Here is a 57,671-nt window from a genome sequence, read left to right as displayed (position 1 = left end):
ATGAATAGCCGCCGAAGAGCGGCTCGACCGCATTGGGGCCAATCACCGCGATCTTGCGCGAAGTAGCGGGATCGAGGGGCAGCAGCCCATCATTCTTCAGAAGCACCAGCGACTTTTGTGCGACCTTGCGAGCGAGCGCCTTGCTGGCCGGGGCATTCACTTGTCGCAGCGCTCGGGCCTTGTTCACATAGGGATTTTCGAACAGGCCAGCTTCGAACTTGAGCGCAAGGATGCGGCTGACCGCTGCGTCCAGGCTGGCTTCGGGGATGCGGCCGGCGCGGACCAGCTCGGGAAGCCGCGCATAGGCTTGGCCCTCCGGCAATTCGGCATCGACGCCCGCATGAAGCGCGAGCACTGCCGCCTCATCATCGTTCGCAGCCATATTATGGTGGGTCACGAGATTGGTAACGCCGCCATAGTCGCTGAAATAGGCGCCACGGAACTTAAGCCGCTCGCGACCTGTGCGCTGGAGCAATTCAAAATTGGCGTGGGAAGGAACGCCCTCAATCTCATTATAGGAGGGCATGATGATAGCGGGGTCGGCTTTCCTGATCACCTGTTCGAAGGGGACCAGGAAATTCTCCCGCAAAGTCCGTTCGCTCATGTCGGCGGGCGCGGTGTTGAGCCCGCCCTCCGGAGAGCCGTGGATGAAATGCTTCAGCGTGGTGAAAACTTTATCGGCGGCAAGTGGCCGCGCCCCTTGCTGGCCTAGCACTGAGGCGATGCCCATCTGGCTCACAAGATAAGGATCTTCGCCGAAAAACTCCTCAACCCGACCAAAGCGGGGGTCGCGGGCGAGATCGAGCACCGGACTGAGCGCGACCGTTGCCCCACGCATGCGCGCCTCGCGCCCCGCGAGTTCGAACGCCTGTTGGACAAGGCCTGGGTCCCAAGTACTTCCGAGGCCGAGAGGAATAGGGAAGATGGTCGCGTCGCGCGCTTTCAGCCCGTGCGCCGTCTCCTCATGGAAGAGCGCAGGGATGCCGAGCCGTGTATGTTCGACGAGATGGCGCTGGATCGCGTTGATCAAGTCGATCGTCTCACCGGGTGCGCGATAAGCGTCGGTCGGAGCGCGCTTGGTGCCGTTCGTGTCACTTGGATTGCCGATTTGGCCGATGCCGTCCTGGAAGACCTTCATCGCCTTGTCCGGCGAGAAATTATCGCCTTCCAGGAAAGACGCCTTGGTATAGGCCATCGAGCGCATCTGCGCGGCTTTTTCCTCCAGCGTCATACGGCTGAGCAGATCGCGGACGCGATCCTCTACCGGCGCCTTTGGATCGCGGTAGACGGCCCTGCCTCCCATTTGCGCCATTGCTGCAGCAGGCATGGCCAAAGCGGTGGTCGCGATAAACATGCGCCGAGTAACTGCCAGCCGCTCCGCCACAAAATCCTCCATGAATGATGTTAATGCTCTCGCCATCTCAGGCGAGCCAAAATCCTATCAGTCTTTTACAATACCGCCAGGCATTAAGTAAACAGGTCAGTTGCGTTTATTTCAACTGTGCAAGTTGGCCCGCCAGCCGGAATAAGGCTGGCGGGCCTAGTCAATCAGAACCGGATCGACCCCGACAGGCCGAATTCGCGTGGATTGGTAAGGACAGCGGTGCGATAACCCGAGTCATAGGTGATCGACGAATCGTTGCTGGCCGTTGTGATCGCGTTGGTGATTGAAACGTTTGTCAGCTTGTTCTGGTTCAGCAAGTTACGGACAAAGGCCGAAACTTCCCACTTATTCTCTTCGCCGCGCAAACCGACAAACAAGTTGATCAATTCCCGATGCGGATAACGGAACTGTTGCCGCTCGGAAAATACGCTCGGACGATAGCTGATCAAACCACGGATGAATGGCTGTATCGGGCCGGAACCGAAGCGGATTTCGCTGTTAGCGGTAAGGCTGAAGTCCGGGACATCTGCCAGGCGCGAATTACGCTCGCAGAAGCTGACATTGTTCAGACCGCCGAACGCCGCATTGGGGACAACAATATTCCGGCCCGTTGCGGGATCGACTATGTTGCACGGCAGAAGAGCATTCTGAAAACGCGCCTTGACGTAGGACGCGCTGACCGAGAAGTCCCAATTGTCCGTCGGCCTGCCCGCCAGGGTGGCTTCAATGCCCTTCACCTTGGCCTTGCCATTGTAGTTATAGTCGGCATTTGTATCGACCGAGCCGTTTGGTGGCCCTGCGAAGAAGCCAGGGAAGACTTGGGTCCCCTGATCCGTGGCGATCCCGGTGAAGCGGGAAATGAAATTGTCGAACTTCTGGTAGAAAGCCGACACGTCGAGCGAAAGCCGCCGGTCGAGGAAAGCGGACTTGAAGCCGACTTCGAAGGAGTCAGATCGTTCAGGCTTGCTGATCACAAGGTCGGTGCTGACATTTTGCGGAGTGCCAACGCCCGCCGTCGCGCCGCGATAAGACCGACCATAAGCGCCATACACGGTGAGATCAGGGCTGAACTCATAAGTGATCGTGGCCGATCCGGTGAAAGGATGCGCTTTTGAGTCGAAATCGACAATGGGGAAGGTTCCGGCCCCCGGGATAGTGATCGTGGCGAATTGCTTGCTCTTGAGGCGGGTATAACGGCCCGCCGCCTCGATCGTCAGATTGTCGGTCGGCTTCAGACGGACGCTGCCCGCCACCGCCATGGTTTCACCGCTGACAGGTATTTGGATGAAGCCCTGAACAGGCTGAATGAAGACGGGGAACGGCACACCGGGAACACCAACGATGTAGTCAAGTGGATTGCTGACGGTCACATTGCCGGTCTGCTTGGTGTAATAGGCGCCGATCGTCCAGTTGAAGAAGCCGTCATTATTCGACAGTAGCCGAAGTTCAGCCGTATCCACATTATAGGGCGTCCGCGTAATCTGCGTCGGTGTGTAGTTGTGGATTGCGTTTCCGCCGTCAGTCTCGCCGGTCTGCGTCAGCTTCGTTTCCTGATGACCAGCAACAAGCGCCACCGTAACCGGTCCAAGATCGTAACTTGCGTCGAGAGTGAGCAAATGGCTATTGTTAACGAAGCGGCTGAGACCCTCGGCGACAGCCAGCCGATCGCCCAGCGCGATAGGCGGATTGCCGATCGCGGCATTACCCGAACCGAAAACCTGCGGGTAGACGCGGTTATCCGCGTTCAGATATTGGTACATCAGATTGATGTCGAAGCCTTCGGCGGGCTGCAACGCCAATGACAGGCGCCCGCTCATAGTGCGGCTGCGCGTCCAATCGTCACGATTGATGTTCCGGACCTGGGCGCCGCGATTGCCATCGACCAGCATCGATGCACGGAGCGCGACCTTGTCCTGCACCAATGGCAGCGAAACGCCGCCCTGCACATTGAAACCAGCGTCCTCCGTGACCGTAGCCTGCCCATAGCCCTCAATGGCATTAAGGTTCGGCCGACGGGTGCGGATGGTGATGGCGCCAGATGGGGCTGTACGACCACGCAGACCGCCCTGCGGACCACGAAGCACCTCGATCTGGTCGATGTCATAGATGGCTGTGAACGCGGTCTGTGCGTCCACGGGAACTTCGTTGAAATAGAGATCTACTGACGGGCCGGTGCCTTGATCAGGATCGAAGGAGACGCCGCGCAGTGTCGCAGTATTGCTGCGGCCATTGTCGTTCCTCAGTTCGAGGCCGGGCGCGAGTTGCTGCACATCCTTGACGTCAAAGATTTTGAGGCGCTCAATCTGCTCGCCAGTCGCAACATTGATGCTCATTGGAACATCCTGCAGCGCCTGCGCCCGGCGGGTAGCAGTCACTACGATTTCCGTGTCGGAGAGGTTTGCGCCGCTAGCCACATTTTGCGCATTTTCTTGCGCCCCCGCCCCTCCCGAGAAAGCGCCATAAGCTGCGCCGGTCATCAGCCACAGCAGCTTTTTCTTTGGTAACATCCCTTTCATACTTCCTCCCTCATTTTAAACTTTGATCGAATGGTAGCGCTATCATTGCGGGCCGAATCATCCGTGCGTCGACCCATTTGGCCTAGTTCAAACATCCTCACTTTGCAGAGTAGCGTCATTCACTTGAACTGAATCGGTCAAGAAGTAAACACATTGGGATCATTTTTTCGCTGCTCGCCTCGTCTCTACGGTCAGCGCCCAGATTGATTGCAATTTCCTCTGCCGGGCCGCTAAAGCGGGATTAGGGGTATGCCGCCATAATAGCCGGTGGTTGACCCAACCCTGCGTTTCCAAGATGAGGACCGTTGATTTTGGAAGCGTCGAAAAGGGTGAACCGAAAGGGCAAGATGGGAAGACCCACTTTGGAAGAAGCGGGCTTGAAAGAGAACGTTATTCTGGAAACGGCGACAAAGCTATTTCTTACCCATGGTTACGACGCAACTTCAATGGTTGCGGTGGCGATGGGCGCAGGAGTGTCAAAGAGAACGCTCTACTCCCGATACGCGACGAAGGAGGCCCTCATGAATGGGGTTATCGAAGATCGCGTGAGGCAATGGGCTGCCGGTGAGAATGACGTGAATCTGCCTGACGATTTCAAACTGAGGATGATCAGGCATGCGCAAACCTTCGCCCACGCCTTGGGCGGGACAGAGGTGCGAACGTTTGACCGATTGATTCAAGCGACCTCTTCGCGTTTCCCTCAATTTGCCAAAGCCTTTCACGATCTTGGCTATCGGTACGAACTGGAGTTCCTGGCGGCGGAAATCCGCAAGGGATCTGCAGGCACCTCAAGGCCGGTCCAGGACCCGGAGCGCGTTGCGCAACAGTTGCTCAGCATGATCATCGGGTGGCGCCGCACCCAAGACGTCATTCGCGAGCTTGAAAAAGGGGAAGTAGAGGCATTCGCCAAAGATGCGGTTGAGGTAATCTTTGGAGGCCAAGCCGCCTGGTGATCCGAAGGTCGGCCGCTGCATGCGCTCACATGAGAGCACGCTTGCTGGAAACTCCTACCAGGTTTCGCGCGACTGCATCAGCATATCTACGACGGATTGGCCCTGAACTTCGATCTCGGACGCTGCTACTTCCCGGACCAGATCATGCTGCACGAACCAGCCATATACTCCGTTGATGATCAATTGGGCCACCAATTCAGGGCGCTTAACTTGAACGCGGTCCCGCTGAGCCGAATTTTGTATGTCCTGGGATAATAGCCGCACGGCATTTTGATAGCCGAGCTCGTGCATCATCATCCCCAATTCCGGGAACCGATGCCGGTTGGACAAAGTCAGCGAATGGAAGGCGCGGAATAGCGGATCTACAAGGACGGCTGCCATGTCCGCGACACGAGATAGCAGGATGGTGCGAATATCAGCATGATCGAGCAAGTCGTTTGGGCGGGGGCGCGCATACCAGAGCTCAACGGTATTTTGGACTACAGCCCGAAATAGCGCCGCCTTAGTCGCGTAGCGGCTATAGAGGGTAGTGCGGCTAACCCCGGTCTCGGCGGCGACAGCCTCCATGGCGACGCCGTCGAACCCCTCGGCCAGAAACATCCCCCGTGCCGTTGAGAGGATCGCTTGTTCGATCCGTGCGACATCCTCGGCTGTGGGACGCCCGCGCTTGATCGCGAGCTTATCTGGACTGGGCTTCGGATGGGCCATGCTATCGGCTTTGATGCACGGCTGCGTCCATGACAATAGGTGTCAAGCGACCTGAGCCATGGACCTTGCCGCGCGCCGCCCGGAAAAAACACAGTCTGCGACGGACAGGCCACTAACGTAGATGTTTGAGCAGACCCCAACGGCAGTTCGTCCCGCAGCGTATAAGCCAGCAATCGCGGCGCCATGCTGGTCGAGCACCGCGCCGCTAGACTCGTCGACCTTCAGCCCGCCCAGCGTCAGCACGGGTAAGAAGCTGAGCTTTGCATCGATGGACATGTTGATCGCGTGGAAAGGCCCTTTGCGAACCGGCACAATATCCTCGTTCGCTTTGCCGAACGGGTCGCGATCACCGCTGCCCGCCAGCCGGTTATAGTCTGCAATGGATTGTTCCAGCCCCCCAGGGTCGATGCCGCACTTGCGAGCAAGAGCGTTGACGCTCGCGGCCTTTTTCGACCCCAGCAACATGGCAGCAAGCGCCGGATAGCCCTGGAAAGGTAATATGGCCTTACTGCGACACTGCGCCTTAGCCTTGCGGAACTGTTCGTCGTCCAGCACAATCCAGCACACGCCCTGATGATCCTCAACCATCGGCATGCCAATTGATGCGCCATAGAGCATCTCGTTGACATATCGCTGACCCTTGCGGTTCACCACCATGCCTTGTGCCCACGCCATGGGGGGATTGATGAAACGCCAGGCGCTGGCATGGTGCAAACGCGACACAGAGCCCCCTGCACTCTGCCCCAGCCTTATGCCGCTGCCATCGTCGCCCGGCGTGCCGAGCGGCATTCCTTTCAGATATTTGGGCGCATAATGGGCGACCATCGCCCGATTGAAGATGAAGCCGCCCGCCGACAGGCACACGCCCCTGCGAGCGCGTACCAGCCGTTTGATACCGATGCTTTGTTCCAGATCCCTGGCCTTGGCGAAGAGGCCAGCGGCGTGGCGCGCCAGCAGCCCGGCAAAAGGCATCGACGGAGGAAGACGCAGCACCAGTGCAGTCGCGCGCCGCATCAAGGCGGCGTGGCGCTGTCCTTCCTTTGTGTGAGCTGGAATCTGAATTGCGCAGGCCCCGACGACACGACCGGACCGATCAACGACGAGTTGGCGCACCTTGGCGGAGGTGAGGCATTCCACGCCCGATCGATCGGCCGACGCACGCAGCGGGTCATAGAGACCCTTCCCGTAGCCCATCGGCGCATCGAGCTTATCGACCAGCGCCCGATGCCCACGTGCCGCCGGTCTCGCCACGGCCTTATAATTGGGCGCGAGGCTGTTGTCCGAATGGTAGAGCGCATAATCGGTGTGCGGGTAGCTGGTCTTCTTGGCGTAGAGCCGCCCTTCAAAGCGCACGCCGTGCTTGGCGAGCCAGCGTGCTGTTTCCGCGCTCGTGTCGCAGAAGCGTTGCAATGTATCGTCGCTAACCACCCCTTGGGTTTCTAGCTGGAGATAGCGGAACATATCTTCCGCCGAATCTTCCACACCCGCTTCCTGCTGCGCGGGAGTGCCGCCGCCTCCGTAAAAGATGCCGCCGTTGATGCGGGTCGCGCCGCCGCCGTCGGTGCGGTCGATGGCGAGTACGGTAAGACCTTGCTCCCTTGCCTCCAGCGCTGCTGACACACCCGCCCCGCCATAACCGACGATGACGACATCCGCAGCGAAATCCCATTCGATCGAGCCTGCATCATCGACGACAAGCGGAGCTTCGACCTCGCTATGCCAGTGGGGGTCCCCCGGCCGTGGTTCGGTTTGAAAATCGCTCATCCTGGCATTCCCTTCCGGGCAAAAGAATCGTCCCGCAGCCCTTAAATGGACATCAATGTACATTTCAATTGGCAAATGCGTTTTCGAGCTTTAACGATGCGAAGATCATCGGATCGAAGGACAGAACATGCCGAAAAACGGGAAGCTGGTGCTGGTGACCGGCGCGACCGGCAATATGGGCCGCGCGGTAGTCGACGCGCTGTTGCAGCAGTCAGACATCAGGCTTCGTGTGCTGGTCCGTCCGGAGGAAAGAAAACACCCGGTCATTCGCCGCCTGCGCAACCGTCAGGGCATCGACTATGCCTGGGGCGATCTCACGGACGCCGCCTCGATCAATCAGGCGGTCGCAGGCGCCGACATCGTGTTGCACATGGGCGCACTCGTCTCGCCGCTAGCCGACGAACTGCCGCCAGCGATCGTTGAGAAAGTGAATGTCGGGGGCACCCGCAACGTCGTAGAGGCAATCAAGGCGCAGCCGAATGCCGATGACATCCGCCTGGTGTACATCGGCACCGTGGCACAGACCGGCAGCCGCAATCCGCCAATCCACTGGGGGCGCGCCGGAGACCCGATCTGCACCGGATTCAACGGCCATTATGCCGGCACCAAGGCCCAGGGCGAAGCGATCGTCGCGGAATCCGGCCTCAAGCATTGGGTGTCGATCCGGCAGACGGGCATGGCACATTATGACATGTGGAAGACGCAAGGTCCGATCATGTTCCACAACCCGCCTAACGGGGTGATGGAGTGGTCAACAGTCGAGGATTCGGCCAGACTGATGGCGGCGTTGTGCGGCGACGATGTTCCGGAGCATTTCTGGCGCCATTTCTACAATATAGGCGGCGGTGCGTCCGCACGGCTCGTCAACCATGAATTGATGGTCAAGATGATGGCCGCGATGGGGGTCAGGGACTTTCGCCGTCTGCTCGACCCCAAATGGCTGGCCACCCGAAACTTCCACGGCCAATGGTATCTGGATTCCGACCGGCTGCACGAACTCGTACCGTACCGCCACACCACGATCGAAGACTTCTTCGCGGAGCTTCCGCGCCGCATTCCCTGGATAGTGCGTACCATCATGCGCCTCTTCCCCGGCCTCGCCCGCAAGCAGATTCAGAAGACGGCGGAAGGCGCTGGCGGTCCGGTCCAGTGGCTGCGTACCAACGACGTCGAACATATCAATGCCTATTTCGGCTCTCGCGAAGAATGGGAGCAAATCCCCGCGAGCTGGGATGACTTCCTATTCGCACAGCCCTCACGCGATCCCGCACCGCTCAACCATGGCTATGATGACAGCAAGCCGAAGAATGAATGGTCCATCGAAGATCTGAGGTCGGCAGCGGCCTATCGTGGTGGCAAGTGCCATGCCCACGAGCTTTGCGACCCGTACTCCCCGGCGCACTTTGAATGCAGCGTCGGCCACAGCTTCGATATGTCACCAAATCTTTACCTGGCTGGGGGGCATTGGTGCCCCATTTGCCAGAGAGACATTGAATCCTATAACGATATTGCGGTGGCGAACGCCTTCTTCGCTCAGGTGTGGCCTGGGCCGTCCGCCATTCCATACGCTCCAAGTCCCAATTGATCGGGAGGTATTTTGCTTGACTGGTCAGCTTCAACGCGCCGATTTCACGCGCATGATTTGTCAGACAAAGCCACGTGCACGAGTCCTCCAGTCACTTCCGCCAGTGCTGCTCGCGCTGTTCGCGCCGTTGATGGCGATTGGCGCGCCCACGGCGGCTGCGCAGGATGACAAGTTGCTGGAGGCGTTCCGGTCACCGCCTCTCGCCGCCAAGCCCCGGGTGTGGTGGCATTGGAACAACGGACAGATCAGCGCCGCCGGGATCGCAGCTGACCTCGACTGGATGCAGCGGATCGGCCTGGGCGGATACCAGGCGTTCGACGTCGATCTTGGCGCGCCTCGCGTGGTGGAAAACCCGTTGCCCTACATGAGCGAAGGCTGGAAGGAGGCTTTCAAGCAGGCCGTGGACCAGAGCCTGGTCAAGGGCTTCGACATCGGCGTCGCGGGATCGCCGGGCTGGAGCGAGACCGGCGCGCCCTGGGTCAAGCCCGAACAGGCCATGAAGAAATATGTGTGGAGCGAGACAAAGCTGACGGGTGGTCAGCCGTTCACCGGCAAGCTTGCAAGCCCGCCTTCTTCAGCTGGGCTGTTCCAGAATAATCGCGCTGGTTTTGGCGGCAGCTCAGGCTTTTACCGCGACGCCAGGGTAATCGCCTTCCGCACGCCACGAAGCGCCATCCTGCCAACGCCTGTTATCAGCGCAAGTGGTGGCAGCTTCACAGCGGAAAAGCTGACGGACGGCGACGTTGTGTCTGCCAGCGAGTTGGCCCCCGTCTCTCCGGGCGGCGAAGCATGGTTGCAGTTCGACTATGGCCGCCCCGTTACGGTTCGGGCGGTCACCGTCGCGACGGGCAGCTACGCTCATTTTGGTGGCCGGGGTGGCGCTGGTCTTGGACCTGACGCTCGGCTGGAAGCGAGCAGCGACGGCCGCAGCTGGCGGCAGGTCGGCGCCCTGGAAACCGCTGGACCGCAACGCACTACGGCAGTTCCGGCGGCTACGGCGCGCTGGTTCAGGGTCATCGTGCCAGCGGGCAAGGAACCCGCAGGCAAGTCCAGCGGCCTCAATCTTGGGACATCCACGGCAGGCAAGCTGCTGGTTTCCGAATTGGTGCTGCACGGCGCGCCAATGGTCAATGCCTGGGAAAGCAAGGCGGGCTTCGTCCTCTCCCGCGACTATTACGCCTTGGCTACTCCGTCCGCCGCCGGCGCCGTGCGAGCAGGAGATGTGGTTGACCTTACGACACGGCTGCGGCCTGACGGGTCGCTCGACTGGACCCCGCCCAAGGGGAACTGGACGGTTTTGCGGCTGGGCTATTCACTGACCGGTCAGACCAACGCGCCTGCACAGGCGTCGGGCCGTGGGCTGGAGGTGGACAAGCTCAGCAAGGCGGACGTCACCAGCTATATCACGCAATATCTGGATCGCTATCGCGAGGCGAGTGGCGGCAAGCTGGGCAAAGGCGGCGTCACCAACATGGTGTTCGACAGCTGGGAAGCCGGGGAAGCGAACTGGACCCCTGCGATCCTCGACCAGTTCAAGCGCCTGCGCGGCTATGACGCGACGCCGTTCCTGCCCGTGCTGGCCGGATATGTGGTCGACAGTTCCGAAGTGAGCGACCGGTTCCTGTGGGATTTCCGTCGCACCCTGCAGGACCTGCTGAAGACGGAACATTATGACACGCTGACTGCCGAGCTGCACAAGGCGGGGATGATCCGTTACGGCGAATCCCATGAAGGTCCACCCGCCGCCATGGGCGATGGCATGGAGATGAAGGCGTCGGCCGACGTTCCGATGGCGGCGATGTGGGTCAAGGAAAAGCCGGGCGTTTTCCAGCCGTCGGCCTTTGCCGACATTCGGGAGTCGGCTTCGGTCGCCCATATCTGGGGCCAGAATATCGTCGCTGCGGAATCCCTGACCGTACACGGCTCGCCCTGGTCTGTCTTTCCGCGACGGCTGAAGCCCGATGCCGACCTGATGATGCTGGCGGGGGTGAACAGGTTCATCCTGCATAGTTCGGTGCATCAGCCGCTGCTCGACAAGGCGCCGGGCCTGGTACTCGGGCCGTTCGGTCATTGGTTCAATCGCAACGACACCTGGGCCGAGCAGGCGGGACCGTGGGTCTCCTACCTCGCCCGCGCCTCCCACCTGCTGCAACAGGGCCAGGCCGTGAACGACGTCGCGGTCTTTTATGGCGAGGGCACGTCCATCACTGGCCTGTTCGGCGAGACGCCCCCCGCCGTCCCCAACGGTCTGCAATATGACTATGTCAACGCGGACGCGATCAAGACCCGTCTCACCGTCAAGGACGGACGATTGGCGACGTCCAACGGCATGTCCTGGCGGCTTCTTTACATGAGCGGCCAAACGAAGTGGCTGACCTTGCCCACGCTGGAACGGCTGCGCAACTTGGTGCGCGATGGTGCGGTGCTGGTGGGAGAGCGGCCCCTCGGGTCGCCCAGCCTGAGCGACGATCAGAAGAAGGTCGCCGCAGTGATCGCCGAACTGTGGCCCGAAAATGGCGGGGTGCGCAAGGTCGGCGCGGGCAGAGTCTATCCGACAACCGCGCTGGATGCCGCCATTGCCGCAGAACAGATACGCCCGGACTTCGAACTGGTGCAAGCGCCCGTCGATGCGGACGTTCGCTTCTTTCATCGACGGTTGCCTGATGCCGACCTCTATTTCGTGTCCAATCGTCAGGATCGGGCGCAAATGGTGCAGGCGGCTTTCCGCGTCACGGGCAAGGATGTCCAGATACTGGATCCGGTGACCGGCCTTTCGCGGCCAGCGAGCTATCGGGTTGATGGCGGGCGCACCATCGTCGATATTCCGTTCGATCCGTTCGGGTCTGTCTTCGTGCTGTTCTGGGGAGAGGGCGCGGCAAGTCGGCAGCTGCCAGCAGCGGCCGTGCAGCAGCTCGCCGATCTGTCGGACAACTGGACCGTCGCTTTCCCGCCAGACAAGGGGGCACCTGCGAAGCTGCGGCTCGACCGGCTTCGCGACCTCAGCACAGACGCCGATGCGGGCGTGCGCTATTTTTCGGGAACGGCGAACTACACCCGCACCGTACGGGTCCCCAAGGCGTGGCTGGAGGATGGCGGCCGGTTGCAGCTTGACCTTGGCAGGGTCGAAGTGATCGCCGAGGTGCTGGTCAACGGTCGATCCGCCGGGATCGCCTGGACCGCGCCGTACAAGCTGGACGTCACCGGCCTGCTGAAGCCCGGCCCCAACAAGATCGAGGTGAAAAGCAGCAACCTATGGGTCAACCGCGTGGTCGGTGACCGGCAACCGGGGGTGACCGAACGGATCAGCTTCACCCATGAGGACGCCGCCAGCCTTGGCTTCAAGCAGCCGCGCAGCGTGTTCGACACGATCGGCCCGGGCGGCAAGCCGTTCGGCGGCACGCCCTACACTGCCGACACGCCACTACCGTCATCCGGCCTCATCGGGCCGGTGCGCCTTTTGCGCGAAGTGCAAGGCGACTGAGCGGTTTGGCACCAGCGGCCAGATGCTCGCCCGGCCGATGCACCTGCCCGCGAACCCGGCTATAACGGCCGGGTCGCGGAGGCCGGTCAGTCGAAGCAGCGCGTACTCGTCGCGCGCATGATGCCATTCTCGTTGACGGCATCCGATCCGCAGCTTCGCGATACGTTTCGCCCAGCTTCAATTGGATTTGTGGAAATTTGACCGGCGCCTGATAACGGTAAGGCAGATCGATCGGGTTCGCATAAGTCTCCAGGCGGGAGCCGTCGGCAGCGTCTGCGGACATCGACATGCTTAGCCCCAACGCTGACAGGCTTGCTGCTGCAATCCTGAAACCGGCTCGCATACCCCTGTTCCGTTCTAAAATTCCACCAGCCGATTTCCTCTACAACTTCAAAGCGGAACGCGAGCATAGTCGCGAACAGTGCCAAAAGTATACGGATAAGTTGCATTATTCTCCCCGCTTGGATAGGTGTCCCCTTATAGCAGCGTATACGGAGAGGGATGGTAATGAGTAGTGGCGAGTGGACGCGTCGCGAATTCGCAGTGGCCGGGGGAGCGCTCACTCTCGCTGCCGTGGCCTCCCCGGTTGCAGCGCAGGCAAAGGCGAGGACAGACATCGTCGAGATAAACCTGCGGAAGGAGACTGGCGCGCTGGATCATATCTGGTCCCGCTGCATGGGCTCAGACCGCGCCGCGATTACCTTGCGCGAACCATGGCGCAAGGATCTGGAGCGTTTCAAGAATGAAGCGGGGCTAGAGCGCATACGTTTCCACGGCATATTCAACGATGAACTTGGCGTTGGCGCGGGTGGCAATTTTCAAAATGTGAACGCAGTCTACGACGGACTTCTGGACAGAGGCATTCAGCCATTCGTGGAACTGAGCTTCATGCCGCGCGGACTGGCGAGCGGAACCAAGGAATTCGGCTTTTATCGTGCCAATGTGACGCCGCCTACCTCATTTGAAAAATGGGGGGAACTCGTCGAGAAGTTCGTCCGTCATCTTGTGCAGCGCTACGGCAGAGACGAGGTGCGGCAATGGTATTTCGAGGTGTGGAACGAGCCTAACCTCAAGTCCTGGTTCTGGACTGGCACGCAGGAAGAATATTTCGCGCTTTACGCGGCGGGAGCGAAGGCGGTGAAGGCAGTTGATCCTGCGATAAGGACCGGTGGCCCGGCGACATCCGCCGTGCAATGGATCCCGCAGTTCCTGAACTTTTGCGAAAAGAACAACGCTCCCGTGGATTTCGTATCCACCCATATCTATCCCGGCGATGATCAGGCCGCCATCTTCGGTGCCGCCGATAAATATAAGCAGTATGATGTGGTGCCGGCGGGCATAGCCCTGGCCCGCCGTCAGATCGACGCCACCCGGTACAGAGGAGCGGAGTTGTGGCTGAATGAATGGAGCGCCGATAGTCCGGCGATGATCGCGCACGCCATCACGAACAGCCTGCCTCATTGTCATGCCATGTGTCAGTGGCAGATCAGCAGTGAATATGAGGAGAATATGGTCGCCAACTGGGTCTTTAAGGAAGGCCAGAATGGCTGGGGAATGTTAGCGCGCGGCAGCGTCGCAAAGCCGGAGTTCAATACCTACAAGCTGCTGCACCGGCTGGGTCATCGCAGGTTGGCTGCTGAGGGGCCGGTATTGGCGTCGCGCAAGGCAGACGGGCACTTTGCAGCGCTGGTCTGGAACCTTGCAGATGTGCAGCAGGCCCCCGGTATTCCGGGCGCAAGCAAGGAACGGAAAGTGATCGGTGAGCGTAAGACACTGACAGTCTCGATAAAGGGCGCTAATCTTGGGGACCGTGTGCAATTGAGCTATGTCGACCAGCAGCGCGGATCTCCTTACCCGGCTTGGCGGGCACTCGGATCGCCGCAATATCCGACCCGGAACCAATTGGAGACGATCCGCAAGGCTGCGGAGATCGCCGAGTCCGAAACAAGAACCCTCGACAGCCGCAGCCAGTTGACGGTTGATCTTCCGGCTGAAGGCGTAGTGTTGATCGAGTCCGTGTAAGATATATGCGGCAAAGTTGACGCAATCTCTCATTTTCATATGAGTAGACTTGCCGAATATTTCGCTCTGCTTTGCCGCCTGAATATCAAGACACTGTGGGAGGGGTAATTCTGGGAACAGGCGCAGGGTAAATAGATGTTTCCAACGAGCTTCCTATCGAAGTTTTTGTCGTTTCCGGTATCTTTGAAGGTTGCACACTACATTTTTCGTCGGAGCCTTACTATCGTCTCATCCAGTACGGACAAAAAGCGCGATCGGTCCGCCTTTCCGAACGGTGCTGGACCCCCGAGGGCATCGCCGGCCATGCCCGCCCGCAGGTCAGCCATGATGGCTCGTGTCGCGACGGCACTGCCAATGGATGCAGGGGTAAAAGGCTTCCCATTCGGGGCGATCACAGCCCCGCTTCCAGCCTTGAGGCACCGGTCGGCCAACAATATGTCGGCAGTGATAACGATGGAGCCTGCGTCCACATGTTCCACGATCCAGTCATCCGCTGCATCAAATCCGTCACTCACCACTACCCGCGAGACGAGTGGATGCACCGGCACCCGGATGGGGCTGTTGGAAACAACGATGGCGGGTACATCATACCGCCACGCAACCTTGTAGATCTCGTCCTTTACGGGGCAAGCATCGGCATCGATTAGGATTTGAGGCATGCGCCCGCTGTAACGGGCTTCGTTCGAACCTTGAAGAGCCTTCTGCAAAGCGCGTTTGACATGGCCAGTTTCGCGCGATGATCAGCGTGGCTCGGAAATCTGCGCGTCACGGCTGATCGGGTGACCGTGGGCAAGCCTGCTCCGGGGAAATTTGTATCGCCCGTTGAAGTTGGGGTCGCGCTTAAAGTCTGAAGATCGACGGTTTGACGACCGGGGCTGCCGCAGCTACCGCCCCAGGCATGATTGCCCTGCTTTCTCCCGCCAAGACGCTCGACTTTGAGCGCGCCTTGCCGCCACTCGCCGTCACTACACCGCATTTTGCCGAGGAGGCGCGCGGTCTCGCCAAGTCGGCGGCGAACCTGTCGCAAAAGCGGCTGGCGGAGCTGATGCATATCTCGCCGCGCCTCGCAAAACTCAATGCAGACCGTTTCCGCGATTTCGCTGACCTTCCCGAGAGGCAAGCGCTGTATGCTTTTGCCGGAGACGTTTACACCGGTTTCGAGGTCGATACGCTGGACGAAGCCGGCGTCGCCTTTGCACAAAATCATGTGCGGATGCTATCGGGGCTTTATGGGCTGCTCCGGCCTCTCGACGCGATCCGCCCCTATCGTCTGGAAATGGGCACCCGCTGGGCGCCCCGGCACAAGAAGCTGACAGACTGGTGGGGCGATCGTATTGCCGCAGTGCTGCGGGCGCAGGTTGCCGAGGAGGGATCGGACACCGTGCTCAATCTCGCAAGCCAGGAATATTTCGCGGCTGTCGAAGGCAAGCTGGAAGGCTTGCGGGTGATCAACATAGATTTTCGCGATCCTGGTCCCAATGGTCCGCGCTTCGTGAGCTTCAACGCGAAGAAGGCGCGGGGCATGATGGCGCGCTGGATGTGCGAACATCACATCACCGACGTTGAGGCCATGCGCGGCTTTGACAGCGACGGATACCGGTTCGATCCGGAAGAGAGCGAGGTCGATCGCTGGCGCTTCACACGATCATGAGCGGTGCGGCCGGAAGCCTGCCGTTGTTGTTGGTACGGCCAGTATCCCGTTAAGTTGGGAATGAACGGTCTGCGCTAGGCAGGGAAATCCCCCGCCAGTGCGCGGCGACTTTGCGCCAGTTTCAAGAGGCAAAGGCGGAAAAGCTGTCGTGCTGGAGTCGCGAACGAAAACTTGACGCTGAACGACCGCAAAGGGTCGCACTCAGCAAGCTACGCTTTGGCGAGCGCGTCCGTTACTGATTCGAGGCCGCCACGAACGACGATGTAGTGTCCCCTTTCAAAGTTGATGGCGCTGGCTTGATCAGTTCCTTTGTACCGCCGAACGAAGCTAACACGGTCTGCATTGATGACAAGAACGTCACCATCGGGGGTCTCAAATTTGACGTACCCGTTCATCGAGTTTTCGCTTCCGGGCCGGACGGAGCAGATTCACTACTCTTCTTAGCTTTATGCTTTGCGAGCAGTCCGTCCAGTTCCGCTATACGAATGCGCTCCGGAGTATCCTTCGCAAGGCCCTTCAGCCTGCATTCGGCCCATAGGCTTCGGCGCTCCGATTCCAATGCTTTCAGATACAAATCGGCCATATTCTCTCCGAAATTCCGGTGGACGCACAGCGTTAATAGGCTGTGCTGAGCAGCTCATTCGAGACGATGTGAGTCCGGCTCGCCCATATATACAGGGCGCCTGCTGGCACCGGCGCGGGCATCACTTATCTATTTCGAGCTTTGCGCGCAGCGTAGCGCGCATCGCGCGCGGCCTTCATTTCAGCGGCGCTGGGGGGCGTCAGCCTGGCCGCTTTGAGTGCTGCCGCAGCCTCTGCAGCGGCTTGCTTTTCAGCTTCTGCCGCCAGTTCCGCCGCTTTGCGTTCCGCCTTTTGAGCCTTGGCTAAAGCAGCAGCCTCAGCCTTGGCAGCCCGCTCGATTGCAATTGCTTGATCCTTGGCTTCGCGCGCTCGGCGTCGCTCCGCCATAATTGCCTCGTCGACGGGCGGCTTGGCTCTCAACGCATCCAGGGCCTTCTGTTTGGCAGATCCTGCTGCGGCGATACGATCTTGGAACGAGGGCGCTTTATAAGAAGGCAATGCTTATCCTTGAATTCGATATAAATCGCGCACCGGGCGCTAAAAAATGCGGCATGAAGCGTCGCAGCGGGTGCCATTAGCAAAAAACCTTCCCGATCTCAACATCGCCAAATTGCTGGCGCTTCATGACCACCGCCTTCTATTGCTTCAGGCTCGCGAACGGCGATAAAACGAACGTTTCCGTTCTTTTTAAGGTCGGCTAAGCATGTCTTCGTGAGAGGTGAGACATGATGCGGGGAAGTCCGTTCACATTGAAGTTGGCGCTGATGATTTGCGCCAACCATGTTTCCTCTGCCATTGCACAAAATGCCAGCGTCTTCCCCGAACGCCCGCACATCCTTCACAATCGCAAGACCGGAAAATTTGTCTGTTGGATCAAGGTGCGGGGCCTTGGCCCTGAATATCGGATCGTGCTGACGGCGGATAAGATCACCGAGCCTTTTGTCGCAACCTTTCAGAAGTTGTAGAAACGTGCCGGATTGTCCACCAGGATGCGGTCGCGCACCGTTTCGTCCGGCACCCACTCGGCGAGCAGATCGAGCAGTCCTGATACCGTGGGCATCGGCCGCCATTGCGCGACGTGGGGCCAGTCCGATCCCCAGACGCAGCGATCGGGGGCGGCGGCGACCAGCGCCTGGGCGAAGGGGATGGAATCGCGATAGTCCGGCTGTTCCGACATGCGGAATGCGTCCGAAATCTTGACCCATCCGCCGTCGGCGACGAGTTGGACCAGCATCTGGAAACCCGGATGATCGATGCCCGCTGTGTAAGGGATGTGCCCCATATGATCGATGATCCAGGGGCAGCGAAGACGGGCGATGCGCGGGGCGAGTTCCACCAGCTCACGGCCGTCGAGCAGGAGCTGGAGATGCCAGCCCATCTCACAGGCCAGCGCATCGAACCGCTCCAGATCCTTGAAGCCTATTCCTCCGCCGTAGAGCCCCCCACCATCGCGGATGAAGTCGTTGAGGCGAAGGCCGCGCACTCCCGCCTCATGCGCCTCGGCATAGGCTCGGCCGGGTAGATCGGCAGGCATGACGGCAACGCCGCGCAGCCGCTCACGATGCGCCGACAGCGTGTCGAAGAGCAGGCGGTTGTCCGTGCCATGCACACTGACCTGAATTAGGACGCCCTTGGCGAAACCCACGGCATCCAGCATCGCAAGATACGTCTCTGCGCTGGCGGGTGGCGGGGTGTAGGACCGCTCCGGCACCAGCGGATATTCGGGCGGTGCGCCGATGACATGGCAATGCGTGTCGATCGCGCCTGCGGGCATCACGAAGCGGGTTGGCTGGCTCTGCTCAGCTGGCGGGCCGGGGCAAGGACGCGGCTGGCTGATATCTGTCATATGGCTGCTCCATCCGTACGGTGGAGATAGTCCGGCCCAAGCTCATCGAGCGAGTTGGTGCCGAGCATCGCCATGTTCCGGTCGATCTCCGCACGGAGCAGCCCGATGGCGTGACGCACCCCCGCTTCCCCATGAACCGCCGCGGCATAGAGGAAGGGACGGCCGATCAGCACCATGCGCGCGCCTAGCGCGATCGCCTTCAATATATCGCTGCCGCGCCGGAAGCCGCTGTCGATCAGGACGGGCATGTCACCTGCGACAGCGACGGCAGCGGGCAAGGCGTCGAGCGTGCCGATGGCGCCATCAAGTTGCCGCCCGCCATGATTCGACAGGATGATCGCGTCGGCGCCAACGCTGCGGGCCAGCCTCGCATCTTCGGCGTGAAGCAGGCCCTTGATGACCAGATTGCCGCGCCAGCGGTCACGAATATATCTGATGCCGTCCCAGGTCAGCCGGTCGCGCTGCCCGAAGCTGCGCTCGGCATTACGAGCGATCACAGGCGCACCGCGTGTCGCGCTGGAATTTTCGAACGCTGGCATGCCGTGGCGGAGCAGCGTCGGCGCAAATGTGCTGAGCAGCCAGCGGGGATGCAGCAGGCCATCCAGCGCTAGCCGAAGAGAAGGCTTTAGCGGGGTGGAGAACCGTTCGCGGATCAAATTCTCGCGATTGCCCAGCACCGGCACATCAACGGAAATGACAAGCGTTCCAAATCCCGCAGCCGCAACCCGGTCGATTACGCCATCGATCCAGTCGCGGTCAGCGGGAAGATAGGCCTGGAACCAGCAAGAGGGCGAGACGGCGCGCACCTCCTCCAGCCGGATGAGCGACGTCGCGCTGAGCAGCATCGGCACATTTTCGGCATGCGCAGCCCGTGCGAGAGCGATGTCGCCGCGCATGGCGACCAGCGCGGACAGCCCCATCGGCGCTATGCCGAACGGGGAAGACCAGTTCTCATCGAACAAGGAGGCGTGCTGGCTGCGGCCCGCCATGTCCCGCAAAGCGCGCGGGACGAAAGTGACGCGGCGCATCGCTTCCCGATTGGCCGATACGGTCAGATTATCCTCACATGCCCCCGCGACATAGCCGAACAACGGGCGTGGCAGATGCGCGTACGCAAGGGCTTCATAGTCACCAAGCGAAAGGACGCCTGCTGCCTTTCGCTTCATCCGGGCCGATGGCTCGGCTTGCCGCCTATTCAACCCTGATCCTCCCCACTATTCTCACGTTCCTGCGTCGCGGCAAAATAGCTCCACAGTGGCGTTCATAGTCATAGAACAGCTATCGCCACCTATGCCGGATCGCTATGCCCGAACCGCGCTGGCACCAGAAAATCAATATTGCAGCTGCGCCTTCCAGACGCCGCTATCCACCAGATGCTTGATCTCTTCGCGCACCAGCCGAACGATGATCCGCGTTGAACGGGTCAACTGCTCCTCTCGGGGCATGCCGAGCACCAACTGGCGAACAACGGGCGGATTACCGATCGGTGCGTAGCGCAGGATGCCCGCGTCGACTTCCCGGTTCAAGGATGAGAGCGGCAGCACAGTGTAGCCGAGACCAAACTCAACCAGCTCTTTGAGCACCAGGAACGAGTCTGCTTCAAATCGAACATTGAGCGGCACGCCGACCTTGCGCGCCGCGGCCTCCACGATCAGGCGAAGCCCGTGCGACTGGCTAGGCAGCACGATGGGGAGCTTGATGAGTTCCTGTACAGGGATTCGCGTCGCGGGATCGAGGTCGGAGGAAGAAGGGCCTACCAGCACCAACTCCTCGTACAGCATTTCCGCGACGTTCATCTGGAAATCGGAAGCCGGGCCATAAAGAAGCGCCGCATCGATCTCGCCCCGTTGCAGCCAGTCGATGAGATGCCCTGCATAGCCCTCGACGATCCGCAGCGAGATATTGGGCGCCTGCTCCGCGACACGGCGGGCAAGCCGCCCGGCCAGAATATAGCTGACCGTAGGCGGAATCCCGAGGGCGATCTGGCCACCCCCCTCCGCAGAGCGGTTTCGTATGTCATCAAAGGCCTGCCTGACCTGCCGCACCGGCCCTGCGATATGCTGGCGCAATTCCTCACCAGCCGGGGTGAGCTGCATGCCCCGACGATGGCGGTAAAATAGGGGCGTGCCAGCCTCTTCCTCCAGGATGCGCATTTGGCGGCTAAGAGCGGGCTGGGCAATCCGCATCCTGTCAGCCGCCCGGCTGAGCGAGCCGAGTTCGGCGATTTTCAGGAAATGTTCAAGCCGCCGGAAATCCACCTGCACGCACCTTTCTATCATGCCTAACCGACATAGCTGGACGCGTAGATTGTTCCTATTGGTTTAGCAAATGCCGCAATAGGCTTTGCGAAATCCACTTCGAGGACCGCATGTCAGCCATTAGCGAGACGGAAACAGGGGCGCACGCCGACTCCCCCTGGGCACCGATAATCTTTGACGCCTTGCAGCAGGCAAATATCCGGCAGGTCAGCTATGTTCCGGACGCAGGCCATGCGCGCCTGATCCGCATGTGCAGCGCCGCCGAGAACATGAAGAGCGTTGTTCTTACTACCGAGGAAGAGGGCATCGCGCTTTGCACCGGCGCATGGCTGGGCGGGGAGCGCAGCGCTCTCCTCATGCAGTCGAGCGGGGTTGGCAACTGCATCAACATGCTCTCCCTGCTGGCGAGCTGCCGCATTCCGTTTCTGACCATCGTCACGATGCGCGGCGAGTTTCAGGAGTTCAATCCGTGGCAGGTTTCGATGGGCCGGGCGACACCCGCCGCGCTTGAGATCATGGGCGTCACCACCATCCGCATCGACCGGCTGGAAGACCTCGCCCCCATGATGGCTTCCGCAACCACCATGGCGTTTGAAAGCGATCAGCCGATCGCCATCCTGTTGTCGCAAAGCATGCTGGGAGCCAAGAAATGGCTGAAGTGAACCGTCTCCACCGCCGCCCGGCCGTGGCGGACCTGCTCGCCGATCGCAAGGACATGCTGATCATCACGGGCCTCGGCTCGCCAACCTATGATGTCTTCGCGGCGGGCGATCATCCCGGCAACTTCTATCTTTGGGGCGCGATGGGCGGCGCGGCGCTGACCGGGCTTGGTCTCGCCCTGGCACAGCCGGATCGGCCCGTGACGGTCGTCACTGGAGATGGCGAGCAGCTGATGGGCATTGGCGGCCTCGCCACCATCGGCGTGCAGCAGCCGAAGAACCTGTCGATCGTCGTGCTGGACAACGGCCATTATGGCGAAACGGGCGGACAGATGAGTCATGCGGGCGCAGGCATCAACCTGGCCGAAATGGCACGGGTTTGTGGCTTCACCGAATGTTTCGAGGTCACCGACGAGGCAGGCATCGCCCGCGCGCGCGAAGCGATCGGCATCATCGGGAGCGGCCCTCGCCTCATCGTCATCCGCATTATCCATGAAGAAACGCCGCGTGCCCTGCCCGCGCGCGACGGTGTATGGCTGAAAGCGCGCGTGCGCGAACATCTGGGCTTTGGGCCGAACTGAAGCAGCGGCCCACGTAGGCTTGGGGAGAATGTGTGATGGCTGAGGATCTGGTCCGGTTCCGCAATCTGCTGGCGGGTAGCGTGCGCGACGCAACGGGCGGCGAATGGCTTGAGAGCCTTGATCCGGCGACGGGTGAGGCATGGGCGCTGATTCCGCGCTGCACCTCTGCCGATGTCGATGCAGCGGTGGAGGCGGCGCGCACCGCCTTCCGCGCGCCCGAGTGGCGCGGCCTCACCGCAACCGCGCGCGGCGCCCTGCTCTACCGCTTTGCCGACATCCTCGCTGAAGAGGCGGAACGGCTGGCGCAGATCGAGACGCATGACAATGGCAAGCTGATCGCGGAAATGCGCGCGCAGCTTGGCAACCTTCCCATCTACTATCGCTATTTTGCTGGCCTGGCCGACAAGATTGAGGGCCATGTCCTACCCATAGACAAGCCGTCGATGCATGCCTTTACCCGCCGCGAGCCGCTGGGCGTCATAGCCTGTATCACGCCATGGAACTCGCCGCTGATGCTGCTCGCGTGGAAGCTGGCGCCGTTGCTGGCGGCAGGCAACACGGCGGTCATCAAGCCGTCCGAACATGCCTCCTGCTCGACCCTCGCCTTTGTCGAGCTGTTCGAACGCGCGGGGTTCCCGGCGGGCGTGGTCAATACCGTGACCGGCCTGCCTCAGGAATGCGGCGAGCCCTTGGTCAAGCATCCCGACATTGCCAAGATCGCCTTCACCGGAGGCGAGCCGGGCGGCATTGCGGTCTATCGCTCGGCGGCCGAAAACTTGAAGAAGGTCACGCTGGAACTGGGCGGCAAGTCGCCCAACATCATCTTCGGCGATGCGGACCTTGAACGCGCGGTCTATGGCGCGGTGTCCGGGATATTCGCGGCATCGGGCCAGACCTGCATTGCGGGATCGCGTCTGCTCGTACAGCGCGACGTCCATGACGAGGTAGTGGAGCGCCTGATCGCCTTGGCAGGCACGGCGCGTATCGGCGATCCGAAGCTTGCCGATACGCAGGTCGGGCCGGTGACAACCCTCGCCCAGCGGAGCAAGGTGCTCGATCATATCGCGGGCGCGCGCCAGTCAGGCGCCGAATGCGTGTTGGGTGGCGGCCAACCCACGATTGCAGGGCTGGAGGGTGGCTGGTTCGTGCAGCCCACCATCTTCACCGGCGTCGACAACCAGATGCCGATCGCGCGGGAGGAGGTGTTTGGGCCGGTTCTCGCCATCATCCCGTTCGATGATGAGGAAGAGGCGCTGTCGATCGCGAACGACAGCCCTTATGGCCTCGCCGCTGGGGTATGGACGCAGGATATCGGCCGCGCCATCCGCATGTCGGAACGGGTCGAAGCAGGCACGGTCTGGGTCAACACCTATCGCGCTGTCAGCTTCATGGCGCCCTTTGGCGGCATGAAGCGAAGCGGCATCGGCCGCGAAAGCGGGCAGGAGGCGATGGACGAATATCTCCAGACCAAGAGCGTGTGGATCGACCTTGGCTCGCCCGTGTCGAACCCCTTCGTCATCCGGTGAGATGATGAAAATCACGGAAGCCTTGGCGGATTTCTGTGCCACCGTCTCGATAGATTCCCTTCCGCTGGAGGTTGTCGATCGCACCCCCCTTCTGCTGCTCGACCTCATCGGCAGCATCGCCCGAGCGCGCAGCGAGGCAGCGGTCGCTCCCCCCTTGCTCGCCACGGTATCCGCAATGGGGCTCCATAACGGCGCGGCCAGAGTGTATGGCGATCCAGCCAGCTATGCCCCGGCGGGCGCGGCGCTGCTCAATGGTGCGCTTGCCCATGCGCTTGATTTTGACGATACCCATGCCGCCGGGACATTGCACCCCGGCGCGCCCGTCATTCCGGCCGCGCTTGCCGCAGCGGAGATGACCAGAGCGTCCGGCGGGGACATCCTTGCCGCCATCGTCGCAGGCTATGAGACATGCTGCCGCATCGCGGTGGCGCTCCCGGCGGGCGATCATTATGCGCGCGGCTTTCATCCCAGCGCGACCTGCGGCGTGTTCGGCGCGGCTGCCGCTGCGGCGCGGATATTCGGCCTCGACGCAGCCGGGATCGGATCGGCTCTCGGCATTGCCCTCAGCCAGAGCGCGGGCAGTCTCCAATTTCTAGCCGATGGCGCGCAGACGAAGCCGTTTCAGGTGGGCTGGGCGGCCATGGCTGGCCTTACCGCCGCGACACTGGCGCGCAACGGTTACAAAGGCCCCGGCGAAGCGATCGAGGGGCGACATGGCTTCCTTCAGGGCTACGCGCCCTCGCCGCGCCCGGAGCGGGTCGTGCAGGATCTCGGGTCGGTTTACGAGCTGATGCATACCGGCATCAAACCCTATCCATCCTGCCGCTACGGCCATGCCGGTATCGACGCCGTGCTGGCGCTGCGGGCTGAGCATGGATTGCAGTCGGACGAAGTCAACAGCGTCATCTATGGCCTGTCGAACGCGGGCCTATTGCTGGTCGGCGCGCCGATCGAGCATAAGCGCAATCCGCGCAATATCGTGGATGCGCAGTTCAGCGCGCCGTTCGTACTCTCCTGCGCTTTGGTGACGGGCGCAATGGAGTGGGACAGCTATCAACGGCTGAACGACCCGGTAATCCGCGTGATGCTGCCCAAAGTGGATTGCATCCACGATCCAGAGATCGAGGCGGAGTTTCCCACCAACATGTCAGGGAAAATCACCATCACGGCACGCGGCCAGACATTCAGCCGCAAGGTGGTCGTGCCGCTGGGCGAACCATCCAACTTCCTCAGCAAGGACAAGCTGCTGGCGAAGTTCAGGGCGCTTGCCGCTCCGGTGCTTGGGGCAGACAAGGCCGACGCGCTCGCCATGGCTGCACTTGATCTCGCCTCTCTGCCGGATGTTAGAAAGCTGACCAACCTGGCAGCATAGCTGAGGCTAACGCGTTTCCACCCGCGCCTGCATCGCCAGCCCACCCGCATGATCGATAGCGGTCAAGTCGCCGCCCGACAGGCCCAGCGTAAACGGCTCTCCCGCAAAAATCGGCCGTTGCGCGCGGAAGGAGAAGCTTGCAACCTGCGCGGCCGGAGCGTGGCGCAGGAAATGATCCATCAGCAAAGTCGCGATGAAGGGGCCATGGACGACCAGCCCCGGATACCCTTCGACCTCTCGCGTATAAGGCAGGTCATAATGGATGCGATGCGCGTTGAAGGTGAGAGCCGAGAAGCGGAAAAGCTGCACAGGATTAATCGTTGCCACACGCGCTACTGGCGGCGCAGGAGTCACCGTTTCGGGCGGAAGAGGAGCCCCACTCCGCCCGGCTTCGCGATAAACGATGTCCTGCTCTTCCTCTACGCAGACTTGGCCGTCCACCTTCAACAGGTGACGCAGGGTGACGAAGCGCATCCGCCCCGATCGCCCCTGCTTGTCATTGACCGCGATCGTGCTCGTCTCCCGCTCCACTTCGCTGCCGAGCATGATCGGCGCAAGGAAGCGAACGCGGCTACCCGCCCACATCCGGCGCGGCAGGCCATCGCCCTCCCGCAGCGGATGCCCATCCGGCCCGATACCGGACTGCCGCGTATCCGGCGGAAACAGCAGCCAGTGCGCGAGCAGCGGCAATTCGCCCGGCCGCCACGGCGGCGTGTCATGATCGAGCAGCGCGGCGAGCAAGTGCGCCTGATGAGCGGCGGCTATATCGGTGCGATGTTCGGCCGCTTCGGTCACAGAAACTCCGCGCGTATCGCTTCGTCATCACCGCCCAAAGCCGGAACTGGCAGCGCGACCGCTTCCTCCCCATCCCACCTTATGGGCGAGGCTGGCAAGGCGACTGGCCCCGTCGGCGTGTCGGCGGTGACCCGGCGAAGCTGACTGTGCCGCGACAGGCCATCAACGCCGTTCAACCGAGCCCATGCGGTGCCAGCCGCCTCCAGCCGGGTGATCAGCGCTTCAGGCATTTCGGCTGCAAAAACACGACCAACCAGCGCGTCCAGTTCAGCGCGATTGGCGCAACGCAACGTGTTGGACGCGTAGCGCGAGTCAGTCGCAAGAGCCGCGTCGCCGAGCACCGTGGCGCAGAATTTCGACCATTCCCGCTCATTCTGGATCGACACCACGATCTGCGATCCATCGGCGGTCGGGAATGCACCATAGGGCGCGATCGAGGGATGCTTCAGCCCAGCGCGAGCTGGTGCCTTCCCACCATAATCATAGTGCAGCAGCGGCACCGTCATCCAGTCGGCCAGCCCATCGAACAGCGACACGGCGATGCCGCGCCCCTTACCCGTCTGTCCCCGCTCGATCAGCGCCTGAAGGATGGCGGCATGCGCGTTCATTCCGCAGGCGATATCAGCGACCGACACGCCCACGCGCGCGGGATCGTCGGCCGTGCCGGTGATGCTCGCCAGCCCCGCTTCGCACTGGATCAGGAAGTCATAGGCCTTCATCCCCGCCGCTTCGCCGCTTTCGCCATAGCCGGTGATGTCGCAGGTGATGAGGCGCGGATAGCGGGCGCGCAGATCAGTCGATCCGAACCCCGATCGCGCTGCCGCACCGGGCGCAAGATTCTGGACAAAAACGTCCGCCTTCGCCAGCATCCGTTCGACCAGCGCCGCGTCGGCCGGGTCTTTGAGGTCAATGCGAAGCGACTGCTTGCCGCGATTGAGCCAGACGAAATAGGCGCTCTCGCCATGGACGACAGCGTCATAACCGCGCGCGAAATCTCCCTCCGCCCGTTCCAGCTTGATGACCCGCGCGCCCGCTTCGGCAAGACGGCTCGTGCATAGCGGCGCGGCCACCGCCTGCTCGAGCGAGACGACCAGCAAGCCTTCGAGCACCTTTCCCATCAGAAGCTCTTCGGCAGGCCCAGCACATGTGTCGCCACATGGCTGAGGATTAGGTTCGTCGAGATCGGCGCGACCTGATAGAGGCGCGTTTCGCGGAACTTGCGTTCGATGTCATATTCTTCCGCGAAGCCGAAGCCGCCATGGGTCTGGACGCACATGTCGGCGGCAAACCAGGATGCTTCGGACGCCAGCATCTTGGCCATGTTCGCCTCCGTGCCCGGCTGCACGCCCGCATCGAACAGCGCTGCCGCTTTATCAACCATGGCAGCGGCGGCGGTCGTCTGCACATAGGCCCGCGCGATCGGGAACTGGATACCCTGATTCTGGCCGATCGGACGGCCGAATACCGACCTGTCCTTCGCATAGGCGCTCGCGCGATCGATGAAGAAACGCGCATCGCCGATGCACTCCGCCGCGATCAGGATGCGTTCGGCGTTCATGCCCGACAGGATGTAGCGGAAGCCCTTGCCTTCCTCGCCGATCAAATTCTCCGCTGGCACCCGCAGATCGTCGAAGAACAACTCCGTCGTCGCGTGGTTCAGCATTGTCCGGATCGGCCGGATGGTGAGGCCATTGCCCACCGCGTCGCGCATGTCGACCAAGAGCACGCTGATGCCGTCGGTGGGTTTGGCGCATTCCTCGCGCGGCGTCGTGCGCACGAGAAGAACCATGAGATCGGAATGTTCAGCGCGACTGATCCAGATCTTCTGCCCGTTGACGACGTAGTCATCGCCATCCCGCTTGGCGAATGTCCGAATGCGGGTGGTATCAGTGCCGCTCGTCGGCTCGGTGACGCCGAACGCCTGAAGGCGCAGTTCACCCGACGCGATCTTGGGCAGGTAGCGCGCCTTCTGCTCCTCCGACCCGTGTCGAAGGACAGTGCCCATCGTGTACATCTGCGCATGCGCCGCCCCGCCGTTGCAGCCTGAGCGATGCACCTCTTCTAGTACCGCCGTCGCCGCAGCCAGTCCTAGTCCCGAGCCGCCATATTCTTCCGGAATTAGCACCGATAGCCAGCCTTCGCTCGCCAGCGCGGTCACAAACTCGGTCGGATAGCGCCGCTCAGCGTCCAGTTCCTGCCAGTAGGTCCCGGGGAACTGCGCGCAAAGGCGACGAATACCTTCGCGAATGTCTGAAAACGTCTCTTCCTGTGCGGCAGTGCCCATTTCAGTCCCGATAAATGCGATTTTGTCAGACACTATCTCCCATCGGCCTGTGCCGAAAAGTACAGAAATCGCATTCAGCTATGCAAAGCCTGTATGCAAAGCATTCATATACGAAATATTGATATGCATATTTCATCAATTTCACTTGGATGATACATATGCATCATGAGTCGCACCGATACCAGCCTTTGGCTTGCCCTTCTGCATCAGCTTCCCGCGAAGCCGCCCTATCTCCGGGTAAAAATCTGGCGGCGATTGCACGCGATTGGCGCTGTTCCTCTCAAAAATGCCGTCCACGTCCTGCCGCGCTCGGTTGAGGGTGAGGCGGCGTTCCGGGAGCTTCTGACCGAGATCACGGAAAATGGCGGCGAAGCCACCCTCATCGAGGCCCGTCTGTTGGTCGGCCAGACCGACCTGGACGTCCGCGCGCTGTTCGATACCGCGCGAGATGCGGACTATAACGAGATCGCAGAGGCCGCGCGCCGTTTGCTGGACACGGGGCCGCCCAGCGGCGCCGATATTGCGCGCCTGCAAAAGCGGATGGAAGAGGTCAGCCGATTGGACTTCTTTGGCGCTCATGGTCGTCAGGACGCCGAGGCGGCGCTGGCGGAACTGGACCGCCAACGTTATCAACATCCCGATGTAAACCGAGCCGAACCGCCGGACACGCCACAGCCGATCGACCTTATCGGCCGCACCTGGGTCACGCGCAGCGGCGTCCATGTCGATCGCATCGCCTGCGCCTGGCTGATCCGGCGCTTCATCGACCCGGACGCCCGGTTCAAATTCGTCGGCAGCCGCCATTATGACCCGGTCGAGGGCGAGTTGCGCTTCGACATGGTCGATGCCGAATTTACACATGAAGGCGATCGTTGCAGCTTCGAGACGCTGATGTTGCGCGCTAACCTGATGAATGATCACGCGCTCGTGGCGATCGGCGAGATCATCCATGAACTGGACATTGGCGACGGCAAGTTCGCCCGGCCGGAAACGGCGGGCGTCGGCGCCATGCTGTCGGGTGTCTGCGCATCGACCGACGACGATCTCCAGCGCATTGCCACCGCCAGCGAGGCGCTCAACCAGTTCCACGCCTATTTCAGCACAAGAAAGTCCGAGCGATGAGCACCACCATCACCGATCTTCACGAAGGCGCCGCTGTTCCGCCCGGAGATCATGGAATCGCCTTTGGTGAGGCCGTGCGCGTCTGGGCGCGGATCGCCGCGCTGAGTTTCGGCGGACCAGCAGGTCAGATCTCCGTCATGCACCGCATCCTTGTCGATGAGAAACGCTGGATCGGTGAGGAACGCTTCCTGCATGCACTCAATTACTGCATGCTGCTGCCTGGTCCCGAGGCGCAGCAACTGGCGGCCTATATTGGCTGGCTGTTGCACAAGACCAAGGGCGGCTTGGTCGCGGGCGCCCTGTTTGTCCTCCCCGGTTTCCTGGCCATCCTGGCGCTGAGCTACATTTACGTACTGCTTGGTCATGCGCCTTTGATCGAAGGCCTTTTCTTCGGCCTCAAAGCCGCAGTTTTGGCGGTCGTCGTTCAGGCGGTTGTTCGCGTCGGCTCCCGCGCACTCAAGAACAACGTCATGCGGGGTATAGCGGTCGCAGCTTTCGCAGCCATCTTCTTCCTGGGCGCGCCCTTCCCCGTCATCATATTGGCGGCCGCACTGGGCGGTTATATTGGCGGCCGAGCGGGTCTTCCCGCGTTCAAGGGCGGCGGCGGCCACGGATCGCGCCGCGGCAACATTGTCCATGACCGCGACACCGCACTTGGCGAAGGGCTGCCGTATCACGCCCGGCCCAACCTTTCCTGGTCGCTCAAGATTTCAGGCACCTTGCTGTTTCTCTGGCTCGCACCCGTGGTCCTGCTGTTCGTTTTCGCGGGACCCAACGATGTCTTCACCAAAATCGCGGCCTTCTTCAGCCAGATGGCGGTCGTGACCTTCGGCGGAGCCTACGCGGTTCTGGCCTATGTGGCGCAAGAGGCGGTAGGCACCTTTGGCTGGTTGCGTCCTGGTGAGATGCTGGATGGTTTGGGACTAGCGGAAACCACGCCCGGGCCGCTCATCATGGTGACGCAGTTCGTCGGCTTCCTCGCGGCATTTCGCGAAGCGACCGGGTTGAACCCGCTCGTGGCGGCAACGCTGGGGGCGATCCTCACCACCTGGGTTACGTTCGTGCCCTGCTTCCTTTGGATTTTCGCGGGCGCGCCCTTTGTTGAAAGGCTGAGAGGGAACCAGGCACTTTCGGCGTCGCTGGGCGTGATCACCGCCGCCGTGGTTGGGGTTATCCTGAACCTGGCGCTATGGTTCGCGATCCATACCCTGTTCCACGAAGTACGGCCGATCAATCTCCTGGGCAGCAGTTTCGATATGCCCGTTCTGGCGTCGCTGAACCTTCCGGCGCTTGTTCTGGCCGTCGGCGCCGCGATCGCCGTCTTCCGCTTCAAGGTCGGCATGATCCCGGTCCTGTTTACGTGCGCTGGCTTGGGGGCGGCCTATGTCCTCCTCGTCTGAGGGGAAAGTAATGAAACAGGGCGTCGGAGGCTGATCGAACCGCGCCTGTTCTTCGCGCACTTCTGGGCCAGTGATGACGCGCAGAAGCTGACGCGACACCTCGCCGCCGCACTAAAGCTTGTTGCCGTCGCTGCGAACCAAGGCAATCTGACGTCCCGCTGGAAAGAATCGGCGGCGGCGCTGCTGCTGGGATCATCGCCCTGCGGTCAGGCGCAGCCTGCCGCCCCGCATTAGCCGCTGGTTCTCGACTGGAAGATCACCTCCCCTGACACCAATGGGCGCATCGCCCATCTCGCGATAAACCTCGCCGATCATCATCTGTTCATGGCGGAGATCGCGAATGCCCCCATGCAGCGACTCATCTTTGATCGGATTTGATCGTCGCCGCAATGAGAGTCCTTACTCAGATCGCGGCTCATTCGCACGACAAGGCGTTCAGCGCCTCTCAACTGCCTATATATCGCTGGCGTAACGCTTTCTTGTCGAGCTTGCCGACACTTGTTTTCTCGAGCGCATCGCAAAACAGCACCGTTGACGGCACGGCCCATTTTGAGATGATGCCACGCTCGCAAAAATCCTGCACCTGAGTTTTAATGGATGTTTCCGAAACGGCCTCGGCATGCCCTGCCTTGACTACGACGATGGCCAACGGACGTTCACCCCATCTGGCGTCGGGGATGCCAATGACCGCAACCTCGCTCACGCCTGGGTGCTGAGAGATGATGTCCTCGATCTCAAGCGAAGATATCCATTCGCCTCCGGTCTTGATGACGTCTTTCATGCGGTCAGTAATCTGGAGATAACCGTCCGGATGGATGACGCCGATGTCATTGGTATGCAGATATCCGCCCCGCCAAAGCGCTTGGGAACTGCCAGGGTCGGCGAGGTAGCCCTTTGTCAGCCACGGAGCCCGTGCAACGATTTCTCCGGCACTTTCCCCATCATGTGCGAGAGGACGCATATCGGCATCTACGATCTGTAGTTCCACCAGTGGGAGAGGCATGCCGGCGCGGGTCCGAAGCTCAACCTCCGCGACGCCGCCTTCTTGCAACTGATCCCGCGTAACCTGCGTGATGGTGAGAACCGGGCATGTTTCGGACATTCCGTAGCCTGCGAAAACGTCGATGCCGCGTTCGAGCGCAGCATATGCCAATCCCTTCGACAACGCAGTTCCACCGACGATCACCTTCCAACCCGTGAAGTCGGCGGCCGCTGCTTCCGGGCTGGCGAACAGCATGTGCAGCAGCGTCGGCACACAATGCGAAAAGGTGACTTTCTCAGTCTGCTGCAGGGCTATCAGTATATCGGGCGTGTATCGTCCCGGGTAGACCTGCTTCAGCCCAAGCATGGTCGCAACGAAGGGAAAGCCCCATGCGTGGACATGAAACATGGGCGTGATCGGCATGTAGACGTCGCCGCGATCGAGCCTTCCCTGCGTGGGCGAACTCGCGAGTGTCGTTGCCAGTGACAGCGTATGCAGAACCAGTTGCCGATGACTGAAGAACACGCCTTTTGGCAGGCCGGTGGTGCCAGTCGTGTAAAAGGTCGTCGCCCTGCTGTTCTCGTCGAGATCGGGGAACAGAAATTCCGGCGATGCGCCGTTGAGCAGCTTCTCATACTCCCCGGCGATCGGCAGGCTGGTTTGGACCAGCTGCCCGTCGTCGGTGATCACCACGATCGTGCGCACCGTCTCGACACGGTCCCAAATCGCTTCCAGCATCGGCAGAAAGTCGACATGCACCAACAGGGCGTCGTCTGCCGCGTGATTGATCGTGTAGAGGATTTGTTCCGGCGACAGACGGACGTTCACCATATGGAGGACCGCACCCATCCCGGGTATCGCGAAATAGGCTTCAAGGTAGCGGTGACTATCCCAATCCAATACGCCGATGATGGACCCGGCCTTCAGGCCAAGGGCCGTCAGCCCGTCCGCCAGGCGGCCGACTCGATCACGCAGCGTTCGATAGTCATGCCGAACGAGATCGCGATAAACGATCTCTTGCGCAGGATCGCGAGCCAGCGCTGTCGCCAGAAGATATTTTAGAAGAAGTGGATAATCATATGCGTGATCGGTCGGGTCGATATTTGGCGCCAGACCTGCACTATTTCCGTTTTGATGTCCAGCCATTACTACCGTCCAAGGGTACACTGAGCGGTGCGCTCAAGGAGCCGACGCATCGGTGTCGAGTTCATGAAGCGAGGTGACGGGCCTCGATCGTCACCGCTGATAAACGACCTTGCCATCCAGGATTGTCATATCGACAGGAATGTCGCTGAGTTTGTCAGCGCTGATCGTCAGTGGGTCCTGCGCAAGCACGACGAAGTCAGCAAGTTTGCCCGTTTCGATCGAACCTAGCTGTTTTTCCATAAAATTCGCTTCGGCCGACCAGATCGTAAACATGCGGATGCCATCCATCACGCTGATCGCTTCCTCCGGCTGCACGATCTTCCCATATTTCGTGTCGCGATGAACGGCCCGCTCGATGGAAAATAGCGGATATGTCGCAAAATTCTGCGTGCCTACTGTATCGACGCCACCAGGAGGGTGCAGGCCGAGACCAATCAGCGTTTTCATCGCGAAAAATTTGACGTTCGGTTCCTTCATGCCGAGGTCCGTCAATCGCCACAGAAAGGCGACCTGTGGGGAGGGGATGACATGGTCGCGCTGCAAACGCGCCAATCGTTCCTGCGTGCGTTGAGGGTCGATCGTCAGATAATGACCAAAATGCTCGATGCGGTCCCTCGCGTCGGCTTTCGGAGACAATCGGTTGGCGTTTTCGTAGGCTGTAAGCGTCATATCCTGCGCGCGATCGCCATTCGCATGGATTTGAATCTGCCAGCCAGCCTGCCGGACCTTTAGGACGATGTCATTGAGTTGGCTCTGATCCATCATGGGTGTGCCGTAATTGTTGGGCACCCAGGTCGTACCAGCACCTTTCCATTGCGGCCGATAGAGCGCCACGGTCGTTCCCCAGGCACCGTCCATGAATAGCTTGATCGCTCCGACACGAATCCAGTCGTCCCCCATCCCGGTCGTGATGCCGGTCGGTAAGAGCTGGTCTGCGGCAATTGCCCCCTCCATGGGGGAAGTCGTGGCATTCGGGTTTCGGAGGACATAGTTCACACGCACGCGGGTCGGCAACCGGCCTTCCTTGCGCAATTCCTGATAAGCGAGGTAGGTTTTCGGGGGAGACATGTCGGAGACGGTGGTGACGCCTTTTTTAAGATAAAAGTCCTCCAATATCTTTCGCACGCCTTCCTTCATCTCGGGATAGGTGAACTCATGGTTTTTGGGCCACGGGGCCGGAGCATCCCGCACGATCACCACTTCGCCCTGCGCATTGCGTTCATAGCGGCCGCCTGAACTTGCCGGGGGCTCCGGCCAGTTCTTGTCCATCCCCATCACAACCGCAGCTTTATGATTGATGAGCTTGTCGTGTGCGCTCCAGTCAAGGCGTACAGGATTATCCGGAAAAGCCGCGTCGAGTTCCGCTCGCGAGGGCATGACCTGCATATAAGTCCCCTGACCAACCAGCCATGCGCCCGGCGGCAGTTTGGCCTGCGCTTCCTTGAGCTTGGCGATGATCGCCTTGCCGTCCTTCAGCGGCGGCGCTTGGATATTGATGAAGTTGGCCTCGACGTTGGCCATGCCTTCGACATGCGAATGCGCGTCGATGAAGCCGGGCAGCATGGTTCTCCCCCGCAGATCGACCACCTTGGTCGCGGGACCGCGCCACGCCTGGACGTCGTCGCTGACGGCGACGATCCGGTTGCCCACGACGGCGACGCTGCTAACGATACTGTCCTTTGGGTCCACTGTAACGATCTTGCCGTTGGTAACGATAAGATCTGCGTAGGTTTGCTCTGCAAAAACAGGCGATGTGGACAGTAACCATACCAAGGCCGATCCACTGAACCCTACCCAATTGCGGTTTTTCATCCCCGTTCCCTGTCCTTTTATATTCATCGCCCGTTTCGGCGCCAAAATAGTCTTCGCTGGCCTTTTCTGAATAGTCCGATATCCGGCCGGGGAAAAATGGCACGGCATAAGATTTCGAACTCATTCCTCTCGCGGACAGCAGCTTCTGTCATCCGGCGCCTCTTGATCGCAAGACGCGATTTTTCTTCTATCCCTCGGCCTCGCCATATGATGGTGTAAACGGCTACCCAGGTGGTGTTGGAATATCACTAGTCCTGTCGTAAGTGACAGATGCTTCGCCCGATATATCGCGATCTTTTTGGTGAAAGCATATTGAATTAAAAGGAAAAAAATATCAGCGAAGAAATGCCGCTTCGCTGCATATCAGCATGCCCTAACCAGAGAGAAGCGTGCAAAAATCTGTTGCACGCAGACCGTGGATCGTATCGTTTAAGGGCGGAACAGTGTCCTGAAGAGGAATGACCTCTCAGCGAGACTTCGACTTGTAGAGGGGATTCAAATGAAGCTTACAAGGCATCGTCTGCGCTTGTTCACAAGTGTGGCAGTAGCGGGTTTAGGTTTGGCTTCTACAGCAGTTCATGGCGCCCCACTCCAAGGGGATAGTCAACCTGCCGGACAGTCAACGTCGCCGTCTGATGCTCGTATAAACGACATCGGCAATGATATTGTCGTCACAGCGACGCGGCAGGAAATGCGCGCCTCCAAAGTTCCGATCAGCATCAGCGCTTATGGCCAGGCCAAGCTTGATCAGCAGGGCATCAAGACTTTCAACGATCTCCAGCGCCAACTGCCCGGCGTCACCATAGATGTCGATACGCGCACCGTAGCGGTACGGGGGATCAGTTCGTCCGCTGGTGCTCCAACGACAGGTGTCTACATTGATGACACGCCGTTTCAGCTTCTGAATATTGGTATCCTCTCGCAAAATGCCTTGCCAACGGTCTTTGATCTGGATCGCATCGAAGTGCTGCGTGGTCCGCAAGGAACCTTGTTCGGTGCTGGCGCACAGGGCGGCGTCGTACGGTACATCACGCCCCAACCCTCGCTGTCTTCGACGAAGATTTACGTCCGCAGCGAAATCGGCGCTATCACGAAGGGTGATTTTGACGCAGAGACAGGCGTCGCGCTCAATATACCTGTCGTCGAGGACAAGATCGCCGTGCGCGTCAGTGCCTTCGCGCGGCGCGATGGCGGCTGGATCGACCAGCTCGATTGGCGAACATACCAGGTCGACGAGAAAGACGCCAATTCCCGCAAGACAGTGTCCTTGCGCGGCGCCGTTCGTTTTGCTTTGGGTGATCTGGAAATCACGCCTTCGCTTCAATATCAATATACGAAGGAGCGAGAGAATTATTTCAATATCGCGGCATCCGACATCAGCGGGGGCGATTTTCGAACTACCGACGCTACCGTCGTGCCGAACCGTGACAGCTGGTATCTGCCGACCATCAAGGCAGAACTGAACCTCGGCGCCGTCACCGTTCTTTCCAATACTTCCTGGTTCAGACGCCGACAGCGTACTGGCTATAGCGGAACCGATTATCTGGCGCGCTTCTATGATTCGGTGGGCCTTCCTACGCTCAATGACTTTGGCTCGCTGGGCACGTCGATGGGGATCAGGCTTCCGATAGGCGATTATTTTTCCGAAGCGCACATCAACAACAGTCAGAATAATTTCGTTCAGGAAGTTCGCGTTCAGTCAGCCACTGATTCACGTTTGAACTGGGTTATCGGAGGTTTTTACAGCAACAACCGATATAAAAATTATGAAGAGATTGTCGATCCCATGGGTGAGCGCCTCATCCAGGCGTTATATGGCATCAGCTACGAGGATTATTACGGTTCATCCCTTGTAGGAGACCTGAACTATTTCGGGACCAATAGCGTCAAGGATACCCAGCTCGCCATATTTGGCGAGGCGACCTGGGAATTTGTGGACAGATTGAAACTCACGCTCGGCGCGCGCTATGCGAAGGTGAAGATCAAGTTCCAGAATGACCAGGGCGGCCCCCTTAATGGTGGCCCCACCGGATCGACCGGCCAGCAGTCCGAAAAGCCCTTCACTCCCCGCGCCAGCCTTGCTTTCCAGATCGATCCTGACAACATGGTGTACGCCACCGCCTCCAAAGGCTTTCGCATCGGTGGCGCCAACGCTCCGATCCCGGTGACGCCATGCGCATCCGATCTGGCGCAATTGGGGCTGAATCAGGCGCCCTCATCCTATGATGGGGACGTAACCTGGAATTATGAAGTCGGGTCAAAGAACAAATTAGGCGATGTCAGCGTTTCCACGAGTGTTTACTATGTGAAATGGACGGGCATTCAGCAGGCTATATCGCTACCGGTCTGCGGTTTTCGCTACATCGATAATCTGGGCGAAGCGCGCAGCAAGGGTTTTGACCTGCAACTTCAAACCACGATCGGCAATGATTTCGACGTCAATTTGGCGGCGGCCTACACCGATGCACGCCTGACGAAGGCGATCGCGCCGCCGAGCGGACCAGCGCTGATCGTCAGCCGCAGGCAATCTCTGGGCGCTCCCGAGTGGACATTGGCCGTCGGTGGGCAGTATAATTTCGAGGCCTTGGGCAACAAGAGCTTCGCGCGGGTCGATTACCAGCATATCGATACTTTCGCTGGTCTGACCGCTCAGTTGGATCCCGCGACGACATCTTATGACCCCGCTTTGACGAAGCCTCCCGCACGGGACTATGTGACGGCCCGTATCGGCACGACGGTCGGCCGCTTCAGTCTTTCCTTCTATGTCGATAATCTGCTCAATTCCAGCGAGCTTCTCACTCGTACCCGTCCCAGTCAGGGCTGGCCCGTATTTTCTGGCACGTCCTGGCGGCCGCGCGCCTTCATTCTGCAAGCGATATTCAAACAATGACCTTCCGGGTACATATCTGTCGATTTGTACGGCGCAGAATGAAGGCGAAGCAAATTCGGGGTGGCCTCATGGTGGCATTCTCATCGGCGAGCCTGGCAGGATGGACCGGTTTGATCGCCCTCGCGGGAGCTCTGCCCGCAAAGGCCGAAACGCCGGTTGTGCCCGCTCGCACGGTGGTGGGGGCATTGCTGGCGGGTATCGCATCGCCAACCCCCAACGTCGATAGCCTGGCCGATCTGTTCGCAGATGACGCGGTCGTTAGTTTCGGTGAATTTGACGATCCCGGGCGCGGCAAATCCGCTGTCACCCAGAAGCTGCGCGGGCTGTTCGCTCACGGTCAGCGCTACCGGATCAGCGTCCATAGCGCCTATGAGAGCGGCAATGTCGTCGTGAATGATCGCGAAGACACGTCTTTGCTGACAACCGGAGAGCAGGTCCCGTTCCGTGTGACAGGGGTTTTCGTGGTGGTCGATGGCAAAATCAGGGCCTGGAGCGATCATGAACCACGCCCCATTCGGCCCGCCAAACCGTGACTGACGCTGTCAACAAGAAGTCAATTTTACAGAGCCAAGGATGCGATCATGAACGACGACCAACATGAGAACGGCCGTGAGCCCGGCTTGTCCCGCCGCCAGTTGGTCGGGGGTACCGGATTTCTTGTTGGGGGAGCATCCATCCTGGGCGGCACCGGGATCAGCACGATCGCACAGGCGGCGACGGAGCCGACCGCATCGTCGCCTCCCTTGCCGCCGGGCACTTATTACCCGCCCACGCTGACCGGAATGCGCGGCAGCCACCCGGCTTCATTCGAAGCAGCCCATGCTATTCGGGATGGCTCGGCACTCAAGGAAGCACCCGACATTGGCGAGCGTTATGACCTTGTCGTCGTCGGCGCCGGGATGAGCGGGCTGGCTTCGGCCTACTTCATGAAAAAGAAGTTTCCCAAAGCGAAAATCCTGATCCTCGATAATCACGATGATTTTGGCGGCCATGCCCGCCGTAACGAGACGGATGTCGATGGGCGTACCGTGCTCGGTTATGGTGGGACAATGTACATCCTCAGCCCGCGCGCATACACGGCCGAGGGACGCCAATTGCTGGCGGATGTGGGCGTCGATATTAAACGCTTTCGGGCGGCGGCGGGACCTCGCAGCGTCTGGCGTGGACTCGATACGGCATTCAACCTTAAACGGGCCGTGTTGTTCGACAAGGCCACATTCGGCGTCGATAAGCTGGTGGTCGATATTCCTGAAGGAGCAGATCGATCGAACCCTAAGGCATGGTCCGCATTTTTGGCCAAGGCTCCCCTGTCCCAGCGCACAAAGGACGATTTGCTTCGTTTGAACACGCGGCCGGTGGATTATCTGGCGGGCATGTCAGCGACCGAAAAGGCCGCCTTGCTGCAAAAGACGAGCTATGCGGACTATCTCACCCGCCATGTGAAGGTGAACCCGGAAGTCATCACCATGATGATCAAGGAGATCCACAGCGGCGTCAACGGGGCAGCCGGCATTGATACGATCAGTGCCATGCACGCATTCGAGCGTGGCTTGCCCGGTTTCGCCAAACTCGGGATCGAGACGCCTAGGCCGCAAAGCTGGCTACCGGATGGCGAGGGCGATGACATTCATTTCCCGGATGGAAATCACGGCCTGGCCAAATTGTTGATAAGGTGGCTGATCCCCTCGGCGCTGCCTGGCAGCACGCAAGAGGATTCCGTGCTCACCCGCACCGATTACAGCCAGCTGGACCGGCCGGAACATGACGTTCGGATAAGGTTGAACAGTACCGTCGGACGTGTGGTGCACAGTGGAACCCCTGAAAAATCGACGGGCGTTGAGATTAGTTACATCCGTAACGGCAAGGCGCAAATGGTGCGCGCAGATGCCGTCGTCATGGCCTGTTACAACGCGATCATCCCCTATATCGCTCCGGAAATACCAGAGCCTCAGAAAGCGGCGCTACACAATGCGGTGCGGATGCCGTTGGTGTACGGGACAGCCGTCGTCCGCAACTGGGAGATGCTGGCAAAGCTGGGCATCGGTGCCGTCAGCTGTCCCGGCAACACCTTCTGGTGGGACACGATCAGTGTGGATTGGCCCTCCAAGGTCGGGGGGTATCGACCCGCCGAGACGCCTTCGGACCCCATGCCGATTCACCTTTCAAAGGTTCCCACCAGCCCGGGTTTGAATGCGAAGGACCAGTTCCGCGCCGGGCGCGCGGAACTGTTGGCCACGGATATCGAAACGATCGAGGCGGCGACGCGGGATCTGTTCCGTACCGCGTTCGGGCCGGTCGGTTTCGACGTTGATCGGGATATCGTTTCAATCACCGTCAACCGTCATCCCCACGGCTACGCCGCCTGCGCCAATTCACTATACGACCCGGACTGGGCGCCCGAAGATCGGCCGTGGGTCGTCGGCCGGAAACGTGTCGGCCGAATTGCCATCGCCAATTCCGATGCGGGCGCGATCTGCCTCACGCAAGCAGCGTTCGATCAGGCTAATCGAGCGGTGAACGAGATTGTGACGGACGTGATGCAGGCGCTTCATGAATGGCCATGGGGCACACGCATCTAATCAGTGGCATGGGCGGTAGAGGGCGGGGCGTCCTCTACCGAATTGGGGTACATGTCGGGTCGTCAGACAAGCGATAGCTGGTCTTTACTCGTGACGGCGACCGAAGGACCGGGTCACCCCGGCGCTGGAATATGGCGTGATCGGGTTGAACACCGGCCCTATCTCCGCAGAGATGGCGCCATTTGGTGGCGTAAAGGAATCCGACCTGGGGCGCGAAGCTTCGCAGGGGGCGATGAATTTCTGAACATAAAGATGGTCTGCAGGATCATCGTGCCCGCATGATCGGCGCCCCTTCCCGCGATCATTGCGAGGTCAGATATTCGGCGAGCCGTGCGTCGAGTGGCGGTGCGCGACCCTGATCGTCCGCTTCATCGACCCGCTCCAGTGCGTTCTGCGTATATCGAACACCTGCCCACCGCAGCGGCTCCCGTTCCCAGCGCGGCGCTTCCGGTCGATGGAACGGCAGGCCTTCCAGGCCTGTGGTCCATCCCCCGATCCGTCCCGCCAGCAGGCGCGCGCACATCGCACTCGTTGCGACGCCGCGACCCGTATAGCCATATAGCCGCCCGATCCGGCTGACGGGATCGAAATTGACCGAGGGCATCCAGTCGCGTGGAATGCCGAGATAGCCGCCCCACGAATGCGTGAACGAGATGTCATGCAGGGCGGGCCACCATTCCTTCACGGTGGACCGCATCCATACAAAGGTTTCCTCGTCCTGCAACGCGCGTTCCGCCATGTTCGATGCGAAGCGATAGGGCGCACCTCGGCTGCCATAGAGTATCCGGCCATCGCGCGTACGTGTCAGGTAATTCTTGGTATGGACCTGCGAACTCAGACACTCGCCTTTGGCCCAGCCGATGGCGTCCCACTGCGCGGTCGTCAGCGGTGCCGTCAGCACGATCATCGACGACATCGGCAGCACGTCACGGTGATATTGGGGCATATCCGTCATATATGCCTCCCCTGCCGTCACGACCGCACGCCGGGCGCGAATGGTGCCACGTTCCGTGACGATCGCCGCGTCATCTCCACCCCGGATCGTCAAGGCGTGCGTCTGTTCGAAGATTGTCGCCCCCATTCGCTCGACCGCCCGCGCCAGCCCGCGCACCAGCTTGCCGGGATGAAGGCTTGCCCCATGACTTGACCGCAACGCGCCCGACAATTTCGTGACATGAACCTTTTCATAGGTTTCATCGGGGCCGAGGAGCTGACTGCCGGTCGAAAGTCCGAGCTTGGCAAAAGTTTCGAAGGTGGAGACAAGCGACGCCATCTGTCCCGGGCTTCGCGCCAAGCTTAGCAGCCCGGTTCGGCGAAAATCGGCATCGATATCCGCTTTGGCGAGGAGTTCCGGGAAATCCCGGACGCAGCGTTGTTGAGCAAGGATCGTCTGCCGCGCCAGGTCCATGCCATAGCGCCGGATAAGGGGGCCAGCATCCACCGGAAAGCGCGGAGAGCACCAGCCGCCGTTGCGGCCCGATGCCCCATAGCCGCAGAAATGCTTTTCGACGATTGCAACCCGAAGGCCGGGATTCTCGCTCAGTAGAAAAAAGGCGGTCCACAGACCGGAAAATCCGCCACCTAGAATAGCAACATCGACCAGAGCATCACCGTCTAATGGGGGACGTGCTCCAAGATCATCGCCCGATGTGGACAGCCAATAGTCGCCCTCAATCGTTTGTATTACTGGGCCATTGGAAAAGGCGCTCGACTTGGTCACTGTCCGACGCCCTCGTCATAGACGATGAATAGCTTGACGCAGACGTCATGCGTTTCCCAGACACCCTGCGTCGATGCGGAAAAATGGACCACGTCTCCTGCGGCGATTTCCAGTGGAGGTCCGTCGTCTGGTGTGAACGTGGCACGCCCGCTGAGGAAATGACAGAATTCAGCCTGCCGCACTTCGCGGCGCCAACGGCCTGGGCTGCACTCCCATATGCCAAAACGGTTCGAGGGATTGGAACCGGAGGTGATCGACGCCGAACGAGCCCGTAGAACGGTATCGGACAGCCGTGGAGTAATGACTTTCGGCGGTCCTGCCGTATCGAGAAGGGTCTTCGGATCGAACAAGACAGCGGGCATTAGGCGATATCCGTATTTTGATGTCGCTGAACGATGCCTCCTCCGTCCCTCGCGTGACAGTTGTGTATTGCTTCGATGCCGGTGAGTGCCAATCACCATGCTGGCACGATGAGCACGAAATCTGTTGATCCAAACCGGATGGGCGCCGTTCACCACTTTCCCCAAAAGGGGTTGGACCCAATATTACGGAAATCATATGACCGGATCAGGAAACCAAGAGTTCAGCGTGCCCGAAACACGATATCGCGCGGGTTTTCTTCCGATCGGCTTTTGGTCGAAACCTAAAAAGGGTTGATGACCCGATCCAGAAATTGGCGGGTTCGCGCCGCTTGCGGATTTTCCAGAACCTGTCGTGCCGAGCCATCTTCCACCACGATCCCGTCCGCCATGAAAATGGCGCGATCGGCAACTTCCCGCGCAAAAGCAATTTCATGCGTCACGACGATCATCGTCATGCCGCTTTCCGCCAGCGACTTCATGACCTGAAGGACTTCACCCACGCGCTCCGGGTCGAGGGCTGAGGTCGGCTCGTCGAACAATATGGCTTTCGGGCGCATCGCCAATGCCCGTGCGATGCCGACGCGCTGCTGCTGGCCCCCGGAAAGCTGGCTTGGAATCGTCCCATGCCGATCGGCGAGGCCGACCTGTTCGAGCAGGGCCATCGCATGGTCTTTTGCTTGCGCGGGTTCTTCCTTGAGCACCTGCACCGGCCCCTCGATGATGTTTTCCAGAACGGTTCGATGCGGCAGCAGATTGAAGCGCTGGAATACCATTCCCACCTGGCGGCGAATGCTGGGATAATTTGCTACCGTGACCGGATGTCCCAGAACATCGATTTCGCCGCCGTCATGACGCTCCAGGCCGTTGATGCAGCGTAGCACCGTGGATTTTCCGGACCCCGAAGGGCCGATGAGACAAGCCACTTGCCCCTGTGGGATCGTGAAGCTGACGTCCCGGAGAACGTGGTTCGCACCAAAATGCTTGGTCACCTGAGAGAGGCGGATCATGCGCGCGCCATCCGGCGTTCGAACAGGCGTACCAGCGCCGCAAGGGGCAGGCTTGCAGCCAGATACAGCAAAGCGACCAACAGATAGACCGTTTCATTCTTGAACGTGGATATGGCCAGAAGCTGGCCCGCCCTAGTCAGTTCCGCGATCGTTATGGTCGATGCGATCGACGAATCCTTCAGCAACATCACCGTAGTGTTGCCGAGGGAAGGGAGGGCCGTACGCAGTCCCAGCGGAAACACGATGCGGCGAAAAGCAAGGCCGTTGCTCATGCCCAGGGACAATCCGGCCTCGACCAATTGAGGATCGACCGATCCGAACCCTCCACGAAAATTCTCGGCCTGATACACCGAATAGGCCACGCCCAGCCCGACCACGCCCGCCATGAAAGGCGGCAGGTCGATGCCGAACTCCGGCAGCACGAAATAGACGCAGAACAACTGAACGATAATCGGAATACCGCGCACGGTCTGGACGATCGTAACGCTGATCAAGCGCAACAGTCTGGACGGCGAAAGCGCCATCAACGCCCAGATCATCCCCAGCATCAGGCTCAATCCCAACGCGCACAGCGTCAGCAAGATTGTCGTCCCAAGTCCACGCAGCAACAGCGGCATGAACTGCACGGCATCCGGAAGAAATTCGCTCAAATCATGCCTCCAGCTTCCAACGTCGCGCAATATCGAGAAATCGCCCATTCTTCATATGCTCGATCGCCAAATTCACGCGGTGGAGCAGGGGGTCCTCTTTGCGCAGTATCAGGCAGAGTTCTTCGCGTGCAGGCGCCTGAAAGCCCGGCGCCAGCCTGACCGCACGCTTCGGGCCTACCCGAAGTTGATAGCGCAATATGGGTTCATCGCCATAGCCGGCATCTATACGGCCATTGTCGAGATCGCGGAGGATGTCGAACAGGCCGTCATAGGTCGAGACATTCTGCACACCGGCGTCGCGCAACTGGTCGACGAAACGCGTCCCGACCTGCGCGCCGACCCGCCGATCCCGGACGGCGTGCAGGTCTCGATACATGTGGCGGTCGGCCGCAGGCACGACCAGTGCGGCGGAATAGGCGTAAACCGGGTCGCTGAAAGCCACGACCTTCTCACGCTCGGGCGTGCGTAGCATGGCTGCGGCGATGAGGTCGATCTTGTGGGCCAGAAGGGAGGGCAGCAACGCCGAAAAGGGTGTGATCCGCATTTCGGCTTGAAGCGACAGGCTATCGGTGACGGCCTGCGCGATTTCGACGATCGATCCCGTCAGCGCGTTCGTGGCCGGATCAACGAAGCTGAACGGAACGCCCGTCGGAGAAGAGCCGATGATCACTTCATTCGGTTCCCGAATGCGCCCGCCACACGCGCTCAGGGCGATCATGCCAAGTGCCGAGGTCAATAGCGTTCGCCGATCCATCGGAACTTCACACAAATTGTCGTTCAAGAATCGTCTCGGCGTTAGTCACAACTATGCCCCTCATTGTGGCTCCAGGAGTAAGGAGTACGTTGCAAGCCGCCAGATGATAAAATCCCGATCTCCGGTGTTTAGGAATCACCGCTCCGGGTTGCCGCAATGGCGTTTTCCAGCCAGCGCCGGAAGCTGGCGATTGAAGTTGCCCGCCAGCAATCCCGGCGCGCCGTGAAATTATAGCTTCCGAGGAACACCTCGGGAAATTGCCCGACTGACACGAGGCGGCCACTGGCTATATCGTTGCTGACGAGTAATGCGTTGGCCAATGCAATACCCTGCCCCTGCCGCGCGGCTGACAAGGTCAGGTGACCCTGGAAGAATTTGGGTCCGGCCAACGGCCCGATATCGCCAAGACCATGCGCCGCGAACCATTTCCGCCATTGATCGTGGCTTGTCTCATGAAGCAACGTCTGACCGAGGAGCTCCGCCGGGGTACGGATCACGCCCGTCAGCTCGACAAATTGCGGGCTGGCGACCGCCAGGATCGGCGGTCTGGCGATTTCGACCGAACGAAGTGACGGCAAGACCTGATCGATAGCCCCGTCCGCGACATAATGCAGATATGTATCGGCTTCGTTTGCACCGAAATCCGGCGCATGGCCCGAAGGTTGCAGTTCCAGGTCTATCTTGGGATGGCGCTTGATGAATTCGCCGATCTTGCCCATCAGCCATTCCGATGCAAGTCCGGGCGCCACCCACAAGCGCAAGCGGGAATCATCGTCGCGGCGCATCAGATCCTGGGTCGCACGCGCTACTTCAGCCAACGCCGCGCTGATCCGTTGATGATAAATTCGCCCCTGTGGCGTCAATGTGCCGTAAGCGCCGCCCACCCTTTCTATCAGCGTCATGCCGGTCCAATGTTCCAGCGCCTGCAAATGACGGCTGACGGCGGCATGATCGACCGACAAGGCAGCAGCTGCGCGCCTGATCCCTCCGCAAACCCCGACCGCCTCGAACGCCCTGAGCGCCGCAAAGGGTGGGATGGATGCCTTCTGCGAACGCACCAGGCGCAACGATGCCTCGGTGTCGATCTTTTGATTCATAATCCAGCCCTCGAAGCTGCTGCAGCTTCCCCCATCGCATAACTACAACATCGCGAAGCCACTTGGGCGACCGGTTATGCTGTAGCGGGGCGTGGTTGACAACGCGCTTTTGCGTCAGGCTGAAACGAGCATAATCCAGGAAGTCGGGTCTGTGGAGCAGCGGCAGATGTTGCGCGATCGCGGCGCATTCCGCCCCGGTCATCGGTGCCCGCTGAAACCCCCATCATTTGAGCGAGAGGAGATAATCCACGACCTCCGCACGCTTCTTCGGGTCTGGAATTCCGACGAACATCCGCGTTCCCGGCACCATCTTGCTTGGCGCCGTCAGGAACTTGTCGAGATTTTCGGCCGTCCACTTCACCTTTGATTGCTTCAACGCAGGCGAATAGGCGAAAGCGGTACTGGCAGCCGGTCTATTGCCGACCCCGCTCAGGTTAGGACCCGCTGTGCCCTTCGCGCCGGGTGTGATCGTATGACACATCATGCACCGCTGCTTGAACGTTGCTGCGCCCGCCGCCGCAGGTTGAGCTGCCGCTCCCGCCGACGACATGATCATGGTCACGCCCATAGTCGCCAGTAATTTCTTATGCATCACCCTGATATACCTCATTTGTTGAACGCTCATGCAGACCAGACCGGCATCGTCGACGACACCGGCAGGCGGCGGATCCTTTTGCCACCCAGCGCGAAAATGGCGTTGGTGATTGCCGGCGCGATACCGGCGGTCCCGACCTCGCCCACGCCGCCGGGATCGGCTTCGCTAGCCAGAATCTCGACATCCACTTGCGGCGCCGTCGCCATCGTCATCATCGGAAAATCAGCGAAATTGCTCTGCTCGACAGCACCACCGGCAATAGTGATCTCGCCAGACAATGCCGCCCCAGCGCCGAAGATGCATCCGCCCTCAATTTGTGCCTTGACCAGGTCGGGATTTATCACCCTGCCGCAGTCAAGCGCCGCCAGCACCTTGCGTACCCTTATACCACCCTGTTCCTGGGAGACGTGAGCCGCCAGTCCGCAATAGCTTCCGAACGCATGGAACAGCGACACCCCCCATGCGCCAGTGGAGGTCCTGTCGGCTGGCGCGGTCATCATGGCTTCGAGCCGGTCCAGAACAGCCAGCGCAGGTTGGTCACTGAGCATGGCGCGGCGATAGGCGATCGGTTTTGCCTTCGCCGCAAATGCGAGTTCGTCGATGAAGCTTTCCACGACGAACAGGCTGCGGGTGGCGCCGACGCCGCGCCACCAGGATGTCGGAATCCCGGATTCGACACGCTGGAACTCGACCTTGAGGTTGGGCAGATCGTAAAGCGGCTTTGCGGCGCATTCCACTGCGTCACTGTCCACGCCCTTGAACGCTTGAGGATACAGGCGCGCTATGATCGAGGAACCGGCGATGCGATGCATCCAGTCGACCGGCCGACCGTGATCGTCGAGGACCGCTTCGATACGATCGGCATAAGCGGGCCGATACATGTCGTGCTGCATATCCTCCTCCCGTGACCAGATGACCTGGACGGGTCCGGCCACCTGACGGCCGATCTGCACGGCCCGAAGGATGCCATCGATCTCAAGCCGACGGCCAAATCCGCCACCCATGAGATACACGTTCAGCATGACGCTGGTGACTGGCAGGCCAAGCTGCCCGGCGACGGCCGCGCGCGCCGTGGTGGCCACCTGCGTGCCGGTCCAGATGTCACATCGTTCGTTCGTGACCTGAACGGTACAATTCATCGGTTCCATCGGCGCATGGGCAAGAAACGGCTGCTCATAGGTCGCCGCTATCCGTCGGCCCGGCACCGCACCCGGTGTTCCGACGCTGCTGGCGACGGCTCCGGGCGCCTCAAGCGCCGCCAGCAACGACGCCCGGATCGCGCCGCTATTGATCGTCGCGGACTGGCCATTGTCCCATTGCGGTTTCAGCAAAGCTGCCGCCTGCCGCGCGTGCGGCATGGTATCGGCGATGACTGCAACAGCATCGTCCAGCCGCACGATCTGGCTGACGCCCGGTGACACCTTGGCTGCCGCATCGTCCAGTTGCACCAGCTTGCCGCCGAACACCGGGGACTGGATCAGTGTCGCGATGCGCGCGCCGGGCACGGCTGCGTCGATGCCGAATACGGCTTCGCCCCGAATTTTCGCGATACCCTCCACGCGAGGACTGGTGCGTCCGATCAGCTTGAAATCCGACGGTTTCTTCAGCGGTACCTCAAGGGGAGCGGGCAACTTCGCCGCATCAGGGATCAAGGCAGCATAGCTGACACTGCGGCCACTTGCGTCGTGGCGCACGACCCCGTTGGCGGTCGAGCAGCTTTCCGGCTTTACGGCCCACCGCGCGGCAGCTGCGGCGACCAGCATCGCTCGCGCCGTCGCTCCGGCACGCCGCATTGGGAGCCAGCCGCTTCGGATCGACTGGGAACCGCCCGTTATCTGCGGCCCGTAGCGTTCTTCGTCTGCGGGAGCCTGCCGAAGGCGCACCGCGTCCATGGCGACGTCCAACTCCTCGGCCACCAACATCGCAAGTCCGGTCTGCGCACCCTGGCCCATTTCAATATATGCCATCGTGATCTCAACCGACCCGTCGGCGAGGATCGTGACCCACGCATTGGGCGCGAATCCGGTTTCTCCCGGCATCTCTGGGACCTTCGCCAGTAATCGCACCGGGATCACCAGGGCCGCCCCGGCCATCACACTCGCACCGAGAAAGTGCCTACGCCCAAAAGCGGGGCGAGATGCATCATCCATGATTTTCGGTCTTCGCTGCAAGATGGATCGCCGCCCGGATACGGGGATAGGTGCCGCAGCGGCATAAATTGGTCATCGCTGCGTCGATATCGGCGTCCGTCGGCCGGGGCGTGGACTTCAGCAGTGCGATGGCAGCCATTATCTGGCCGCTCTGACAATATCCGCATTGCACGACGGCCAGCTTTTCCCAAGCCAACTGTACCCGCTGTCCAACGGCATCCGCAGCCGCGCCCTCGATCGTGACTATGCTCGCGTCTCCGATGGAGGCTGTTGGCGTTACGCATGAGCGGCTAGGGCTGCCATCGACCAGCACCGTACATGCGCCGCACTGACCCAGGCCGCACCCAAATTTGGTACCTCGCAACGCAAGTTGTTCCCGCAAGGTCCACAGCAAGGGGGTCTCTTCGTCCGCCTCGACCGACATGCTGCGGCCATTCACGGTGATTTTGTGATCCATGTGGCGCATTCCGAATAAGATACCAGCGACAGCTGGTTCGGCATTACACTGGCATATCCCTAATCCTGGTGACGGTGCCAAATCTTTCGTCCAGGGTGCGCGAATGTCACCATCGGGGGGCCTCTATCTCAATAGCCTTATTTCGCGCCTCGGACCATTGGCCGAATTAAATTTGTGCGCCGCAAAAAAATGCTTGCGACTCCAATGAATCGATGACAGCTTGCTCTTGATCGGAGCAGGGGCGCTTCGATCCATAAGTTGAACCGAGCCGATGACGGCAGGGTTCAATTACGGTCCTGGAATGGATCTGCACGGCAATGACGCCGCCCGGATAGGTCGATCGACCTCTATCCAGGCGGCTTTTTTATTGGTTTTCCGCTGGCGGCCTGGATGCTGCCGGGCGGCTCTCAACATCATCTTCAAACGCCGGAACGCATTTCCGGCGATGGCTGGCTGCGCCCTTCGCGCAGCGCAAGCGCACAACAGGGAAGGAATTTGGGGAATGGCAGAGGTGGACAATCCAAATGGCGTTAGTCGGCGCGGGCTGCTCAAGACGACCGGAACTGCGGCCCTGTTCGCCGCAGTGCAACAGGCTTTTCCGTCCGGCGCCTTTGCTGCTGGAGCCGGGCCGGAAGTCACCGGCGCCAAGCTCGGCTTCATCGCGCTGACGGATGCGGCGCCGCTGATCATCGCCAAGGAACTGGGCCTTTTTGCCAAATATGGCATGCCTGACGTGCAGGTGACGAAGCAGGCGAGCTGGGGCGCGACGCGCGACAATCTGGTGTTGGGCAGCGCAGGCGGCGGCATCGATGGCGCGCATATACTGACCCCCATGCCCTATCTTCTGACGCTGGGCCGGATTGGCAAGGCAACGCCGATGAGCATTCTTGCCCGCCTCAATGTCAACGGCCAGGGCATTTCGGTGTCCAAGGAATATCTGGGTGCCAAGGCCGATATCAACGCCGCCAAGATGAAGGGTGTGATCGCGCAGCGCAAGGGCGCAGGCAAGAAGATCACCATGGCCATGACCTTCCCCGGCGGCACGCATGACCTGTGGATTCGCTATTGGCTGGCGGCGGGCGGCATCGATCCCGACAAGGATGTGGAACTGATCACCATTCCGCCGCCGCAGATGGTCGCGAACATGAAGGCGGACACAATGGACGCCTTCTGCGTGGGTGAACCGTGGAACGACCAGCTGGTCGCGCAACAACTGGGCTACACCGCCGTTTCGACTGGCCAGATGTGGATGAACCATCCCGAAAAAAGCTTTGCCATGCGTTCCGACTGGGTCGCCAAATATCCGCGCGCGGCCGTCGCGATCACGGCAGCGGTGCTGGAGGCGCAGCGCTGGGCCGACAATCCGAACAATGTCACGCGCCTTGCCGGGGCGATTGCGGGCCGCGATTATCTGAAATGTCCGATCACCGATATTGCCGACCGCTTGCAGGGCAATTTCGTCATGGGCGACGGGCGGAAATATCCGAACGCGCCGTTCAAGATGAAGTTCTGGAACGGCTATGCCAGCTTCCCTTACAAGAGCCATGACCTGTGGTTCCTGACCGAGGAGCAGCGCTGGGGCAAGCTGCCCATGACGCTTGACACCAAGGGCACGATTGCAAAGGTCAACCGATCCGACATCTGGCGCAAGGCGGCCGCGATGCTGGGTGGCAAGGGTCCGGCCAGTGACAGCCGCGGCGTCGAGAAATTCTTCGACGGCAAGACGTTCGATCCCGCCAATCCCAAGGCCTATCTGGCCAGCCTGGCGATCAAGCGCGTCTGATTGAGGGAGAAAGCCATGGCTTCGCCATCATCCAACGGCAAAAGCGTACCGTCGGCTTCGGCCGCCGGTGCCGCTATAGCCACCACCGAATTGGGGGTCATCCTGCCCTATCCCGAAGAAGCGATTGCCCGTCGCAGTTTCGAACCGGTCGCGGCGCCGGACCATCCGCTGGTAAAGGCGGCGCGGGCCGTGGCCGCCAGTGTGCTGCCGACGCTGGTGATGCTGGTCGGGCTACTCGCCTTCTGGCAGCTGCTGTGCAGTTCACCCGACGCGACTTTCCCCAGCCCGCTCAAGGTCTGGCAGGAAAGTCATGAGGTAATCGTCCATCCTTTCAAGGGCGTGGACATCGGCCTCACCCATTTCAGCATTCAGGACGGCGGCGATGTCGGCATTGCCGGGCATGTGCTGACCAGCCTTAGCCGCGTGTTGATCGGTTACAGCCTGGCTTCGGTCGTCGGCGTGGCGCTGGGCATTTTGATCGGGCAGAGCATATTTGCCTTCCGGGCGCTCGATCCGCTGTTTCAGGTGTTACGGACGGTGCCGCCCCTGGCTTGGCTGCCGATCAGCCTCGCCATTTTTCAGCAGGCGCAGCCTTCGGCGATCTTCCTGATCTTTATCACCGCGATCTGGCCGGTCATCCTGAATACCGCCGCGGGCGTACAAACCCTTCCGGCGGCCTATCGCAATGTCGCAAAGGTGCTGGCGCTCAATCCGATCGAATATTTCACCCGCATCATGCTGCCCGCCACGGTGCCGCACATGTTCACCGGCCTGCGCATCGGCGTCGGCATGAGCTGGCTCGCGATCGTGGCGGCTGAAATGGTGCAGGGCGGCACCGGCGTCGGCTTCTTCATCTGGGACAGTTACAACAGCTCGCTGCTGACCGACACTATCGTGGCGTTGATCTGGATCGGGTTGGTGGGCTTCGCGCTGGACCGCATCGTCGCCTTTGCGGGCCGCATCATCGGCCGCGCAGGCTGAACAAGGGAGGCGTTCATGAAACAACGCAGCTATCTCGCGCTAGAGGGTATCACGGTCGAATTTCCGACCAAGGCGGGACGCTTCTGCGCGCTCGACGGGATCGATCTGGAAGTCGACAAAGGACAGTTCGTCGCGCTGATCGGCCATTCGGGCTGCGGCAAGTCGACCCTGCTCAATGCCGTGGCGGGTCTGGTCAAGCCGACGCGCGGCGCCATCTTCCTCGGTGGGGAAGTGGTGGACGCGCCGGGGCCGGATCGAGCGGTGGTGTTTCAGGACCATTCGCTGCTGCCCTGGCTGACGGTCGAGGAAAACGTGCGGCTGGCGGTCGACAAGACGGCGCAGGGCAAGAGCAAGGCCGAACGCAAGGATTGGGTCATGCACAATCTGGAACTGGTCCAGATGGCGCATGCCGCCGCCAAGCGGCCGGGCGAGCTTTCAGGCGGCATGAAACAGCGCGTCGGCATTGCCCGCGCCATCGCCATGAACCCGCGCGTGCTGTTGATGGACGAACCGTTCGGCGCGCTCGACGCGCTGACGCGCGCGGCGTTGCAGGATGTCGTCATGGAATTGCAGGCGCGGCTCAACAACACCGTGTTGATGATCACCCATGATGTTGATGAGGCGGTATTGTTGGCCGACCGGGTGGTGATGATGACCAACGGCCCGGCGGCGCGCATCGGCGAGGATCGCTCCATCGCCCTCGCCCGGCCGCGCAACCGCCTCGAAGCCATCGACACGGCCGAATATGCCGAGGCACGATCGGCCGTCATCTACTTCCTGCACGAGCGTTACCGCAATCCGGCAACGCTCGCTGCCTAAGATTTTCAATAACAAGTCCAGCTTGGAGGGGATGCTCTGAAGAGGCCGACAAAGCCATCGGGAGCAATTTTAAGGGGGTTTTATGGGTAGAGTTTCATTTCTGTTGTCGGCAACCGCCTTGTCCGCGATCGCGACACCGGTGCTGGCGCAGGACATTGTGTTCAAGCCGATCATTGAGGCGCGTCTGCGGTATGAGACGGTGGATCAGGATGGCCCTGCGCCACTGACCAGCAGCCGCGATGCCGATGCGGTGACCGTGCGCCTGCGCGCGGGCGGCGAGATTTCCAAGGGGCCGTTCGCCTTCCTGGCTGAAGGGGAAGGTACGCTGGCGATCGACGAAAATTATAATAGCGGCGTCAATGGCAAGGCGCTCTATCCGGTGGTGCCCGACCCGGAAAATGTCGAGCTGAACCGTCTCCAGTTCCAATATCGCACCAAGCCGCTGGTCGTGACCGTCGGCCGTCAGCGGATCAACCTGGACGATCAGCGTTTCGTCGGATCGGTCGCCTGGCGCCAGAATGAACAGACGTTCGATGCCGTGCGGGTCGAATATATGGGCGTCAAGAATTTGAAGGTCGATGTGACCTACGCGATTTCGGCCCGGACCATCTGGGGTATCGACGGCGGCAAGTTCGGTACGGCCAACCGCCCGACCCAAATCGATGGCGATAATATTTTCGCCAATGTCTCCTACAAGACCAAGTTCGGTACGCTGACCGGCATTGCCTATCTGGTCGATGAGGATGAAGCTGTGGTGGCGCTGCGCCGGAACAGCAGCCAGACCTATGGCGCGCGGTTCGCGGGCGCGATGCCGCTGTCGAAGAAGGTGAAGCTCAGCTACCTCGCCAGCTATGCGCATCAAAGCGACTATACAGGCAATCCGGTCGATTATTCGGCGGATTACGCCGCTGCGGAGCTGGGGTTGGATGTCGCCGCATTCAAGCTGACCGGCGGATATGAGCTGCTCAGCTCCGATGCGGGCGCGACGGGGATTGCGGGCGGCTTCGCCTTCCAGACGCCCTTCGCAACGCTGCACAAGTTCAACGGCTGGGCCGACAAGTTCCTGACGACACCGGGCACGGGCATTCAGGACTATTATGCGGGCGTCGGCTATACCGTGCCCAAGATCGGCAAGGCGGGGCCGCTCGTCGCGTCCTTCACCTATCATCATTTCAGCAGCGACCGGCTGTCGATCCATTATGGTGACGAATATAATGCGCAGGTCACGCTGAAGATTAACAAGCATCTGAGCGCGCTCGTCAAATATGCCGATTATGAGCGCAAGGGTGCCGCCAGCTTTACCGGCGACGCTGACTCGAAGAAATTCTGGGCGCAGATCGACTACGCGCTCTAACGGATAGCTGACCATTTCAGGCGCGCGACTTCTGGTTCGACCGACATCCCCGTGAGCGAGTTTCGTGAAACGCCGGGGCACTGACTGCCAGAAAGCGCGCGCCCAAACCCCAACAAATTTGGGCAAGACGTGCCCCACGCCGCAAAGCTGCAATACTCAGGACAGAGTTACCGAAGAATGGTGACAAGGCCGGTTAGAAGAGCCATCGGTTGAACATGTTTTCCATCGATGCCATCGGCCCCGTCGCCCGTATCAACCTCAATAATCCGAATGCGCGCAATGCAATCTCCATTGCCGGCTGGGACGATCTGCATCGGGCGATCGGCCGAGTGGCGGCGTCCGATGCTCGGGCACTGATCGTTCGATCGGCAACAGTCGGCGCCTTCTGTGCGGGCGCAGACATAAGCGAACTGGAACAACTCGCCAGCGACGTGAGCTTACGGCGCCGTTTCCGCGAAGCAATGGCGCGAACATTCGACGCCCTGGCGACATTGCCCATCGCCACGATCGCTGCGGTAGACGGCGGCTGCTATGGGGCGGGCGTGGCGCTGGCACTGGCGTGCGACATGCGCATCGCAGGTGATCAGGCAGCGTTCGGGATAACCCCCGCCAAACTCGGCATCGCTTACCCGGCAGGCGATGTCGGGCGGCTGCGGCGCCTGATCGGTCCCGGTCATGCCGCGCGACTTCTCTTTTCGGGGATGACGGTAAAGGCGGACGAAGCCCAAGCCATAGGCTTGGTGGAGGAACGAGCGGCGAACGCGGGCGACGCGGCGATCACGCTCGCCACCATGATAGCCACCAACTCACGGACTAGCGTCGCTAGCCTGAAACGCATCCTTGCTGGCGATCCCATGGCCGATCGCCTGTTCGATGACGCCTTCGATGGATCCGATTTCCAGGTCGGCGTGGCCGCCTTCCGCGCCCGTCAGAAGCCCGACTTCTGAGCGGAACGGAAGCCAATCCGTTGGTCATTTATGAAAGGCCAAACGTGACGCGTGCCAATGGAGATGATCCGTCATGAAGGTGGAAATGAAATAATAGCTATGATCATAGCCCTCGCGCATGTTGAGGGTGAGATCGATGTTCGCTGCGACGCAGGCGTCCTTCAGCAGATGAGGGCGCAGTTCCTGATCCAGAAACGTGTCTGCCCCACCTTGGTCTACCAACAGCGCGCTGACCCTGGCGCCGTCCTCGATCAGGGCTACTGCGTCATGCTTTCGCCAAGCGTTGCGGTCGTTGCCGAGATATCCTGACAAAGCCTTCTGCCCCCACGGCACCTGACTTGGGGCAACGATGGGGGCAAAAGCAGAAACTGCCGCATATCGTTCCGGGTGGCGCAGTCCGATGGTCAAGGCGCCATGGCCGCCCATCGAATGGCCCATGATCGACTGCCGGGTCATATCGGCTGGGAAATTGTCCGCGATCACTCGCGGCAGTTCGTCCGTGATATAGGACCACATCTTATAATGGCGGTTGTAGGGAGCTTCGGTCGCATCGACGTAGAAGCCCGCGCCAAGGCCGAAGTCATAGGCGCCCGCCGGATCGTCCGGCACATCGTCGCCGCGCGGCGATGTATCCGGCGCTATGAAGATCAGCCCAAGGTCAGCGCATGCGCGGCGAAACTCGCCCTTTTCCGTCACATTCGCGTGGTTGCAGGTCAGCCCGGACAGATACCACACGATCGGGAGCTTGCTTCCCTCTACCTGTGGTGGGACGAAGACCGAAAAGGTCATCTCTGTTCCGGTGGTGCTAGACGCGTGCTTGTACACGCCTTGCACGCCTCCGAAGGAACGGTTGGCGCTGACCTGCTTTATGCCCATCGGTCAGTCTTCCGTGAAGCTGTATGCGCAAATCTTGTTGCCCGCCGGATCACGAAGATAGGCGGCATAGGCGCCGGGCAGGTGCTGGCGGGGACCAGCGGCACCTTCGCAGACGCCTCCGGCCGCCAGACCGGCGGCGTGGAAAGCATCAACCTGACCCGGCTCCTGCGCCGCAAAGCCGATCGTCACCCCATTGCCGGAAGGGGCTTCGCCATTGCCGGGCCGGAGAACCAGAAAGGCGGGCTTATCCTTACCGTAGAGAACCGCATTCTCTCCGAACTGGCCGAGATTCTTGACGCCCAGAGGCGCTAGCGCAGCGTCGTAAAAGGCCGAGGAGCGCGCGAGGTCATTTGCGCCAACACAGGCGTGCGAAAACACGCCGTCACCGGAGATAACTGCCATCTGGATATTCCTCTCTCTTTCAATCGGTGTTTTCAGAAAAGGACCACGGACCGGATGCTTTCACCCGCGTGCATGAGGTCGAAGCCCTTGTTGATTTCTTCGAGCGTCAGAAGATGCGTGATCATCGGGTCGATCTGAATATGCCCGTTCATATACCAGTCGACGATCTTGGGGACATCGGTCCGGCCCTTCGCGCCACCGAAAGCCGTCCCCTTCCAGACCCGGCCGGTGACGAGCTGGAACGGGCGAGTGCTGATTTCCTTCCCCGCCTCTGCCACACCGATAATGATGCTTTCACCCCAGCCGCGATGGCAGCATTCCAACGCGGTGCGCATGACTTCAGTGTTGCCGGTGGCATCGAAGCTGTAGTCGGCCCCGCCATCCGTGACCTCAATGATCTTCGCCACGGTTTCGTCGCGCGACAGACCCCGGCTGTTGATGAAATGAGTCATGCCGAACTTGCGGCCCCATTCCTCACGGTCAGCGTTGATTTCGATGCCGATGATCTTGCCCGCGCCCACCATCTTGGCGCCCTGGATCACATTGAGGCCGATGCCGCCAAGGCCGAAGACGACGACATTCTCGCCCGCCTTCACCTTTGCGGTGTTGACGACCGCGCCAACCCCGGTGGTGACGCCGCAGCCGATATAGCAGCTCGACTGGAACGGCGCGTCCTCCCTGATTTTCGCCACCGCGATTTCCGGCAGAACGGTGAAGTTGGAGAAGGTCGAGCAGCCCATATAGTGGAAGATCGGCTGCCCCTTGTAGGAAAAGCGGGTAGTGCCATCGGGCATGAGTCCTTTGCCCTGAGTGGCGCGGATGGCGGTACACAGGTTGGATTTGCCCGATAGGCAGCTTTTGCACTGGCGGCATTCCGGGGTGTAGAGTGGAATGACGTGATCGCCGGGTTTGACGGACGTTACGCCTGACCCGACCTCTCGCACTATCCCGGCCCCTTCGTGACCAAGAACCGAGGGGAAGATGCCTTCGCTATCGAAACCATCGAGCGTATAGGCATCCGTGTGACAGATGCCCGTCGCCATGATTTCCACCAGGACCTCGCCAGCCTTGGGACCTTCCAGGTCCAGCTCCACGATCTCAAGGGGCTTTTTGGCTTCGAAAGCGACGGCGGCGCGGGTTTTCATTCAATTTCCTCGATCCGAAATGACATCGCGCCTCTTAGCACTAGGCCAATAAGGCGATAATAGGGTTTTTCCTCAATACACTATGGACGTCATCGGCCAGGTGGTCTGATCTCTAGGCTGGTCGCGCCCTTCGGCGGCGTCAAGGAATCAGGCCTTAGGCGCGAAGCCTCCCACTGGTGCACCGATGAATAGGTGCGCGGGCAGGATATAAAGCGCGGCCGCGACACTTGAAATTGGTGGGCGAAAAGCAAAACTTGCCTTGAGCTATAATCTCTATCGGTTATGTAGAGATTGAACACGGAGCAGTTGGTCGTCGCTCCGGGATTTGCGAATATACCGACCCGCGGCTTTTGAAGGGGTGCAGCTTGCTCCGCGTCAACAACGGCTAAAGCGCGCGATGCTAAGGCGACCACGCCCGGGATCGTGTTCTCCCCCCAGGAGAATAGACGATGCATAGATATCCAACGAACCATCATCCCAATACCGTCCGGCCGCTTGACGCGACAATGTTCGGGCATCGAGCAGGGATGTGTCGAACCTGCTGACCTGAAGAGGTCCATCCGATCCATTCAGCGGAGCATTACGCGCATCCGCACTTGATCGTCGAGCGCATCGCCTGCGCTGGCCGAAAAGGATGAGCCATGGCAGCAAACCACAGCGAAGCCACGTTTCGT

General features: G+C 60.4%; 46 protein-coding genes and 1 pseudogene (1 of these 47 running past the window's edge). 21 read left to right on the top strand and 26 right to left on the bottom strand.

Annotated features, from left to right (window positions below; genetic code table 11):
• Together ACZ5U1_RS16545 and ACZ5U1_RS16540 are read right to left on the bottom strand one after the other, a co-directional pair.
• A protein-coding gene (locus ACZ5U1_RS16545) for a glycoside hydrolase family 3 N-terminal domain-containing protein (RefSeq protein WP_464780229.1) crosses the window boundary here: on the bottom strand, positions 1-1,303 show its 5' portion. It extends 986 nt beyond the left edge of the window; the window shows 1,303 of its 2,289 coding nt (coding positions 1-1,303); the start codon lies at positions 1,301-1,303; its stop codon lies off the left edge, out of view.
• A 245-nt stretch (positions 1,304-1,548) separates the two neighbouring features.
• Positions 1,549-3,900, bottom strand: a complete 2,352-nt coding sequence (locus ACZ5U1_RS16540; RefSeq protein ID WP_464780228.1) for a TonB-dependent receptor — start codon at positions 3,898-3,900, stop codon at positions 1,549-1,551.
• Between the two features lie 305 nt (positions 3,901-4,205).
• Between ACZ5U1_RS16540 and ACZ5U1_RS16535 the strand changes: the two genes are divergently transcribed.
• Positions 4,206-4,853: a TetR/AcrR family transcriptional regulator gene (locus ACZ5U1_RS16535; protein ID WP_464780227.1), complete on the top strand. Its 648-nt coding sequence runs from the start codon at positions 4,206-4,208 to the stop codon at positions 4,851-4,853.
• 54 nt (positions 4,854-4,907) lie between these two features.
• Here the strand turns inward: ACZ5U1_RS16535 and ACZ5U1_RS16530 are convergent, their stop codons facing one another.
• Complete coding sequence (locus ACZ5U1_RS16530) at positions 4,908-5,561, bottom strand: TetR/AcrR family transcriptional regulator (RefSeq protein ID WP_464780226.1); 654 nt, start codon at positions 5,559-5,561, stop codon at positions 4,908-4,910.
• Positions 5,562-5,603: 42 nt separating this feature from the next.
• Positions 5,604-7,325: an FAD-binding protein gene (locus ACZ5U1_RS16525; protein WP_464780225.1), complete on the bottom strand. Its 1,722-nt coding sequence runs from the start codon at positions 7,323-7,325 to the stop codon at positions 5,604-5,606.
• A 127-nt stretch (positions 7,326-7,452) separates the two neighbouring features.
• Here ACZ5U1_RS16525 and ACZ5U1_RS16520 point away from each other — a divergent pair, with 127 nt between their 5' ends.
• From ACZ5U1_RS16520 to ACZ5U1_RS16510, 3 genes are all read left to right on the top strand, one after another.
• Positions 7,453-8,910 carry an NAD-dependent epimerase/dehydratase family protein gene (locus ACZ5U1_RS16520; RefSeq protein ID WP_464780224.1) on the top strand — a complete coding sequence of 486 codons (1,458 nt, stop codon included), beginning with the start codon at positions 7,453-7,455 and terminating at the stop codon, positions 8,908-8,910.
• Between the two features lie 16 nt (positions 8,911-8,926).
• A complete protein-coding gene (locus ACZ5U1_RS16515) occupies positions 8,927-12,391 on the top strand; it encodes a glycosyl hydrolase (protein WP_464780223.1) in 3,465 nt (1,154 codons plus the stop codon).
• A gap of 507 nt (positions 12,392-12,898) precedes the next feature.
• Positions 12,899-14,413: a GH39 family glycosyl hydrolase gene (locus ACZ5U1_RS16510; protein WP_464780222.1), complete on the top strand. Its 1,515-nt coding sequence runs from the start codon at positions 12,899-12,901 to the stop codon at positions 14,411-14,413.
• Positions 14,414-14,610: 197 nt separating this feature from the next.
• Here ACZ5U1_RS16510 and ACZ5U1_RS16505 read toward each other — a convergent pair whose 3' ends face one another.
• Positions 14,611-15,072, bottom strand: coding sequence for a YaiI/YqxD family protein (locus ACZ5U1_RS16505; protein WP_464780221.1), 462 nt, complete (start codon positions 15,070-15,072; stop codon positions 14,611-14,613).
• Positions 15,073-15,311: 239 nt separating this feature from the next.
• Between ACZ5U1_RS16505 and yaaA the strand changes: the two genes are divergently transcribed.
• Positions 15,312-16,064 (top strand): peroxide stress protein YaaA, encoded by a 753-nt coding sequence (gene yaaA / locus ACZ5U1_RS16500; RefSeq protein ID WP_464780827.1) that lies wholly within the window; start codon positions 15,312-15,314, stop codon positions 16,062-16,064.
• A gap of 708 nt (positions 16,065-16,772) precedes the next feature.
• Here the strand turns inward: yaaA and ACZ5U1_RS16495 are convergent.
• Positions 16,773-17,144 (bottom strand): DUF6481 family protein, encoded by a 372-nt coding sequence (locus ACZ5U1_RS16495; RefSeq protein ID WP_196227287.1) that lies wholly within the window; start codon positions 17,142-17,144, stop codon positions 16,773-16,775.
• Positions 17,145-17,395: 251 nt separating this feature from the next.
• On the opposite strand from ACZ5U1_RS16495, the gene ACZ5U1_RS16490 reads away from it, so the two are divergent.
• Positions 17,396-17,611: a hypothetical protein gene (locus ACZ5U1_RS16490; protein WP_464780220.1), complete on the top strand. Its 216-nt coding sequence runs from the start codon at positions 17,396-17,398 to the stop codon at positions 17,609-17,611.
• On the opposite strand, the gene ACZ5U1_RS16485 is transcribed toward ACZ5U1_RS16490, so the two are convergent.
• The 3 genes from ACZ5U1_RS16485 to ACZ5U1_RS16475 all read right to left on the bottom strand — a co-directional run bounded on the left by ACZ5U1_RS16485 (position 17,599) and on the right by ACZ5U1_RS16475 (position 20,756).
• Complete coding sequence (locus ACZ5U1_RS16485; RefSeq protein WP_464780826.1) at positions 17,599-18,483, bottom strand: amidohydrolase family protein; 885 nt, start codon at positions 18,481-18,483, stop codon at positions 17,599-17,601. The genes ACZ5U1_RS16490 and ACZ5U1_RS16485 overlap by 13 nt on opposite strands.
• Positions 18,484-18,488: 5 nt before the next feature.
• Complete coding sequence (locus ACZ5U1_RS16480) at positions 18,489-19,691, bottom strand: alpha-hydroxy acid oxidase (protein ID WP_464780219.1); 1,203 nt, start codon at positions 19,689-19,691, stop codon at positions 18,489-18,491.
• A 132-nt stretch (positions 19,692-19,823) separates the two neighbouring features.
• Complete coding sequence (locus ACZ5U1_RS16475; protein WP_464780218.1) at positions 19,824-20,756, bottom strand: LysR substrate-binding domain-containing protein; 933 nt, start codon at positions 20,754-20,756, stop codon at positions 19,824-19,826.
• Positions 20,757-20,860: 104 nt separating this feature from the next.
• On the opposite strand from ACZ5U1_RS16475, the gene ACZ5U1_RS16470 reads away from it, so the two are divergent.
• The 4 genes from ACZ5U1_RS16470 to ACZ5U1_RS16455 are packed head-to-tail and all read left to right on the top strand — an operon-like array spanning position 20,861 to position 24,888.
• Positions 20,861-21,412, top strand: coding sequence for a hypothetical protein (locus ACZ5U1_RS16470; protein ID WP_464780217.1), 552 nt, complete (start codon positions 20,861-20,863; stop codon positions 21,410-21,412).
• Positions 21,400-21,990: a thiamine pyrophosphate-dependent enzyme gene (locus ACZ5U1_RS16465; RefSeq protein WP_464780216.1), complete on the top strand. Its 591-nt coding sequence runs from the start codon at positions 21,400-21,402 to the stop codon at positions 21,988-21,990. The genes ACZ5U1_RS16470 and ACZ5U1_RS16465 overlap by 13 nt, the downstream gene beginning before the upstream one ends.
• Before the next feature lie 35 nt (positions 21,991-22,025).
• Positions 22,026-23,516: an aldehyde dehydrogenase gene (locus tag ACZ5U1_RS16460; RefSeq protein WP_464780215.1), complete on the top strand. Its 1,491-nt coding sequence runs from the start codon at positions 22,026-22,028 to the stop codon at positions 23,514-23,516.
• Between the two features lies 1 nt (position 23,517).
• Positions 23,518-24,888: an MmgE/PrpD family protein gene (locus ACZ5U1_RS16455; RefSeq protein WP_464780214.1), complete on the top strand. Its 1,371-nt coding sequence runs from the start codon at positions 23,518-23,520 to the stop codon at positions 24,886-24,888.
• Between the two features lie 6 nt (positions 24,889-24,894).
• Here the strand turns inward: ACZ5U1_RS16455 and ACZ5U1_RS16450 are convergent, their stop codons facing one another.
• Genes ACZ5U1_RS16450 through ACZ5U1_RS16440 form a run of 3 tightly spaced genes read right to left on the bottom strand, consistent with a single transcriptional unit; the run spans position 24,895 to position 27,967 of the window.
• On the bottom strand, positions 24,895-25,683 hold the full coding sequence (locus ACZ5U1_RS16450) for an HTD2 family dehydratase (protein ID WP_464780213.1): 789 nt from the start codon (positions 25,681-25,683) through the stop codon (positions 24,895-24,897).
• Entirely contained in the window at positions 25,680-26,801 is a 1,122-nt protein-coding gene (locus tag ACZ5U1_RS16445; RefSeq protein ID WP_464780212.1) for a CaiB/BaiF CoA transferase family protein, read from the bottom strand. Before ACZ5U1_RS16445 ends, ACZ5U1_RS16450 begins: the two co-directional genes overlap by 4 nt.
• The gene (locus ACZ5U1_RS16440) at positions 26,801-27,967 is read right to left on the bottom strand and encodes an acyl-CoA dehydrogenase family protein (RefSeq protein ID WP_464780825.1); all 1,167 of its coding nucleotides are present in this window, start codon (positions 27,965-27,967) and stop codon (positions 26,801-26,803) included. Before ACZ5U1_RS16440 ends, ACZ5U1_RS16445 begins: the two co-directional genes overlap by 1 nt.
• A gap of 165 nt (positions 27,968-28,132) precedes the next feature.
• Here ACZ5U1_RS16440 and ACZ5U1_RS16435 point away from each other — a divergent pair, with 165 nt between their 5' ends.
• A complete protein-coding gene (locus ACZ5U1_RS16435; RefSeq protein ID WP_464780211.1) occupies positions 28,133-29,089 on the top strand; it encodes a chromate resistance protein ChrB domain-containing protein in 957 nt (318 codons plus the stop codon).
• A complete protein-coding gene (chrA, locus tag ACZ5U1_RS16430; RefSeq protein WP_464780210.1) occupies positions 29,086-30,489 on the top strand; it encodes a chromate efflux transporter in 1,404 nt (467 codons plus the stop codon). The genes ACZ5U1_RS16435 and chrA overlap by 4 nt, the downstream gene beginning before the upstream one ends.
• A 445-nt stretch (positions 30,490-30,934) precedes the next feature.
• Here the strand turns inward: chrA and ACZ5U1_RS16425 are convergent, their stop codons facing one another.
• Together ACZ5U1_RS16425 and ACZ5U1_RS16420 are read right to left on the bottom strand one after the other, a co-directional pair.
• Positions 30,935-32,617, bottom strand: coding sequence for a long-chain fatty acid--CoA ligase (locus ACZ5U1_RS16425; RefSeq protein ID WP_464780209.1), 1,683 nt, complete (start codon positions 32,615-32,617; stop codon positions 30,935-30,937).
• A gap of 90 nt (positions 32,618-32,707) precedes the next feature.
• Positions 32,708-34,429 (bottom strand): amidohydrolase, encoded by a 1,722-nt coding sequence (locus tag ACZ5U1_RS16420; protein WP_464780208.1) that lies wholly within the window; start codon positions 34,427-34,429, stop codon positions 32,708-32,710.
• A gap of 691 nt (positions 34,430-35,120) precedes the next feature.
• On the opposite strand from ACZ5U1_RS16420, the gene ACZ5U1_RS16415 reads away from it, so the two are divergent.
• The 4 genes and pseudogenes from ACZ5U1_RS16415 to ACZ5U1_RS16400 all read left to right on the top strand — a co-directional run.
• On the top strand, positions 35,121-37,319 hold the full coding sequence (locus ACZ5U1_RS16415) for a TonB-dependent receptor (RefSeq protein WP_464780207.1): 2,199 nt from the start codon (positions 35,121-35,123) through the stop codon (positions 37,317-37,319).
• Positions 37,320-37,357: 38 nt separating this feature from the next.
• The gene (locus tag ACZ5U1_RS16410; protein WP_464780206.1) at positions 37,358-37,852 is read left to right on the top strand and encodes a nuclear transport factor 2 family protein; all 495 of its coding nucleotides are present in this window, start codon (positions 37,358-37,360) and stop codon (positions 37,850-37,852) included.
• A gap of 48 nt (positions 37,853-37,900) precedes the next feature.
• Positions 37,901-39,898 carry an NAD(P)-binding protein gene (locus ACZ5U1_RS16405; protein WP_464780205.1) on the top strand — a complete coding sequence of 666 codons (1,998 nt, stop codon included), beginning with the start codon at positions 37,901-37,903 and terminating at the stop codon, positions 39,896-39,898.
• A 109-nt stretch (positions 39,899-40,007) separates the two neighbouring features.
• Positions 40,008-40,180: pseudogene (locus ACZ5U1_RS16400) on the top strand (aldehyde dehydrogenase family protein); the annotation flags it as partial.
• A 19-nt stretch (positions 40,181-40,199) separates the two neighbouring features.
• On the opposite strand, the gene ACZ5U1_RS16395 reads toward ACZ5U1_RS16400, so the two are convergent.
• The 9 genes from ACZ5U1_RS16395 to ACZ5U1_RS16355 form a co-directional block, all read right to left on the bottom strand.
• Positions 40,200-41,618 (bottom strand): NAD(P)/FAD-dependent oxidoreductase, encoded by a 1,419-nt coding sequence (locus ACZ5U1_RS16395; RefSeq protein WP_464780204.1) that lies wholly within the window; start codon positions 41,616-41,618, stop codon positions 40,200-40,202.
• Positions 41,615-41,980 carry a cupin domain-containing protein gene (locus ACZ5U1_RS16390; protein WP_464780203.1) on the bottom strand — a complete coding sequence of 122 codons (366 nt, stop codon included), beginning with the start codon at positions 41,978-41,980 and terminating at the stop codon, positions 41,615-41,617. The genes ACZ5U1_RS16395 and ACZ5U1_RS16390 overlap by 4 nt, the downstream gene beginning before the upstream one ends.
• A 281-nt stretch (positions 41,981-42,261) precedes the next feature.
• Positions 42,262-42,987 carry an amino acid ABC transporter ATP-binding protein gene (locus ACZ5U1_RS16385; RefSeq protein ID WP_464780202.1) on the bottom strand — a complete coding sequence of 242 codons (726 nt, stop codon included), beginning with the start codon at positions 42,985-42,987 and terminating at the stop codon, positions 42,262-42,264.
• Positions 42,984-43,637 carry an amino acid ABC transporter permease gene (locus ACZ5U1_RS16380; protein WP_464780201.1) on the bottom strand — a complete coding sequence of 218 codons (654 nt, stop codon included), beginning with the start codon at positions 43,635-43,637 and terminating at the stop codon, positions 42,984-42,986. The genes ACZ5U1_RS16385 and ACZ5U1_RS16380 overlap by 4 nt, the downstream gene beginning before the upstream one ends.
• Before the next feature lies 1 nt (position 43,638).
• Positions 43,639-44,355: a substrate-binding periplasmic protein gene (locus ACZ5U1_RS16375; RefSeq protein ID WP_464780200.1), complete on the bottom strand. Its 717-nt coding sequence runs from the start codon at positions 44,353-44,355 to the stop codon at positions 43,639-43,641.
• Between the two features lie 164 nt (positions 44,356-44,519).
• A complete protein-coding gene (locus ACZ5U1_RS16370) occupies positions 44,520-45,488 on the bottom strand; it encodes a LysR substrate-binding domain-containing protein (protein ID WP_464780199.1) in 969 nt (322 codons plus the stop codon).
• A 223-nt stretch (positions 45,489-45,711) separates the two neighbouring features.
• Positions 45,712-46,080, bottom strand: a complete 369-nt coding sequence (locus tag ACZ5U1_RS16365; protein ID WP_464780198.1) for a c-type cytochrome — start codon at positions 46,078-46,080, stop codon at positions 45,712-45,714.
• Between the two features lie 29 nt (positions 46,081-46,109).
• Positions 46,110-48,176 carry a xanthine dehydrogenase family protein molybdopterin-binding subunit gene (locus ACZ5U1_RS16360; protein ID WP_464780197.1) on the bottom strand — a complete coding sequence of 689 codons (2,067 nt, stop codon included), beginning with the start codon at positions 48,174-48,176 and terminating at the stop codon, positions 46,110-46,112.
• Positions 48,177-48,225: 49 nt separating this feature from the next.
• The gene (locus ACZ5U1_RS16355; RefSeq protein WP_464780196.1) at positions 48,226-48,690 is read right to left on the bottom strand and encodes a (2Fe-2S)-binding protein; all 465 of its coding nucleotides are present in this window, start codon (positions 48,688-48,690) and stop codon (positions 48,226-48,228) included.
• Positions 48,691-49,192: 502 nt separating this feature from the next.
• On the opposite strand from ACZ5U1_RS16355, the gene ACZ5U1_RS16350 reads away from it, so the two are divergent.
• From ACZ5U1_RS16350 to ACZ5U1_RS16330, 5 genes are all read left to right on the top strand, one after another.
• Entirely contained in the window at positions 49,193-50,473 is a 1,281-nt protein-coding gene (locus tag ACZ5U1_RS16350) for a CmpA/NrtA family ABC transporter substrate-binding protein (protein WP_464780195.1), read from the top strand.
• 15 nt (positions 50,474-50,488) lie between these two features.
• Positions 50,489-51,454 (top strand): nitrate ABC transporter permease, encoded by a 966-nt coding sequence (gene ntrB / locus ACZ5U1_RS16345; protein WP_464780194.1) that lies wholly within the window; start codon positions 50,489-50,491, stop codon positions 51,452-51,454.
• Between the two features lie 15 nt (positions 51,455-51,469).
• A complete protein-coding gene (locus ACZ5U1_RS16340) occupies positions 51,470-52,273 on the top strand; it encodes an ABC transporter ATP-binding protein (RefSeq protein WP_464780193.1) in 804 nt (267 codons plus the stop codon).
• 82 nt (positions 52,274-52,355) lie between these two features.
• Positions 52,356-53,627, top strand: coding sequence for an alginate export family protein (locus tag ACZ5U1_RS16335; protein ID WP_464780192.1), 1,272 nt, complete (start codon positions 52,356-52,358; stop codon positions 53,625-53,627).
• A 215-nt stretch (positions 53,628-53,842) separates the two neighbouring features.
• Entirely contained in the window at positions 53,843-54,574 is a 732-nt protein-coding gene (locus tag ACZ5U1_RS16330) for an enoyl-CoA hydratase/isomerase family protein (RefSeq protein ID WP_464780824.1), read from the top strand.
• A gap of 24 nt (positions 54,575-54,598) precedes the next feature.
• Here ACZ5U1_RS16330 and fghA read toward each other — a convergent pair whose 3' ends face one another.
• The 3 genes from fghA to ACZ5U1_RS16315 are packed head-to-tail and all read right to left on the bottom strand — an operon-like array spanning position 54,599 to position 56,997.
• Positions 54,599-55,444: an S-formylglutathione hydrolase gene (gene fghA / locus ACZ5U1_RS16325; RefSeq protein ID WP_464780823.1), complete on the bottom strand. Its 846-nt coding sequence runs from the start codon at positions 55,442-55,444 to the stop codon at positions 54,599-54,601.
• Between the two features lie 9 nt (positions 55,445-55,453).
• Entirely contained in the window at positions 55,454-55,852 is a 399-nt protein-coding gene (locus tag ACZ5U1_RS16320; RefSeq protein WP_464780191.1) for a VOC family protein, read from the bottom strand.
• A 32-nt stretch (positions 55,853-55,884) separates the two neighbouring features.
• The gene (locus ACZ5U1_RS16315; RefSeq protein ID WP_464780190.1) at positions 55,885-56,997 is read right to left on the bottom strand and encodes an S-(hydroxymethyl)glutathione dehydrogenase/class III alcohol dehydrogenase; all 1,113 of its coding nucleotides are present in this window, start codon (positions 56,995-56,997) and stop codon (positions 55,885-55,887) included.
• Between the last annotated feature and the right edge of the window lie 674 nt (positions 56,998-57,671).

The organism is Sphingobium sp. TomTYG72 (assembly GCF_055394715.1).
The sequence above is the reverse complement of the archived record's forward strand: the minus strand, read 5'-3'. Positions and strand labels throughout refer to the sequence as shown.

Coding starts and splice junctions, on each gene's coding strand:
- ACZ5U1_RS16540 (WP_464780228.1), bottom strand. CDS start 3,900: ATGAAAGGGATGTTACCAAAGAAAAAGCTGCTGTGGCTGATGACCGGC.
- ACZ5U1_RS16530 (WP_464780226.1), bottom strand. CDS start 5,561: ATGGCCCATCCGAAGCCCAGTCCAGATAAGCTCGCGATCAAGCGCGGG.
- ACZ5U1_RS16525 (WP_464780225.1), bottom strand. CDS start 7,325: ATGAGCGATTTTCAAACCGAACCACGGCCGGGGGACCCCCACTGGCAT.
- ACZ5U1_RS16520 (WP_464780224.1), top strand. CDS start 7,453: ATGCCGAAAAACGGGAAGCTGGTGCTGGTGACCGGCGCGACCGGCAAT.
- ACZ5U1_RS16510 (WP_464780222.1), top strand. CDS start 12,899: ATGAGTAGTGGCGAGTGGACGCGTCGCGAATTCGCAGTGGCCGGGGGA.
- ACZ5U1_RS16505 (WP_464780221.1), bottom strand. CDS start 15,072: ATGCCTCAAATCCTAATCGATGCCGATGCTTGCCCCGTAAAGGACGAG.
- yaaA (WP_464780827.1), top strand. CDS start 15,312: ATGATTGCCCTGCTTTCTCCCGCCAAGACGCTCGACTTTGAGCGCGCC.
- ACZ5U1_RS16470 (WP_464780217.1), top strand. CDS start 20,861: ATGTCAGCCATTAGCGAGACGGAAACAGGGGCGCACGCCGACTCCCCC.
- ACZ5U1_RS16465 (WP_464780216.1), top strand. CDS start 21,400: ATGGCTGAAGTGAACCGTCTCCACCGCCGCCCGGCCGTGGCGGACCTG.
- ACZ5U1_RS16460 (WP_464780215.1), top strand. CDS start 22,026: ATGGCTGAGGATCTGGTCCGGTTCCGCAATCTGCTGGCGGGTAGCGTG.
- ACZ5U1_RS16455 (WP_464780214.1), top strand. CDS start 23,518: ATGATGAAAATCACGGAAGCCTTGGCGGATTTCTGTGCCACCGTCTCG.
- ACZ5U1_RS16445 (WP_464780212.1), bottom strand. CDS start 26,801: ATGGGAAAGGTGCTCGAAGGCTTGCTGGTCGTCTCGCTCGAGCAGGCG.
- ACZ5U1_RS16440 (WP_464780825.1), bottom strand. CDS start 27,967: ATGGGCACTGCCGCACAGGAAGAGACGTTTTCAGACATTCGCGAAGGT.
- ACZ5U1_RS16435 (WP_464780211.1), top strand. CDS start 28,133: ATGAGTCGCACCGATACCAGCCTTTGGCTTGCCCTTCTGCATCAGCTT.
- chrA (WP_464780210.1), top strand. CDS start 29,086: ATGAGCACCACCATCACCGATCTTCACGAAGGCGCCGCTGTTCCGCCC.
- ACZ5U1_RS16425 (WP_464780209.1), bottom strand. CDS start 32,617: ATGGCTGGACATCAAAACGGAAATAGTGCAGGTCTGGCGCCAAATATC.
- ACZ5U1_RS16420 (WP_464780208.1), bottom strand. CDS start 34,429: ATGAAAAACCGCAATTGGGTAGGGTTCAGTGGATCGGCCTTGGTATGG.
- ACZ5U1_RS16415 (WP_464780207.1), top strand. CDS start 35,121: ATGCGCGCCTCCAAAGTTCCGATCAGCATCAGCGCTTATGGCCAGGCC.
- ACZ5U1_RS16410 (WP_464780206.1), top strand. CDS start 37,358: ATGAAGGCGAAGCAAATTCGGGGTGGCCTCATGGTGGCATTCTCATCG.
- ACZ5U1_RS16405 (WP_464780205.1), top strand. CDS start 37,901: ATGAACGACGACCAACATGAGAACGGCCGTGAGCCCGGCTTGTCCCGC.
- ACZ5U1_RS16390 (WP_464780203.1), bottom strand. CDS start 41,980: ATGCCCGCTGTCTTGTTCGATCCGAAGACCCTTCTCGATACGGCAGGA.
- ACZ5U1_RS16385 (WP_464780202.1), bottom strand. CDS start 42,987: ATGATCCGCCTCTCTCAGGTGACCAAGCATTTTGGTGCGAACCACGTT.
- ACZ5U1_RS16375 (WP_464780200.1), bottom strand. CDS start 44,355: ATGATCGCCCTGAGCGCGTGTGGCGGGCGCATTCGGGAACCGAATGAA.
- ACZ5U1_RS16370 (WP_464780199.1), bottom strand. CDS start 45,488: ATGAATCAAAAGATCGACACCGAGGCATCGTTGCGCCTGGTGCGTTCG.
- ACZ5U1_RS16365 (WP_464780198.1), bottom strand. CDS start 46,080: ATGCATAAGAAATTACTGGCGACTATGGGCGTGACCATGATCATGTCG.
- ACZ5U1_RS16360 (WP_464780197.1), bottom strand. CDS start 48,176: ATGGCCGGGGCGGCCCTGGTGATCCCGGTGCGATTACTGGCGAAGGTC.
- ACZ5U1_RS16355 (WP_464780196.1), bottom strand. CDS start 48,690: ATGGATCACAAAATCACCGTGAATGGCCGCAGCATGTCGGTCGAGGCG.
- ACZ5U1_RS16350 (WP_464780195.1), top strand. CDS start 49,193: ATGGCAGAGGTGGACAATCCAAATGGCGTTAGTCGGCGCGGGCTGCTC.
- ntrB (WP_464780194.1), top strand. CDS start 50,489: ATGGCTTCGCCATCATCCAACGGCAAAAGCGTACCGTCGGCTTCGGCC.
- ACZ5U1_RS16340 (WP_464780193.1), top strand. CDS start 51,470: ATGAAACAACGCAGCTATCTCGCGCTAGAGGGTATCACGGTCGAATTT.
- ACZ5U1_RS16335 (WP_464780192.1), top strand. CDS start 52,356: ATGGGTAGAGTTTCATTTCTGTTGTCGGCAACCGCCTTGTCCGCGATC.
- ACZ5U1_RS16330 (WP_464780824.1), top strand. CDS start 53,843: ATGTTTTCCATCGATGCCATCGGCCCCGTCGCCCGTATCAACCTCAAT.
- ACZ5U1_RS16320 (WP_464780191.1), bottom strand. CDS start 55,852: ATGGCAGTTATCTCCGGTGACGGCGTGTTTTCGCACGCCTGTGTTGGC.
- ACZ5U1_RS16315 (WP_464780190.1), bottom strand. CDS start 56,997: ATGAAAACCCGCGCCGCCGTCGCTTTCGAAGCCAAAAAGCCCCTTGAG.